This is a genomic window from Spirosoma agri, assembly GCF_010747415.1.
Taxonomy (GTDB): domain Bacteria; phylum Bacteroidota; class Bacteroidia; order Cytophagales; family Spirosomataceae; genus Spirosoma; species Spirosoma agri.
Map to the genome: position 1 here is coordinate 1 of NZ_JAAGNZ010000008.1, position 57,671 is coordinate 57,671.

Annotated in this window: 40 protein-coding genes and 1 pseudogene (1 of these 41 running past the window's edge); 12 read left to right on the plus strand and 29 right to left on the minus strand. The window is 50.2% G+C overall.

What is annotated here, in order from left to right:
• From GK091_RS27875 to GK091_RS27890, 4 genes are all read right to left on the minus strand, one after another.
• A partial coding sequence (locus GK091_RS27875) for a YncE family protein (protein WP_164044031.1) occupies window positions 1-2,011 on the minus strand: 2,011 nt, incomplete at its 3' end.
• Between the two features lie 150 nt (window positions 2,012-2,161).
• Window positions 2,162-5,320 (minus strand): TonB-dependent receptor, encoded by a 3,159-nt coding sequence (locus GK091_RS27880; protein WP_164044032.1) that lies wholly within the window; start codon window positions 5,318-5,320, stop codon window positions 2,162-2,164.
• Between the two features lie 232 nt (window positions 5,321-5,552).
• On the minus strand, window positions 5,553-6,242 hold the full coding sequence (locus GK091_RS27885) for a response regulator transcription factor (protein WP_246202455.1): 690 nt from the start codon (window positions 6,240-6,242) through the stop codon (window positions 5,553-5,555).
• Entirely contained in the window at window positions 6,239-7,705 is a 1,467-nt protein-coding gene (locus tag GK091_RS27890; RefSeq protein ID WP_164044033.1) for a sensor histidine kinase, read from the minus strand. The genes GK091_RS27885 and GK091_RS27890 overlap by 4 nt, the downstream gene beginning before the upstream one ends.
• A 124-nt stretch (window positions 7,706-7,829) precedes the next feature.
• On the opposite strand from GK091_RS27890, the gene GK091_RS27895 reads away from it, so the two are divergent.
• On the plus strand, window positions 7,830-9,017 hold the full coding sequence (locus GK091_RS27895) for a redoxin family protein (RefSeq protein WP_164044034.1): 1,188 nt from the start codon (window positions 7,830-7,832) through the stop codon (window positions 9,015-9,017).
• 560 nt (window positions 9,018-9,577) lie between these two features.
• Here the strand turns inward: GK091_RS27895 and GK091_RS27900 are convergent.
• The gene (locus GK091_RS27900) at window positions 9,578-10,273 is read right to left on the minus strand and encodes a hypothetical protein (RefSeq protein WP_164044035.1); all 696 of its coding nucleotides are present in this window, start codon (window positions 10,271-10,273) and stop codon (window positions 9,578-9,580) included.
• Between the two features lie 791 nt (window positions 10,274-11,064).
• On the opposite strand from GK091_RS27900, the gene GK091_RS27905 reads away from it, so the two are divergent.
• Window positions 11,065-12,300: a replication initiation protein gene (locus GK091_RS27905; RefSeq protein WP_164044036.1), complete on the plus strand. Its 1,236-nt coding sequence runs from the start codon at window positions 11,065-11,067 to the stop codon at window positions 12,298-12,300.
• A 6-nt stretch (window positions 12,301-12,306) separates the two neighbouring features.
• Here the strand turns inward: GK091_RS27905 and GK091_RS27910 are convergent, their stop codons facing one another.
• The 7 genes from GK091_RS27910 to GK091_RS27940 form a co-directional block, all read right to left on the minus strand.
• A complete protein-coding gene (locus GK091_RS27910) occupies window positions 12,307-12,603 on the minus strand; it encodes a hypothetical protein (RefSeq protein WP_164044037.1) in 297 nt (98 codons plus the stop codon).
• Window positions 12,575-13,237 carry an AAA family ATPase gene (locus tag GK091_RS27915; protein WP_164044038.1) on the minus strand — a complete coding sequence of 221 codons (663 nt, stop codon included), beginning with the start codon at window positions 13,235-13,237 and terminating at the stop codon, window positions 12,575-12,577. The genes GK091_RS27910 and GK091_RS27915 overlap by 29 nt, the downstream gene beginning before the upstream one ends.
• Before the next feature lie 1,067 nt (window positions 13,238-14,304).
• Window positions 14,305-14,616: an AtuA-related protein gene (locus tag GK091_RS27920; RefSeq protein ID WP_164044039.1), complete on the minus strand. Its 312-nt coding sequence runs from the start codon at window positions 14,614-14,616 to the stop codon at window positions 14,305-14,307.
• Entirely contained in the window at window positions 14,613-15,935 is a 1,323-nt protein-coding gene (locus tag GK091_RS27925; RefSeq protein WP_164044040.1) for an acyclic terpene utilization AtuA family protein, read from the minus strand. Before GK091_RS27925 ends, GK091_RS27920 begins: the two co-directional genes overlap by 4 nt.
• Window positions 15,932-17,227, minus strand: coding sequence for a CitMHS family transporter (locus GK091_RS27930; protein ID WP_164044041.1), 1,296 nt, complete (start codon window positions 17,225-17,227; stop codon window positions 15,932-15,934). Before GK091_RS27930 ends, GK091_RS27925 begins: the two co-directional genes overlap by 4 nt.
• Before the next feature lie 108 nt (window positions 17,228-17,335).
• Entirely contained in the window at window positions 17,336-18,976 is a 1,641-nt protein-coding gene (locus tag GK091_RS27935) for a carboxylesterase/lipase family protein (protein ID WP_164044042.1), read from the minus strand.
• Window positions 18,977-19,047: 71 nt separating this feature from the next.
• Window positions 19,048-19,938, minus strand: a complete 891-nt coding sequence (locus GK091_RS27940; protein WP_164044043.1) for an alpha/beta hydrolase — start codon at window positions 19,936-19,938, stop codon at window positions 19,048-19,050.
• Between the two features lie 249 nt (window positions 19,939-20,187).
• Between GK091_RS27940 and GK091_RS27945 the strand changes: the two genes are divergently transcribed.
• The gene (locus GK091_RS27945; RefSeq protein ID WP_164044044.1) at window positions 20,188-21,480 is read left to right on the plus strand and encodes a hypothetical protein; all 1,293 of its coding nucleotides are present in this window, start codon (window positions 20,188-20,190) and stop codon (window positions 21,478-21,480) included.
• Here the strand turns inward: GK091_RS27945 and GK091_RS27950 are convergent.
• From GK091_RS27950 to GK091_RS27960, 3 genes are read right to left on the minus strand one after another with little or no spacing between them, the layout of a single operon-like run.
• The gene (locus GK091_RS27950) at window positions 21,460-22,164 is read right to left on the minus strand and encodes a LytR/AlgR family response regulator transcription factor (protein WP_164044045.1); all 705 of its coding nucleotides are present in this window, start codon (window positions 22,162-22,164) and stop codon (window positions 21,460-21,462) included. The two genes, GK091_RS27945 and GK091_RS27950, sit on opposite strands and share 21 nt — an antisense overlap.
• Window positions 22,133-23,197: a sensor histidine kinase gene (locus tag GK091_RS27955; protein ID WP_164044046.1), complete on the minus strand. Its 1,065-nt coding sequence runs from the start codon at window positions 23,195-23,197 to the stop codon at window positions 22,133-22,135. Before GK091_RS27955 ends, GK091_RS27950 begins: the two co-directional genes overlap by 32 nt.
• 29 nt (window positions 23,198-23,226) lie before the next feature.
• The gene (locus GK091_RS27960) at window positions 23,227-23,670 is read right to left on the minus strand and encodes a DoxX family protein (RefSeq protein WP_164044047.1); all 444 of its coding nucleotides are present in this window, start codon (window positions 23,668-23,670) and stop codon (window positions 23,227-23,229) included.
• A 301-nt stretch (window positions 23,671-23,971) separates the two neighbouring features.
• On the opposite strand from GK091_RS27960, the gene GK091_RS27965 reads away from it, so the two are divergent.
• From GK091_RS27965 to GK091_RS27980, 4 genes are all read left to right on the plus strand, one after another.
• On the plus strand, window positions 23,972-25,144 hold the full coding sequence (locus GK091_RS27965; protein WP_164044048.1) for an efflux RND transporter periplasmic adaptor subunit: 1,173 nt from the start codon (window positions 23,972-23,974) through the stop codon (window positions 25,142-25,144).
• 62 nt (window positions 25,145-25,206) lie between these two features.
• The gene (locus GK091_RS27970; protein ID WP_164044049.1) at window positions 25,207-28,404 is read left to right on the plus strand and encodes an efflux RND transporter permease subunit; all 3,198 of its coding nucleotides are present in this window, start codon (window positions 25,207-25,209) and stop codon (window positions 28,402-28,404) included.
• Between the two features lie 2 nt (window positions 28,405-28,406).
• Window positions 28,407-29,834, plus strand: a complete 1,428-nt coding sequence (locus tag GK091_RS27975; protein WP_164044050.1) for an efflux transporter outer membrane subunit — start codon at window positions 28,407-28,409, stop codon at window positions 29,832-29,834.
• A gap of 1,190 nt (window positions 29,835-31,024) precedes the next feature.
• Window positions 31,025-32,212 (plus strand): WG repeat-containing protein, encoded by a 1,188-nt coding sequence (locus GK091_RS27980; protein WP_317166372.1) that lies wholly within the window; start codon window positions 31,025-31,027, stop codon window positions 32,210-32,212.
• A gap of 98 nt (window positions 32,213-32,310) precedes the next feature.
• Here the strand turns inward: GK091_RS27980 and GK091_RS30170 are convergent, their stop codons facing one another.
• From GK091_RS30170 to GK091_RS28000, 3 genes and pseudogenes are all read right to left on the minus strand, one after another.
• A complete protein-coding gene (locus tag GK091_RS30170) occupies window positions 32,311-32,487 on the minus strand; it encodes a helix-turn-helix domain-containing protein (protein ID WP_394351905.1) in 177 nt (58 codons plus the stop codon).
• Window positions 32,451-32,757, minus strand: a pseudogene (locus GK091_RS29775) (recombinase family protein). Before GK091_RS29775 ends, GK091_RS30170 begins: the two are co-directional and overlap by 37 nt.
• Before the next feature lie 20 nt (window positions 32,758-32,777).
• Complete coding sequence (locus GK091_RS28000; RefSeq protein WP_164044054.1) at window positions 32,778-33,608, minus strand: sugar phosphate isomerase/epimerase family protein; 831 nt, start codon at window positions 33,606-33,608, stop codon at window positions 32,778-32,780.
• A gap of 154 nt (window positions 33,609-33,762) precedes the next feature.
• Here GK091_RS28000 and GK091_RS28005 point away from each other — a divergent pair, with 154 nt between their 5' ends.
• From GK091_RS28005 to GK091_RS28020, 4 genes are all read left to right on the plus strand, one after another.
• Window positions 33,763-34,161, plus strand: a complete 399-nt coding sequence (locus tag GK091_RS28005) for a hypothetical protein (RefSeq protein ID WP_164044055.1) — start codon at window positions 33,763-33,765, stop codon at window positions 34,159-34,161.
• A 95-nt stretch (window positions 34,162-34,256) separates the two neighbouring features.
• The gene (locus tag GK091_RS28010; protein WP_164044056.1) at window positions 34,257-38,618 is read left to right on the plus strand and encodes a CusA/CzcA family heavy metal efflux RND transporter; all 4,362 of its coding nucleotides are present in this window, start codon (window positions 34,257-34,259) and stop codon (window positions 38,616-38,618) included.
• A gap of 7 nt (window positions 38,619-38,625) precedes the next feature.
• Window positions 38,626-39,771, plus strand: coding sequence for an efflux RND transporter periplasmic adaptor subunit (locus tag GK091_RS28015; RefSeq protein WP_164044057.1), 1,146 nt, complete (start codon window positions 38,626-38,628; stop codon window positions 39,769-39,771).
• 85 nt (window positions 39,772-39,856) lie between these two features.
• Complete coding sequence (locus GK091_RS28020) at window positions 39,857-40,585, plus strand: ZIP family metal transporter (protein ID WP_164044058.1); 729 nt, start codon at window positions 39,857-39,859, stop codon at window positions 40,583-40,585.
• A gap of 92 nt (window positions 40,586-40,677) precedes the next feature.
• Here the strand turns inward: GK091_RS28020 and GK091_RS28025 are convergent, their stop codons facing one another.
• The 3 genes from GK091_RS28025 to GK091_RS28035 all read right to left on the minus strand — a co-directional run bounded on the left by GK091_RS28025 (window position 40,678) and on the right by GK091_RS28035 (window position 42,987).
• Window positions 40,678-41,706, minus strand: coding sequence for a sulfite exporter TauE/SafE family protein (locus tag GK091_RS28025; RefSeq protein ID WP_164044059.1), 1,029 nt, complete (start codon window positions 41,704-41,706; stop codon window positions 40,678-40,680).
• A 30-nt stretch (window positions 41,707-41,736) separates the two neighbouring features.
• The gene (locus GK091_RS28030) at window positions 41,737-42,150 is read right to left on the minus strand and encodes an EamA family transporter (protein WP_164044060.1); all 414 of its coding nucleotides are present in this window, start codon (window positions 42,148-42,150) and stop codon (window positions 41,737-41,739) included.
• 72 nt (window positions 42,151-42,222) lie between these two features.
• A complete protein-coding gene (locus GK091_RS28035) occupies window positions 42,223-42,987 on the minus strand; it encodes a phosphatase PAP2 family protein (protein ID WP_246202456.1) in 765 nt (254 codons plus the stop codon).
• A 355-nt stretch (window positions 42,988-43,342) separates the two neighbouring features.
• On the opposite strand from GK091_RS28035, the gene GK091_RS28040 reads away from it, so the two are divergent.
• Window positions 43,343-45,910: an outer membrane beta-barrel family protein gene (locus GK091_RS28040; RefSeq protein ID WP_164044061.1), complete on the plus strand. Its 2,568-nt coding sequence runs from the start codon at window positions 43,343-43,345 to the stop codon at window positions 45,908-45,910.
• Between the two features lie 289 nt (window positions 45,911-46,199).
• Here GK091_RS28040 and GK091_RS28045 read toward each other — a convergent pair whose 3' ends face one another.
• The 8 genes from GK091_RS28045 to GK091_RS28075 form a co-directional block, all read right to left on the minus strand.
• Window positions 46,200-47,381 (minus strand): sensor histidine kinase, encoded by a 1,182-nt coding sequence (locus tag GK091_RS28045; protein ID WP_164044062.1) that lies wholly within the window; start codon window positions 47,379-47,381, stop codon window positions 46,200-46,202.
• Window positions 47,382-47,384: 3 nt separating this feature from the next.
• Window positions 47,385-48,248 carry an alpha/beta fold hydrolase gene (locus GK091_RS28050; RefSeq protein WP_317166373.1) on the minus strand — a complete coding sequence of 288 codons (864 nt, stop codon included), beginning with the start codon at window positions 48,246-48,248 and terminating at the stop codon, window positions 47,385-47,387.
• 577 nt (window positions 48,249-48,825) lie between these two features.
• Window positions 48,826-49,623, minus strand: coding sequence for a Dyp-type peroxidase (locus GK091_RS28055; protein WP_164044063.1), 798 nt, complete (start codon window positions 49,621-49,623; stop codon window positions 48,826-48,828).
• Window positions 49,624-49,745: 122 nt separating this feature from the next.
• On the minus strand, window positions 49,746-50,345 hold the full coding sequence (locus tag GK091_RS28060; protein ID WP_164044064.1) for a hypothetical protein: 600 nt from the start codon (window positions 50,343-50,345) through the stop codon (window positions 49,746-49,748).
• A 28-nt stretch (window positions 50,346-50,373) separates the two neighbouring features.
• Window positions 50,374-50,610 (minus strand): helix-turn-helix domain-containing protein, encoded by a 237-nt coding sequence (locus tag GK091_RS30175; RefSeq protein ID WP_394351904.1) that lies wholly within the window; start codon window positions 50,608-50,610, stop codon window positions 50,374-50,376.
• A gap of 538 nt (window positions 50,611-51,148) precedes the next feature.
• Window positions 51,149-55,231 (minus strand): two-component regulator propeller domain-containing protein, encoded by a 4,083-nt coding sequence (locus tag GK091_RS28065; RefSeq protein ID WP_164044065.1) that lies wholly within the window; start codon window positions 55,229-55,231, stop codon window positions 51,149-51,151.
• A 520-nt stretch (window positions 55,232-55,751) separates the two neighbouring features.
• A complete protein-coding gene (locus tag GK091_RS28070) occupies window positions 55,752-56,732 on the minus strand; it encodes a ThuA domain-containing protein (protein ID WP_164044066.1) in 981 nt (326 codons plus the stop codon).
• 290 nt (window positions 56,733-57,022) lie between these two features.
• Window positions 57,023-57,671, minus strand: partial view of an efflux RND transporter periplasmic adaptor subunit gene (locus tag GK091_RS28075; RefSeq protein ID WP_164044067.1) — the 3' portion only. It continues 485 nt past the right edge of the window; 649 of the gene's 1,134 nt are visible here — the last part of the coding sequence; its start codon lies off the right edge, out of view; its stop codon occupies window positions 57,023-57,025.

A 57,671-nucleotide genomic window follows, 5' to 3' on the forward strand; every position in this document is an offset into this window, starting at 1 on the left:
TGGACAGGTGCTCTACAAACCGACCGACGGCCAGATCGTTATCGGCCAGGGCAGCGTCGGGTGTTGGCATCCCTATTCGAGCTCCCGACGTATGGTCGTTCCCAAAACGGACCGTACTAAGCTGGGGGACTTTCCCGGCGGTGATCAGTTCGTCGAAGTCTTTTTCCCAGGCTTCTTCCCGTTTACTATCCAGATAACCTAGATCATACCCTTTGAAAGCCGGACAAAATTTACCCGCCAGCGTTTTAATATTAGGCTTCTCCTCATCGGCAAACCAGCCGTAACTCCGGAAACTGACACCAGCCCGCAGGCAGTGGTCCCAGATGAAACCGTCGCGCGGGTGAGCAATTTCTTTCTGGCCTTCATAATCATAGGTGCCACCCCGACCGCCATAGCTGGTCACCCAGTTTTTTTCAACATAATCATTAGCATACGCGGCTGATGACCAGTTATGCCCATCGGCGCTGACTTCCGCATCGACGTAAAAATTGTCTAACAGGACAAATTGTTTCGCCAGTGCGTGTTGATTGGGGGTCACTTTTTGGGGAAATAAACAAAGGGCAGCATCGCCATTCCCTTCTTTCATATCACCTAAAACCTGATCGTAGGTGCGGTTTTCCTTGATGATGTAAAACACGTATTTTATCGGTGAGCGTGCCGACGGATTGGTACCGCCGACCTGCCTTGGAATGGGGTTACCCGCTTCCCCTTCCGAGCGAAGTTCCTTACTTTTGGTGTACGGTGTATTGGCATAAACCAGTCGTGAATAGGCCGCTAATACATCACTGTCTGGTGTGTCGATGATCGAAAGAGTACCTTTAAATAAGCCTGCTATGTACTGAACCGGCCCAGGATTGGCCTGCGGATTTGGCCCGACTTGTTGGGGAGTTCGCGTTCGCACGGGATTTGGCCCTCTGGGGTTCGCTTTCGAGGAAAATCCTTTCCCGTTCGTGACAAATAGTTTCGATCCGATCACTTTGACCGCTGTTGGATACCAGCCGGTGGGAATAAATCCGCTGGATTGGCTGTGGCCTTTACGGGTCACATCAAACACCGCCAGACAGTTATTATCGGCGTTGGCAATGTAGAGTGTGTTCTCATCATCACTTAGGGCCAGGCCATTGGGTGTGCTGCCTACCGGAGCATCGGGGAACAGTGACGTTGTCAGCGTTTCACTCACCTGCCGCTTGGCCACGTCAATCAGCGCAACCGTGTTATCATTGCCGTTGGCTACAAAAAGATAGCGCCCATCGCGGGTCAACAGCAAATCATTCGGGTTTTTGTTGGTCTTGATCGTAGCCACTATTTTCGGCGTGTTGACATCAACGAGCAGCACGCGGGCACCGCCCCACAAGGATACAAAAAGCTGGTTTTTATCGGGTGATAGTATGCAGGTGTAGGCGGCAGCCCCCAGGTTTAGTTTACGGAGAACTTGCCGGGTCTTCGTATCCGCGATATAGAGCGAACTGTCCTCCTTGGTGACAACGTAAAGTCGGTTTTTGCCATCATCAACGCACAGACCCGTGGGCGAAATTTTGACAGGCCAGGGTTTGCCCAGCACAATGGGTTCTTCGGGCCGTAACTGCTGGTCTTCCAGTTTATACACCAGAATCCGATTGTCATTCCCGCCCGACGCGTACACGTGCGTTTCATCGTCACTGAACGCCAGGCCCAGATACGATTTTCCAACCCGAACGGTATCGAGAATTTGTTCTGTACGGGCATCCAGTAAGGTAATGCTCTGCGTACTTTGCCCATTGTTGGTAACGGCTAAGTATTTTTTGGAAGGAGACACCACCAGGTTTAGGGGCAAGTCATCCAGATCAAGACTTCGTCCGGGTGGTGTGAGGGCCCAGCCATTGGGTAAATTGACCCGCTTAGCCGCTAGTTTTTTATACACCTCGGCTTCCTGCGTTGTCTGGGTGGTGCTATTTTTTCGGTGGCATCCCGCCAGTATCGACAGAAAAAGAAGTACACCAATGCTGTAAAGAGCAGTTGACCGGTTTATCATGTGAGGAAAGGAATAAACTTGTTTTAAGGTAATCCCGATTACGCCAAATTCTACTGAATTCGTCGTGTATACTAAACGAGGTTACCTAAGTCAGGCAACCTCGTTTAGGCAGTAACGCTTTATCGCACGAAGGAACTACGTGGGTTCCGCTTAGAACCCGTACCGCACGCCCAGCTGGAATTGGTAAGGGTTACCGCTCAGGCCTGATACGCCCGCGTTGGTATTGACGGCGTACTTGTAGTTGTTCGTAGACGAATCGAAGCCCGATCGGGTCAGCAACGAGGTAGCACCCAGCGCATGGTTGACCCCCCACGCTTTGTTGATCAGGTTAGCCGTATTGAACAGGTCGCCCGATAGTTCGAGGTACTGATTACGAAACGTTTTGACTTTGTAGGTCAGGCGCATATCCAGGGTTCCGTAGAATGGATTTACCCCGCCGTTGCGTTCGGCAATCTTCCCAAAGCTGTTCCGAATGTAATCCTTCGCGCTGTTTTCGACGTTCGGATTGTTCAGAATGGCGTTGATTCCTTCTCTCAAGTACTGGGGCGTTTCGGCGTTGTTCGGATCGTAGACATAAGCCAGGTCGTTAGACTCGACAAAATCGCCGTTGATGTTGCCATTCACCACCATCGAGTAGCGCGTGCCGCTCAGACCAGAGAAACGGAAGCCAAGGTTGAAACCGTAAAACGTAGGCGTATTACCGTACACAACGATCTTCGTCCGAAACTGGTTATCAGAATAGTTCATCTGATTCAGCACGCGCGGATCGCCCGCCGTGTACTGGACCAGCGTAGCCGTGTTCGCTACGTTTCCATTGTAGGACGTATTATCCTTTGTATCGTTCCAGGTATACGAGAACGCGATCTCGCCATCCTTGAAATACCGGTAGTTTCCGTCGACCACAACCGCCATCTGATTCACTTTTCCCAGACTGCTTAATTCCAGCACCCGGCCTACTTCGGTCGTTTTCCGACCCAATGTCCAGTTCTGGGATCCGTTAGACGTTAAGATAGACGAAGCCGGTACGTACACAGGACGATTAGCTTCCTGCGACAGCGTAAAGTACGGCTGATCGACCATGTTCTTGTCCGTATACGTGTAGTTGTTACGGGCAAACGACATGTACCCTGCAATGCTCATCCGGAAGTTGGGGCTAAAGAAGTGGCTGTACGATCCGTTGACTTTATACACGGTTGGCACTTTGGCGTCTTTACCGTTCATGTTGATCGTGTACAGCTTGGGCACATTGGGGTTGTTGATCAGATCGAGGCCCGGTGCCGAAGCCGGATTGGCGCGATAAGCCGGGAAGTTAGGCGTCGGCACCAGATTACCAGTTACGTCGATGCTGGCAATGCGGCTACCGTCGAAGACCATGTTGTTGATCATCGAGTACGGGTTGAGGGCCGAGCCCAGAATGCCGCCACCCAGGCGGATGATGTCCCGGCCATCCTGACGAACATCCCAGGTTGCCTGAATGCGTGGTTGAACTTGCAGCGTCGCCAGTTTATTGTCAGTCCGCAAACCCAGCGTGTTGAACACCGTCTGGTTAAACGTTGGCTTGGTCAGGTAATCGGTATAATCGATCCGGACACCCGCCGTAACGTTCAGGCCGGGCGCTACCGTCGTCTGCGCCTGTGCGTAGATATTCGGCACCAGTACGTTGAATTTGACATTGGGCGTGTTGGTCAGGTAAACGTCGCGCGTGAACCGGAAAGGGGCCAGGTTGTTGAAGGCGGTCAGTCCCGTATACCAGAACCGGCCGTTTGTTTCACTACCATAAATCGAATTCTGATTGCTGAACGTCAGACCACCACCAAACGTAAAGTTGAATTTGTTGGTATTCACGTACACGTTGTTGACCAGCTGAACGAGGTGGTTGTTGAAGTAGTCGCCACCATAACGCTGACCGCCCAACTGAATGTTTGTATACAGCGTTTTGGTCGAATCGGTCGGGTTGACAGACGCTACGTTCGCGACGGTAGCCCGTGGAATATTCATTTCGGGCAACTGCGGATTGGTATACATTTGGTTGTATTCCCAAAAATGCTGAAGCTTCAGCTCATTGGTCACTTTCGGGCTAATCGTGGTCCGAAGTGAAGCCAGCAAACTGTTATTGGCGCTCTTACGGGTGCTGTACACCTCGTACATATTGATCGTCGTGTTGTCACCGTCCGACTGATTATCCAGGTCGTAGATGTAGTTGTTGCGGATCGTCAGCAGATTTTTGGCGTTGATCTGCCAGTCGATCCGACCAAATAGCGCGTGCGTATTCTTAAACCGGGTAAACTGGCCAAACTGAGGTTGGTTGCCAACACCGTATTTGCTGCGGGCAATGCTCAGAAACTGGTCTTCGGTAGCTTGTGTCACGTTGTAACGCAGCGCGTCGGCGGTCGATTGAATCGGCGCGATCAGCAGCGGTTGTGTACTGGCCTGCCGGTCCCAGGCAACGAAGAAATGGAGTTTATCTTTGATGATGGGGCCACCCAGCGAGAAGCCATACTGCGCCGTGTTGAAGGGTAGATTTCTAGGCTGTTGATTAAGCCCGTACGGACTCGATAGCCCGCTTGTCCGCAGAAAGTTGAAGGCGCTCCCGCTAAGTTTGTTCGTACCCGACTTGGTAACGCTACTGATGGTACCCCCACCGGCGTTTCCGTACGTGACGTCATACTGGTTGGTTACTACCTGAAATTCCCGAACAGCCTCCATCGTAATCGAATAAGCGCCCGTAGGCTGCCCACCGGCAATCGTGCTTCGTGCGGCCATACCATCGATAGTGAAATTGGTCGCCGATCCCAACTGGCCACCCAAACTGTTACCGGTGCTCAAGGGCGACAGGTCAGACAGCGTTGAGAAGTTCCGACCGTTAACGGGTAGTCGGTTGATGTCTTTGGCGGTAACCGCCGTCGACGTACCGATGTTTTCAATCTTGTTCGCTAACGAATTAGCCGAAACGTTAACGGCTGCCAGTTCATTGGTGTTATCAACCAGCTTGAAAGCAACTCTCAGCAAATCGCCCTGGTTGAGTGCAAATCCGGTCTGGGTTTGCGTAGCCATCCCGACAAACTGGACAGTGATGGAATAGGGCGAGCCTAGCGGTAGTTCTTTCAGGCGAAATTCGCCTTTCTCGTTGGATACCGTACCGGCTTTGAAACCGGTCGATTCATTCTTAACCTGGACCGTCGCCATTTCCAACGGCTTTCCGGCCTGATCGGTCACCTTTCCATAGATGCCCGCCAGATTGGTTTGCGCTTTCGAGAGATGGACTGTAAATAGGAAAAATACAAAAACAAACTTTGAAAAGTTGACCATTAATTCGGGAATTTCGTTTCCCCAAAGGTCTCTATGCAAGATTTCCTGTACGTAATGCGTATGTTATTTTACATTGAATAAAACAGGGGTAGTATTTACAGCAAATAAACATTGATTTTCACGGACGGGTTATACGCCTTGCCCGATTACCAGCCCTCCACTCATATACGACTTTTCGTCAAGGCTTAAGCTATTAACGCAATCGAGAATAAAGCTGTCTGTGTTGGTTCAATCAGCAAATCAACTTATAGCCTACTCCTCTCAGGTTGACAATTTCAACAGAACGATCCGCCCTCAGGTGCTTACGCAATTTGGTAATAAAGACGTCCATCGTACGAGCGTTGTAAATAGTATCGTCCCCCCACAGCATTAACAGAACCTGCTTTCGAGCCAAGACCTGATTTCTGTGGCCGTACAGCAATTGCAGGAGTTGAGTTTCCCGGTGGGACAATCGAATGTTTTTCTGGTTGGGGAACAGTAGCATTTGTGTGTGAGGAACGAATTGATACTGACCAATCGGCAGGGTCGTTTCAGCCGCCGGAACGGGATTAATATTCCTGCGCAACAACTCATTGACCCGCAAAAACAGTTCGTCTAGGCTGAATGGTTTTTTCAGGTAATCATTACCCCCGCTGCTATATCCTTCAATGACATCTTTATCGGCTACGCGGGCGGTTAGAAAAAGTACAGGAACCTGACTGTTCAACGTCCGTATCTGCTTGACCAGTGTAAACCCGTCCAGTTGGGGCAACATGACATCAACAATACACAATGAAAACAGCTCTTGCCCAAACAGACGAAACGCATTTCGGCCATCACCAACCAGGCTAACCTGATAGCTGCGTTGCTCTAAACTGTCCTTGATGACCTTGGCCAGAAAGGGTTCATCTTCAACCAATAGAATGTGGGTTGACTCCATCATAGCAAAGGCAGCTTAACGGTAAACTGGCTACCTGTCGGCTCATTAGCGCCAACGGTTACTGAACCCCGGTGTTGTCGGAGCACCTTATTTACGTAACTCAGTCCCAGTCCATAGCCTTTCACATTATGCACATTCCCCTGAGGTACCCGGAAGAAAGGGTCAAATACTTTGGTTCGATATTCAGTGGGTATGCCCACCCCGTTATCAGCAAACCTAATCTCCACCCAGCGGTTTGTGGCCATCAGGCTAATGGTGAGCCGAAGATTAGGGGATGCGTACTTCAGCGCATTGTCGATTATGTTGGTGAATACGGTTAACAAACTAATGGCTTCGCCGAATACCAGTAAGGCTTCCTGGGGCGCTTCACAGGTAATGGTAGCCTGTTGATCGGCAAACCGGATGGCCATATCCCCGATCGCTTTATCGATCAACCCATGTAGCTCAACGGGTTGCCAGTTTTGGGTAGTCCCTGCCACGAACCGATTGGCGTTTAAAATCCGGGCCGTCAGGTTCGTCAATTTCTCCGTCTGATAACCGATAATATCCAGATATTCTTGCTGTCTAGCTGGCTCATAATCGAACGCTTTCAGAGCCTCAGCTGTGATCTTAATAGAAGCAATCGGGGTGTTCAGTTCATGGGTCATGTTGTTGATGAAATCATCTTTCAACCCGGCCAGTTTATGCTGCGAAAGCAATGTCTTGGCCGTATAACCGAAGCAAATCAGACAAACAGCGATCAGACTAAATGTGGACAAAATGACCCACTTCATCGTCTTTAGGAAGTAGCTGTCTGGGCTCTCAAAAGTAGCCTGTACCAGTTCCTTTCGATAAGGCCTGCGGAAATCAGCATTGACGGGCCGGGTGAGGAAAACTCGGCCGGAGGTATCCCGCGAATTGAGACTAAAGGAAGTCCTGATAGCCTTCGATAGAAGGATCTTTCGGTAAATGCTATCTAGGCTGTGCAGCCGCACACGACTTTTGTCAAAAGCTTTGGTTAAGCGGTCACCCAAACGAGGAGTATAGTAATAGACAGTCCCTTTTTTTAAATCACTTTTGACTATCCTATCACCAAAGTGGTCGATGAGTATCTGCCTGGCTTCAGGCGTTATATGCTTGAGTTTGGCGTTGAAGTCTGTTATGCCAAACGATAGCCCCTTACTCCCCGGAAATTTTGGATACCGGTCGTTGATGTGAAAGACAGTATTGCTATCGCGATTCTGGGTGTCGCAGGTAATACGAATAAACGACGTATCCGCCAGCCAGCCTTTGACCTGATCGACCAGTTGCTGGTGACGCTGGTCCATCTCCAAATCAACCGCCGTGTTCAGCGACTCGTTTATATCCCGCCCAAAGGTGTAGGCTGTGCTTCGGTAATTCTGATAATTCCAGAACAGTTGTAGTCCGATTATGCCGATGACGCACAACGACATAAGCACCAGGATCCAGTTTATGTGCTTTTTCATCGGACTAAAATTACACCACCTTTACCCTAATCAGCAGCGCATTAACACTAATTAAGGGAGTTTAACGGCGATTAACCATTGGGGGCTACTTTTCGTGGGACTTTTGTAGGCAAACAAAAAACACATGAAAAAGCTGATTGTATGCCTGTTGCTTACCGCTCACTGGGGTTTTGCTCAGCCCAAAAATGGGCAGTCAGTACCCAATATAGCGTTCAATACGGTGTTGAACGCACCCGTAAAAGCAACCACCCTGGAGCAACTAAAGGGTAAGATTGTCCTGATCGAGTTCTGGGCCACCTGGTGCGGTTCCTGCCTGGAAGCGATGCCTCATTTAAAGCAGTTGCAACAAAAATACCCCCAGACTGTACAGGTCATCGCGGTAACCAACGAAACACCTAAACGCACCAGGCAGTACTTGGCCTCCCGCCCCTCCAATCTATGGTTCGCCGTAGATTCGAGCCAATCAATTGCGGGTATTTTCCCTCACCAGCTTATCCCTCATACGGTTTTAATTGGCCCTGATGGCAAGCTGATTGCTCAAACGATGCCCCAGTCGATTACGAACGGGGTGATCGATAGTCTACTGAATCAACAGCGTACCCATCTTCCCCAAAAAATAGACAATTCCCTAACCTACGAGGAAATACTAAAAACCTACTTCAATGCAGCGGATACCGTACGGAATCGGTTTGTCATGCAGGCTGAGATTAAAGGATCACCGGGCCTTCATACAACCCATCTCAACGATTCTGTCTTCAAAAACCGTCGCCTGACGTGTCTGAACCTGCCGTTGACAACGCTTTACCGGATTGCCTACGGTAACTTTCCGTATAAACGAACCATCAACAAAACGGGCAGTACCGATGCAGCTTCGGTCTATTGTCTTGATCTGATTGTACCCAATCAGGATCAGTTACTACCTGCTTTGCGAAGAGAGCTATCCAGCCGATTTGATATGCAAATCAAAGTAGATCCTCTGTTAAAAGAGGTAAACCTCTTACGAATAACGGATCAGGCGAAATTCAACCGAATCCCTCGAAATAAATCCGGCCAGCGGACCTACTATTCACGTCATGGCGAGATTGATCAACATGCCATAACGATGGTTGATTTCGCGGACTATTTGGAGACGTACGGAGTAGGTAAATCGTTGGTCATAGATGAAACACGAAATGCAGAAAAGTTAGATATTAAGTTTTCCTTTCAACCTGAAGATCCTAAAAGCCTCCTTGCCATTCTCTCCGAGATGGGTTTGTCGCTAGTAAAGGAACAGCGAAAAGTTGACATGCTCGTCTTACATAATCCACAATGAATGGCTTAAAAAGAAGTTCATAGTTTGCTGATAGACGAATTTTCAGTCATCGACAACTACTCACAACTGCTTCGTCACTCGACCCTAAAATCGTCGCGCAATCCAGAATGATGCTGGGTAGTTGCCAGATCAAGGGCAAGACCTGTGTTTTCATTCAGGTCCTAAACAAGTCTACTTTTACGTTAATCATGCAGTAATTGGTGAGAATTATCACTAATTACTGTTTCCTACCCGAAAGTACTTAGTTAGCTTCGTCTCATATAAAGCTCTTTTCGTGCGATAGCTGTTTACACTGCTTTAAGCAAACGACGGCTACGGCCGACCGTGAACTATCCGCCCGGCGGCCCGGTCCTTTTCCGCAGAACTACCCCACGATGCCCTATCGGTTAGTTGCCTCCACGGATAGACTTGGTACCTGCGATTTCCACCGATTTTAGGTCGGCTTTTTACTAAAAAGCCGATCGTGCTGAATGACCCATTGCTTGACCGGTCTGCAATCAACCTATGTGCCGTCCAGCGCCTGGCTAGCGATACCCCGTTTAACCTAGCTTCGGGGTTTGTTACAGCGTTAATGATACAGGAGGTAACTTTACTGATTTGGTGGCCGTGGCGGCCATGTGAGTGGCCTTGTAATCAATAAATCCCTCGTAGAGATGATTCATCGTACCGACTCGATGGGGTGAGCCCCTGAATTGCCCGATCGTCCGTTTGCATGGGGGATCGTTATGGTTCCAAAGCGTGAGTAGTGAGAAAGGCCGCTCCCGAAGCTGTCGGTCCGGAAAAGTAGCAGGGAAAAAGCTAATGTCCTTAGGTCCCAGACAGGTTTTACGATACTTGCTTTTGATACGAGCCCGCAGCTCAAAGCCGCCCGACTGGTTGGGTAACCCGATGCCGTGGAGTTGCTGAGTGGACTCATTGGTGGGGCAGAAGGTGAGCTGACGCACATAAGGCGTTACTCGGCGTAGCTCAATAGCTCGACTGACTAAGTAGGTTGCCAGGGGTATGTATTGTTTGGGATTGGCATAAATCAGTAAGTCCTCATTAGCCAGCAGGGAGTAGGCGGGTAGATGGGTCTGGTTAGTAAAGCTCGTTGTGGGAGTTGAGTTATTTACGATCGGCTGCCCCAGAAGCTTATTCAGGTAAGCGAGCGCTTGGGAGACATCCGAACAAGGGACTAATCGTTTGGCCAGTTCAATGATGTTACCCCCCACCCCTTCGCCTTGATCAAACCAGGCCTTGCTATTGGCTGATAGCACAAAGCTGGGCGTGTTCTCCTGACTGAAAGGAGAACGATACCACTGACGATGCCTCTACGTTTTAGCGTGTGAAAGTTAACAAGAGCATTTTATTTGTTTCTCTTTAAAGGAAACTCATAATATACTAGAAGGTTTTTCTATATTGTTTTTTTCAATTTTGTTAAGCTAACCATTCCTATCATTTAGTTGATAACTCTAAATGCGATTGTTTCAATTCAACTTGTTTTTTTTTGCTTTGACTTGATCGCGCGCGAGACTTGCAGTTGCTTTCTAGTATTTATTATACCCTAATTGTTAGACGTTTACAGAGTTATTTAAAAGGTGAAGGCAACTGGTATACCGCTTAGGCAACTGGTATACCGAATTATAGGCAACCGTAATACTGATGTTAGGCAACCGTAATACCGATGTTAGGCAACCGTAATACCGCTTAGGCAACCGCAATACCGAATTATAGGCAACCGTAATACCGCCATAGGCAACCGTAATACTGCGGGTCAAATCTCAATGTGTGGATAACTTTAGTAAGTTTTCAACGGGGATTTTGAAGTATTGCGGGGGTTTCGTAGGGTATTTTATTTCAATTCATTTAGCTAGTGGAAAAAAGTTGACCGCAAGTTGAAGATATAACTTATAAGCCTCCTCTAGAAAAGAACTAAGGCAACTGGTATACCGCTCGCCCAATGTCCTAAGGCAACTATAATACCGCTATAGATTTGACATAGGCAACCATAATACTGAATATATATTGATACTTCTTTTCGAATAAGAGTTTGGTATTTAGCCTGTTAATGGCAACTTTCTTATTTATTTGGTTGCCATTGATAAATGAATTAATTTTAGACGAGACTCTTAAAAACATGAAACGAGAAGCATCTATTACGGATAAACCTGGGGCTCAGATCAAGATTTTTGAAATTGAGTCTACACAGATTCTAAAACTCGCTTCAGTAGTTCAAGAACCACTCGATTTGTTACTGGCGAAGAATAAACATAAACTTTCTGTCATTGATCGCCGTGTTTATTGGTATATTCTAGCAAAGATGGGTGAGTTACAAACTGCGAATCGGGACGAGCCGTTACCAATTCCAGCGGAGAATCTTATCTTCTCAATCCCTGTTCGAGATCTTTACTTAACTAAGCCTGATGCATTATTTTCAGATGAAGATTCAGCTGTTAAGCGCAAATCTAAACAGCGAGGAATTTTAACTAATAAGCTAACCTACTCAAACTTCGAAGCTATTGCTCAACAATTAATTGAAAAATCGATAATAACCGTTGATCATATGGATATTATCGATCCTACAAAACGTAAAGTTGGAGCTATAGCTATTTTCCCTCGCGTATTTTATGAAAATGGACATTTAGAGGTTCATGTCGATCGCCTAATAGTTCCTGCAATGTGTACTCTTGGTAAAGGTTATGCTAAGTTTAGACGAGAGTCTGCAATGTCGCTTGGTCGCGATTATTCACAAATTTTATATGTACGGCTTTGCCGTTTCTTAGATCTCCACCTATGGCGAGTAAAAGTTGTCGATCTTAAAGAAATCTTAGAAGCGACCAGCTATGAACGATACTCAAATTTTAAACAAAAAGTACTCACACCATGCATTGAAGAAATCAATCAACGAACAGATATACATGTTGAATGCAAGGAAGTGCGAGTGGGTAGAGCAGTTGATACATTGCATTTTTCAATCTATTTAAAGCAAGACAAAACAAATCAACAGAATCAAAAACAACTTCGCCAAGAGATAGACACTGATTTACGAGAAAGTATCCTTACATTGAATTTACCGCTACGCCAAGCAAATGTTCAGGCCATTCTCTCCAAACGTTACACCTTTTCTGTAGTGCAACAAAAGGCAATTCTAGCAGAAGAAACAAAGCTTGATAAATTTATTGAGCTTGACTACAAAATCGTTAATGGTCTGCTGAAAATAAAGACAACCCCCACCCGCTATATTGCATCAATTCTCTTCCCGATCAAAACAGGAGATTCTCCGCTTAAATTAACTTTCGAATAGAGGAGATTAAACAGAATATTTCTTGGCTTCACGCTGCATCTTTTCCTCGATGGCTTCGAGCATCCAATCATGTGTTGAAATTCCTAACTTTGGGCTTGCCAGCTTTCGTGGGCGTTTTGCCCTTAATTCTTCAATCTTTTTTAAAACGCCAGAAGTCAGACGTAAGTTGAAAAACTTAACGGTATTCTCGTCATCAGGCGATTTTTCTACCTTCTTGGTGGTTGATCCCCCTTTATTTATAACAGCCTCTATTTCAGCCTCAGTAGCGGCTTTCTTACGCGGTGGTGGAAGTGTTGTGGCCATATAGTACATGGTTAAAGAGTTCATTTATTTCAGCGACAGCTTTTAAATCAGGCATTTCTGTTTCGAAGACAGCAAGCCCTACCCCTGCTGCATTACTAAATGCTTTACGATTACAAATGAGGTAAGGCAAAAAAATCAATTGCTCGAAACCAGCCAGCGCCTGAGAAACCTCCCGATTGTCTGCACTTTTGATATCAGCTCGGCTTAAGAATGCATAAGGAATTAGCGGTTCAGTGCGAATAGCTTGAATTTCATCGATTATCTCAAGGACCTTACTTATCGTCCATAAATCAAAGCTACGGGGTACAAAAGGGATCATAGCAACATCGGCCACTGAAAGCGCTGCGCGCTGACTGGTGGTGTCCCTACCCCCGGTGTCGATCACGATATGATCGTACTTTGAACGCATGCTCTCGACCTGCTTCCTCAAGTTTGCCCCTGTCATATTTACGAGCGTAAATCCAGTGTTACCTAGGGTTTGCTCCCGCCATGCTGTAAAGTCGGAAGCTGTCTCTTGTTCATCACCATCAACAAGTAGCACATCGTGTCCTTCCTTGGCTAGCCATGCGGCAAAATTGACGGCCAAAGTGCTTTTACCAACTCCACCCTTAATCGAATTAAAAGAGATCACCACTTAGATCGGGATTTAGATTGCTATTCGATTCAATAAAGGTATAAAAGTAGATTCAATATCCTACTTATTCCAGTTAAATTTTACATTGAATATCAATCTGGTTTCGCACCTAAAAATAGATCTATTTTTAGGTGCGAAACCAGATTGATATTCAATGTATTATAAATCTATTAATAGGTTTATAATACGATGTAGATTTAGATCTAAAACTCTATTAAAAATGCTTGTGCAGACGACTGATATTAAATAATTTAAAGAATAAGTGATGTGATTTATCCATACACTTGTAACCTCAGCTAAATCACTTCAGCCAATTCATGTAAGCAAACGTTCGCTCGAACGGCTACTACATAAAATCTCAACAGCTCACTCTTCCAAAAGAAAACTAAACAACTTTTTAAGCCAACAAGTATAGGTATGGCTAACTAAAATTTTGGCTATTTGCCCATATAACCAGCCAAACGAGCTAACACGGCACAAGTTACTATGTTGTCATGCTGATTGGAGATATGGACGTTTAACTGAACGGTTTGGGTAGCTGATCATGACCTATTCAGTCAATGAACAAAAGTGGCCTTTTTGTGAACGATCACGAAGGAACTAATCTATATAAATAAATCAACTATTGTAAGTTACAATTCGAAAGTCGATTCGTTGCCTGGCTATTGACCCAACAAATTGAAGAGGTCAATATCGACAAAAAGATCTCTTTTCACTTCTTTCCGGCTCTATGCATACCTGTCTGCTCCAAGCTATGCACGCGACTAGTTGGACGCTGTATAGTGGGTAAATCTATAGGCATTTACCTGTTGTACTCGATCTTGCTATAGGGGGGGTATTCGTATACTACATCGACTAACACGTTGATAAATGCATTATGCTCACTGGCTGGTCAGAAAGTATTATGTACGGGTAATCTGGTCTATCGTCTGCCGAGCGGATACCTCAACGGCCGTTAGTAAACCCCATTCCGTTAGAGCGGTTCTGCTTTGTTCGTACGACCCTCTTTTCACTAACGATCAACCACAAACTGTAAGCATACGAATGACCTCTCCATGGCTATCTGTCTAGCATTCTATCAACATTTCCAGTAGGGCAAAACTTAGACTTTTACCGTGTGTATCCATGGTGAGCGATGTTGTCACCCCACCCGTCAGCGCCTGCTGGCAAACGAACTGAAGCGCGGGCAGGTTGGGCAATTCGTACCGGGTGATCTCGCCCGCTACAATATCGGCCAGATGCCGTTTGACGGCCTCCGCCGTAACCTGAGTGCAGAGTAGGGGATAGTCGTCGGCGTTATAGGGAATGAGCGAGAGCGTCAGCGTATTGCCTTTGTCACCCGCCCGGCTGTGGGCAATGTCGTAGAGCTTGGTAATCATGCATGAAATAGCGTTACCTGTGGCACTAATTGGTTGCGGTCGATGAACGTCGAGATAATGCCCACCAATTCATGAATGTATTTGCGGGCGCCCCCCCCACCAGCGGGTCCGTTCGTGTAGAGGGCTTCGACTTCTTCGCCAACCAAAGCCGCCTGTTGCGCGGTGGTTGCTTTTCCGGCTATGCGGAGCCGAATTTCGTAAGGGTCGGAGTCTTGACCAAAACTGGTTCGGTGCACCGACGTGCTACCAATGTAGTCGATTCGTAGATCGGTAAACCGGTCCTGTAGCCGCTCCCGGATAATGGATCCGGCCAGTTTTGCGCGGCCGAGGGCGTTTGAACCGGCGTACGAAATTTCGCCTTCGCCGATAAAGCCAGCTTCGTAACCCACGCTCACTTTGAGGGTATCGGGTCGGGGACGTCCCCGACCACCCGAAGCCTGGACTTGGTTTGGTCCAATTTCTGATAACTGCACCTGCGTAAAGTCAGCCACTACATCGGGCGTGATATAGCGGCTGGGGTCCATCACTTCATAGAGCAGTTGCTCTTTGGCGGTTGCCAGATTCAGTATACCCCCTGTACCGGTTACTTTACCGAAAATAGCCGTACCATCCGGCGACACATCGGCGAAAGGGTGGCCCAGATGCGCCATATCGGGTACGTCTTTGCGGCCCGGATCGGCGAAGTACCCACCCGTGAGTTGCCCCGCGCATTCCAGCAAATGACCAATAACGGTACCTTGTCCCAACTGGTTGCAATCGTCCGTCGACCAGCCGAATTCGTGAACTAGCGGAGCCAGAAAGAGGGATGGGTCGGCCACGCGGCCCGTAATAATAATATCGGCAGAAGTCGCCAGCGCCGGTAAAATGGCATCGACGCCCATGTAGGCATTGGCCGAAAGAAGCGGCCCCGAATCGGATAACGGCTTTCCCGTTTCCAGGGCTGTTTCGCTACCCGAAAGTAGGCCGAACACATCGTCGCCGGTGACAGCCACTACCGTTACCGGGAGCGATAACCGTTGCGCAATTTCAATAATTTTTTGGGCAGCCGCCAGCGGATTAGCCGCACCCATGTTGGTGATCAGGCGGACCTTCTTTTCTGAAAGGTGCGGCAACAGGCTTTCAATTCGTCGTTCCAGCAGGGGATCGTAGCCCAACGTAGCATCCTGTCGTTTTCGTTTCTGCGCCAGCGCAATGGTGCGTTCAGCCAGGCATTCCAGCACCAGATAATCTAACCCACCTTGCTGAACCAGCACGAGAGCTGGTTCGAGCCGGTCGCCGGAAAAGCCAGCCCCGCACCCAATGCGAATAGACGTTTTCATAAATGAATGGAGCCGGTTAAGAGGGCCGCCAGTGTCATCACTACCGTCGTGCCGAAGGCCCATTTAAGAATAAACTTTTGATGATCCCCCAAATCGACTTCAGCCAGACCCACCAGCAGGAACGTCGAAGCCGTCAACGGACTTACCGGAAAACCGACTGTCATTTGGCCTAATAAAGCCGCTCGCCCGATTTCCAGCGGGTCGATGCCAAATTGCATGGCGGTCTGGCTCAGGATCGGTACAACCCCGAAATAATAAGCGTCTGGTGTAAAAAGCAGACTCGCAGGCATGCTCGTGAGGGCTGTCAGGGTAGGTAGCCAGGCCGCGTGTTGCTGGGGAATCAGCGAAATAAGGGAGGTTGCCATGGCGTCGATCATTTTGGAACCGGTTAGAATTCCTGAGAAGACACCGGCTGCAAAGATCATACTCGACACCATGAAAATATTGTTGCCGTGGCTTCGGAGCACTTTCTGCTGATCGGGTAAGCGGGGATAATTGATCAACAGCGCGACAACCGCGGCTGAAATGAACAACGCCGGTGCGGGTACCCAGCCTTTCATGAGTATTGTGATGAGACCAATAGTCAGCACAGCATTGACCCAGAAAAGATTCGGGCGACGGAACTGTCGTTGCTCATCGGTTAGATTTTCGTGATGAATATAACGCAGTTCACTAATGCCCAGCCGTTTTCGCTCGTTCAATCCAAACCAGTAAGCCACAAAAAGTACCCAGAAAATGCCCGCTATAATCGCCGGAATATTCGGGTTGAACAATTGAGGAGCATCGGTTTTTAGCGTCGAGATAGCCCTTGCCGAGGTGCCGGACCAGGGCACAAGGTGCATCGGGCCTACGCTCAGCGCGACGATCCCCGGCAGGATCAATCGATTAATCTTCAGTTGTTTGTAGATAGGTAAAAAAGCGGACATGACGATCATGAACGTGGCTGTTCCATCACCGTCGAGGTGGACGATCATGGTCAATACCGCCGTTCCTAGAATGACTTTCAGCGGATCGCCTTTCACAAAACGGATGATGGCCGCAATGATGGGGTCGAACAGCCCGACATCGAGCATCATCCCGAAATACAGCACGGCAAACATGAGCAGAATACCCGTTGGTGCTACCTGTTTGATCCCGGCCAGAATCATCTCGCCTAATTCGTTTGGACCAAATCCGGCCAAAAAGCCCATGAAGACCGGTACCAGCACCAGCGCCGTTATAACGGACAGACGCTTGGTGATGATCAGCACCAAAAAAATGGTAATGGTGGCAAAGCCAACTAGGGAAAGCATAGGGCAGGGCGTTTTTTCTGGCAGGATTAACCGTTGGACCGACGCGTCGGATAAGACAAGCTTTTTTTAGGCGGCAGATATCGGGCTGTTGATCTGGTCCTTACTTTTCTACAGCGACTTGCCCGTAGCGATCTGCAACAGCTCTTTATCGGGATGATTTTTCACCTGATTCGTGTTGTCGAGCATCATGGTTGCTCCATTTTCGGGTGTGTAGGCAGGCCATGTGGGTAGGCCCTTGTGATTTGGGTTACCCGTTCTGGCGAAGGATATCCAAGCCTGGCTCATTTTACCAGCCAGCGTATGTGCCGCTTTGCCACCGCCCGTCATTTCTTCGCAGAGGGCAATGTTGTCGAACACGAAAGGCAGCTCCATACAGTGCATGGCTTTGTAAATACCATCCATCACCGGCGACTGCCAGGTGAACAGATACATGTACACCGGAGCCGCCCCCGTAATGGCTTTGGCATTGGCCTGCTGAACCGTGAGTGGACGGAAATTAACGTCGATGTCAGTGTAATCAGACGGCTTGACCGTTTCGGGATACGCCTTCTTCACGGCTGCCATGTACGTTTCTGCCTTATCGCCGTATTTTTTTTGCAGGTTGGCCCGGGCACCTTCCATCGTCAGATCACGGGTGCCCGGATTGAAGGGGGTAAACTCATTTTTGGTCGATCCGACAAGCAGTGGAATCGTTTTCGACAGGGCTATCGCGGCCGGCTCATTGGGTTGATACGGCAGAAAGTGGCCATCATGAACCGGTCCCCAGCCCAGCCCGGCGGCTGATTTTCCATCGGCTTTCAACTTGTCTGCTACCGTACGCAGGGCTTTTTTGCTGGCTGCATTCAGCCGTTCGTACGGCACTTTTTGCAGAGAGTCGATCTGATTAGGCTGTAAATTTAATTCCGTAAGCAGGGCGGCACTTACCTGCCGGGCCAGATCGGGTTCGGTAAAGCTGGTGATGTAGCTACCACTCTGCACAATGGCTTTGTGAAACAGGCCCTTTGCGGAAGGAGCATTCATGAGACTGGTTACCTTGCCGCCCCCGCCCGACTGGCCGAAGATGGTTACGTTATTGGGATCGCCCCCAAACTGGGCAATGTTCTGCTGCACCCACTGCAAGGCCGATACCAGGTCCATCAGACCCGCATTGGCCGCGTTTTTGTACTTCTCCCCGTAAGCTGACAGATCCAGATAACCCAGCACATTTAAGCGGTGATTGACTGTAACAACGACCACGTCCCCTTTTTTGGTCAGGTTTTCGCCATCATACGACGGTAGCTCAACTGACGAACCGGCCGTGAAGCCCCCCCCGTGTAGCCAGACCATGACGGGGCGGCCATCCGTGGGGCGTTTTTTTGCGTTATTGATTTCGGGCGTCCAGACGTTCAGGCTCAGACAGTTTTCGTTGGTGTAGCCCCAGTTGTGATGAAACGGAAATTCAATCTCATCGTAGGTGCTTGTGGTTACGTCCATCGGGCAAACGGGCCCGTAGGTCATCGACGAGCGAACGCCCGTCCACGAATCGGGTTTCGTCGGGGCCATAAAGCGTTCGGCCTTGGCGTAAGGAATGCCTTTGAACGTAAAGGTGCCGTTGTGGCTATAACCCCGAACCGGACCGGATTCGGTGGGTACGGTAGCGATACCTTTGCCAGCCACGATGGGGTCGGCCGATCCGGTTTTAGCCTGTCCAACAGCCAGCAGGGGCAAGGCGATTACCAACAGGGACGAAAGGATTGTTCTGCTATTCATGAGTGTTAAGGATTGATCGTTAATAAGGGGAAATAAATATAGCTAATGCTGTCGTGGCAAAGGATTTACGACTAGTTGCCGTTCAGCACTTTACTGAAAAATAGCACCTGATAGGGCAGGGCGTTCTGCCAGAACTCCCAACTGTGACCGCCGGGTCGTTCGCTGTAATCGTGGGGTGTCTGGTTAAAAACCAGCCGACGGTGTAACTCCCGGTTCGGTTCGATCAGAAAATCATCCACGCCACAGTCGATGACCAGTTTCAAGCCGTTCGTTTTCATTTTATCGGCCATGTTCACCACTGAGTAAGCGGCCCATCCATCGGGCGACTGGCTGAAGGAGCCCAGAATCTTTTCGAATTCGGCCCGGATATTTTTGAACGCATCGGGGGGCAGTTTCCAGGTGTTCATGTCCAGATTCAGAGCACCACTCATGCTGCCAGCCGCACAGTAAAGGTCAGGGTGACGCGTAGCTAAATACAACGCACCATAGCCACCCATCGACAGTCCCGTAATGGCCCGGCCTTTCGGCGTGCGTATGGTGCGGTATGAATTATCGATTTTGTCGATGACCTCTTTGGTCAGGTAGGTTTCAAACTGGCTATCTTTGACGACGGGACTGTCCAGATAATAGCTGAACACGTCCCCTTCGGGCATGACAATGATGAGATTATATTGGTCAGTGAGTCGGTGAATCAGGGTCTTGTCCGGCGTTTTGGTGATCCAGTCGTTGAAGTGTCCATAGCCGCCGTGGAGTAGATAGAGCACCGGGTAGGTCGTTTTGTTTCTGGCCGACGATGCGTAGGCATCGGGTAAAACGACCACCGCCCGCAGGTTCTTTTTCATGATCGCACTGGGCACATCCAGCGAATCGACTTTGGCCGCAAAGAGTGGAAGAGTCAATAGAAAACTAAACAGAATGAGTAACTGTCCGAAGAGGGTTCTAGGCCGTTTCAGTAAATACATGCTGACTGGTGAGTTTTGACATTGATACCCATCCCATGCTACTGCCGGACGAGGTATCCTGATTAAGTTTTATCCGTTATTCGTTTGTACAAAAAGAAGAGTTAGTCAAATATAGGTGCTCGTTTAGTCCAATCGCCCGATTTCGAGTATGAATGTGCAGGTATCAGGTTTATTAAATGAAGCCTTATCTTCAGAAAAATTTAGTAGCGTTAATAAAATTTCCTAAACACCTAAAAACGAGCACCGTACATGAAAATAAAGACGGGTAAGGAGGAAGTCGGTTACCTGCTCGAAAAAGTTATCGAGACGTATGAGCGGGCGACTGGTCAGCGCATTATCCGGAATACCAACCCAAAAAACTACGAGGACATCGCCCGGTTGCTGAGCACGATCAGCAACAAATTACCGACCACCGCCCAGCCGCTCAATCATGACGCCTATCCGCCCGACCCCAATCCAAAACAGGTAGAGTATCCCCACCGGAAATACGACATAACGGGCGTTCAGGTGAAAGACGCCTACCACCGACTCGTGGCGAATCCTCGCCCCTTTCTGGTTGATGCCTGCTACCTGTATCTGTACGGGGTAGGCCGCAAAGGGTTCGAACAAAATCCGCTGGATACCAACCTCATCGAAGGAGTAGATGCCGCCGTCGCGTTACGGCTAGATGAGCAGGAGGCACTCCGGCAGCGGTTGGCTACCAGTCAGCAAGAGCAGGAAGCCGCCATGCATCAACTAAAAGCGGCTTTTGGGAAACAGAAAAGACGATGGATGGCCAGTTTGCTCGCTTGCCTGGCCCTGCTCGGCCTTGTTGGTGCCTGCTGGATAGTTGACCGGAATGAGTGGGCTACCATACGTAAAGACCTGACTATTATGCCTTACCAACCCACGCAAGCTGAAATCGACAGTTTGTCGGGTATCTGGCTTTACTATACGGGGGCACCCCAGGCACGTGTTAACGACCCCCGCCGGTTTCACCAGGTGGCCAACAACCTGGTAGAAATTACCTACAAGGATGGTTATTTTATCTTTAACCGACACGGGGCCAACATTGATCACATTGGCTACATGCAGTTTGAAGCCCCGGCGCTGGTGTCCATTTATTCACGGGTGAAGAACAAGAGCGGCACCGTAGAGTCGCCCATTCATGCGCTTTTACGGCTGGACAAGGAGAAACGCTACCTCACCAGCATTGCCACGACCTGGAGCTTTGATATGGGTAGTGGCAACGATATGATCGGTATCCGAAATGTGTTTATCAAACAGGGCAGAGGGGGTTCACTGGAAGAAATCACCAATACACCCGAAAACGCGAACTGCCACTGCAAGATTATGAAGTGGGTACAGTTGAACAAACAAACCAAAACGTTTCAGTTGAAGTATCGCCTGTTAGATACCTTAGCCAGTGAACCCTTGAAAACGCTGATCGACGAAAAAAGTATCCTGCTGCGTGAGCCCCGCGACGGTGTTCTGCTCTCGCCCTCTTCGAGCAAACCGCCGTTTCGATCTGGCGATTCACCCTCACTGGAGCCGGTCCACTAATTCACGGCGGTAAGTAAGCCCAACGGGTAGGGCTGCTTGGCCCACAAAAACCTCATTGCCGCTTAGGCGCTTAATTTTGTGCAGAGAAACTAGGTATGATTTATGAATGCGAATAAATTGACTAGCAGGTAATCGCTGCTCGAGCTCGGTCATGGTCAAGGCCGTTACGTAAACCTGCTGCGTGGTGAACAGCTTAACGTAATTGCCCCAGCTCTGGCCATACAGCAGATCGTCGTAGGCCAGTCGTACCCAGTCGCCGTCTACTTTAATCACGAACGAGGCTGGACTGGGTACAGGTAAACTCCCCTGTTGCGTTTCCTCGGGTTGCGCGATCACAACTTTATCAATGGCCTTCAGGAACCGGGCGAACTCGATGGGCTTTAGCAGGTAATCCACTACGTTGTAATTGTAGCTTTCCAGCGCAAACTCTGAATGAGCGGTTGTGAGAATGACTTTGGGCGGATGGGTCAGCGTTTCCAGCATCTGGAGACCGTTCATCTGGGGCATATTAATATCCAGAAATAACAGATCGACGGGTTGACGATGCAGAAAGTTGATGGCTTCGAGAGCATGATAGCAACTGCCGACCAGCACCAGCCGGTCTACCTGCTCAACGTAGTGCTGCAATACGTAATGAGCCGCCACTTCATCGTCAATGAGCAGGCAACGTAATGGATTGGGCATGAGACAGAGGAATTAGCTGAACGATCAGTTCGGTTTTGTACCGACCCGGTGGCTGTTCGATCCGTAACTGATGTTTACCGGCATATAGAATTTCGAGCCGTTGCCGCGTATTTTGCAAGCCCAGCCCCGTCGATGTAACGGTCGCCTTACGACGCGCCGGCACCGAGTTTTCGACATTGAGGGTCAGCGTATCGCCGGTCAGCGTCAGCGAAATAAGCACGAAACACCCCTGGATATCACCCGTTCCGTGTTTGAACGCATTCTCGACCAGCGGGATCAGGAGCAAAGGTGCCAGCTGGTAGCCTTGCAGCATACACGGATCAGTTGGGTAGCTATAATCGATCTGGCAGCGATTTCCTACCCGTTCCCGCTCCAGGCTTATGTAGCTGGTAATGAATTCGACCTCCTGCAAAAGCGATACCCACGACCGCCGACTGCTGTCGACCTGATACCGCATCAGCTTCGAGAGCTGCATGAGCAAATCAGGCATCCGGTTGGGCTGGTGTAAACTGATGCCGTATAGGTTGTTGAGCGTATTGAAAAAGAAATGCGGGTTCAGCTGAGCGTGCAGAAATTTCATTTGTACTTCCTGAAGCAACAACTGATCCGCATGGCGCTCCTGCTGCTGCTGGTAAAATCGTTGGATCAGGAAAAGAGCCATAATCGCAATCAGACTAACGGTACAGGTAGCCAGGTGAAAAAGACCTATTTCGCGCCAGTCCTGCCTGTTATAAAATTCGGGATAAAGCCAGTAATTGGCCGTGTAGACCACCAAACTGCCTGCCAGCAAACAAAGAGTCGTCAGGACGATATAGCGCCTGACCTGCTGATTGAACAGAAACGGAAACAGCACAAACCGGTGAAACTGCGCCTGACCATAGAGCAGCAGAAAGTAGATGAGGGCTCGGCCAAAATCATTGACGGTGGTCAGTCGATTCCAGGAGTTGAGGGACATCAGCACGAAGAGGACTACGAAGAAGAGTCCTTCCCATACCCATCGTTTTCGGTTATCGAACCAGGTAGGTAGTCGCATTGATCAATATACCGTTTGACGAAGTGGCACTACACGACTCGGTTTAGCTCACCCCTGTTCTTCAACCGCTTACCAAGCAGCCAGTCCAGACTATAACGGCCCGGTCCGGCCGCTAAAATGGCCAGATAGCCAATCAGAAAGCTCGTTGCCAGTTCACCCTCGCCCAGAAAATCCCAGTTGTGTGACTGAAAAATAACGACCATCGCGATCAGCAGGGGAACCAGCGCCAGCCGGGTAAACAAGCCCAGGACCAGCATAATCGAACAGACCAGTTCCGCGAAGATAGCCAGTGTCAACGAAAGCGAGCCATCCAAACCCATAAAGCGGGTAAAGTCCGTTTTCCACTCGTGGAAATGCACGAATTTGACGTACCCATGATTGACGCTCATCATAACACCAAAACCCAAGCGTAACACCAGGGCAGCTAGATCGGGATAAGCAACTAAAAGCTTCTGGAAAAATTGGCGGACCATACTGGTTGACAAAAATCGTTTAGTACCCGTTAATTACCGGCAAAAGAATCCTGAACACACGAGATCGACAAACGTAAATGACTAACTCAGTTGGTCACCAAAAAGACCTCGTTCGTCATTCTTTTGCCAAACAGACGATCGACCTGGTCGTACTTTGTACCGTTCCACCAGCTTTTGAAAGACGCATAGACCTGTGCTCGCCCAATTGGAGTCTGCTCGATCCATTTTAATTATTTTTTAATGAAGCCGGAATAGTTCAGCCAAAAATGCTGTTTCCGTTTAAGCCACTCGTTACAACCTGATGTTCCCAATCAATACCGTATCTAAGTTAGGTTCACTCTTCTTAGCCTTATTTCTCACGCTGAGCCAGTTTGGTTGCGGCTCATCAACCAGCGAAACCACAACGACTGCCGACGTGCCTACGCTGCCTGTCGTACTGGTCAAAACGGCATCCGTGAATACGTATCAGGAGTTTTCGGCGACGCTGGAAGGTCGGGTGAACGTCGATATCCGGCCGCAGGTAGAAGGTTACCTGGAAAAAATTTATGTTGATGAAGGCGCGGCTGTTCGCAAAGGTCAGCCCCTGTTTCGTATCGATACGCGCACCTACCAGCAGCAGGTCGGCAATGCCAGCGCCAGCCTATTGGCGTCGAAAGCTAATTTAGATAAAGCCGCCCTGGAAGTGGCCCGATTGACGCCGTTGGTTGAGAATAACGTCGTGTCGGATGTGCAGCTCAAAGCCGCTCAGTCGGCTTACGCGGCTGCTAAAGCCAATGTTGAACAGGCACGTTCGGTGGTCGGCAACGCCACTGTTAACCTGAACCGGACCTTGATCACGGCTCCGGCGAGTGGCTTCATTGGTCGATTGCCCTACAAAACCGGAAGCCTGGTGGGACGTGCCGAGTTACAACCCCTAACCACACTCTCGGACGTGCATGAGGTGTTTGCTTATTTCTCGATGAGCGAGGTCGATTTCCTGCATTTCACCGAACGATCATCGGGTACGAGTCTGGCAGATAAAATCAAAAAACTGCCGCCCGTCGATCTGATTCTGGCCGATGGTAAAGCGTATGCGCAGAAAGGCCGGATCGAGCTGGTGACGGGACAATTTGACAAAACGATGGGTTCCATCAGTTTCCGGGCCGTTTTCCCAAATGCGCAGGGGTTGCTCCGCTCCGGCATTACTGGGCGCGTGCGTATTCCGCAAGCCCATCCATCAGCGGTGGTTGTACCGCAGGAAGCTACGTTCGAGCGGCAGGACCGTGTGTTCGTCTACGCGCTGGCCGACAGCAATAAAGTGGTAAGTAAACCGCTCGAAATTGCGGGCAAAAGTGGCAATTTTTACCTGGTCACGAAGGGTATTCAGCCCGGCGAACGGATCGTTCGGGAAGGGCTGGACCGGCTTCGTGATGGCGACATGATCACCCCGCGACTCATAGCAACCGACAGCCTGACAGCCGCCCGCGTCCAGTAATATTGAGTCTCTATTCACCGTTCCGGCCCAGCGTATTGGGTTGAAACGCTTCTGATTCATCTATGTTTAAGCTATTCATCGAACGCCCGGTACTGGCTACGGTTATTTCTATCCTGCTGGTTATCCTGGGTGTCATCTCCCTGGTTTCGCTGCCCGTTACGCAGTTTCCTGAAATTGCTCCGCCCAGCGTGCAGGTAGCGGCCTCCTACCCCGGTGCCAACGCCGAAGTGGTGGCCCGCTCCGTCGCGACTCCACTCGAAGAAGCCATCAACGGGGTCGAGAACATGACCTATATGACCTCGTCATCAGGCAACGACGGGTCGGTGGCGGTCAACATTTATTTCAAGCTGGGCACGAATCCCGATCTGGCAGCGGTGAACGTACAGAACCGGGTGGCCAAAGCAACGAGTCTGCTACCTGCCGAAGTGATTCAGGCGGGCATTTCGACGCAGAAACAGCAGAACAGCATGATCATGATCCTCAACCTGAACAGCAATGAGGCCGTTTATGACGAAACGTTCTTGCAGAACTACGCTAAAATAAACCTGATTCCGGAGTTGCAGCGGGTGAGTGGGGTAGGGCAGGTAATGGTCTTTGGTGTGAAGGATTATTCCATGCGGGTCTGGCTCAAGCCGGACCGGCTGGTGGCGCTTGGCCTGTCGCCCCAGGAGGTGATCGGGGCCATTCGGGAGCAGAATCTGGAAGCGGCACCGGGTAAAATTGGGGAGAACAGCCGCGAAGCGTTCGAGTATGTAATCAAATATAAGGGCAAACTCAACCAGCCGGAGCAGTACGAAAACATCATTCTGAAAGCCAATGCCGATGGCTCAACCATTCAGCTCAAGGACGTAGCGCGCATTGAATTTGGCTCGTTCACCTACAGTGGTGATACGCGCGTCAACGGGAAACCCAGCGTCGGCATTGCTATCAACCAGATGGCGGGTTCGAACGCCAATGATATCCAGGTGGCCATTCTGTCGATCATGGATAAAGCCGCCGGTGCGTTTCCCAAAGGCATAAATTACACCATCGGTTACAGCACAAAAACGTTCCTTGACGAATCCATCGATCAGGTGACACACACGCTGATTGAGGCCTTTATTCTGGTGTTTATCGTGGTGTTCCTTTTCCTGCAGGACTTCCGGTCGACGCTTATTCCGGCCATTGCGGTGCCGGTTGCCATCATTGGTACGTTCTTTTTCATGCAGTTGTTCGGCTTCACGATCAACCTACTAACGCTCTTTGCGCTGGTACTAGCCATCGGGATTGTGGTCGACGATGCCATTGTGGTGGTCGAAGCGGTTCACGCCAAGATGGAGAAAAGTAGGCAGTCGGCGCGGTCGGCAACGATCCAGTCTATGCAGGAAATTTCAGGGGCTATCATTTCCATTACGCTGGTGATGGCGGCTGTGTTCGTGCCGGTCGGGTTTATGAACGGCCCGGCGGGCGTTTTTTACCAGCAATTCGCGTTTACGCTAGCCATCGCCATCCTGATCTCAGCGGTCAACGCACTCACGCTGAGTCCGGCGCTGTGCGCGCTGCTGCTGAAAAATCCGCACGGTGAGGATGAATCGGATAACGATGGTCATTCGAAGAAAGGGTTTCTGAATCGGTTCTTCGACGCGTTCAATGCGGGCTTTACCTCGCTCACGAATAAGTACGTCGGTAGTCTTCGGTTTTTGATTCGTAACAAATGGGTTGGTTTGAGCGGGCTGGCGTTAGTGACTGCTGTCACGGTCTTTCTGATGCGAACCACACCAACGGGCTTCATTCCGTCGGAGGATCAGGGTTTCATTGCCTATTCGTTGAAACTCCCGGCGGGGGCATCCCTGCAACGCACGCAGAAAGTGGCCGATAAAATTGAAGGCATTTTGCACAAAACACAGGCCGTCGAGCAGCATATCGAAATCAGTGGGTTCAACATGATTGCCAACTCAGCCAGCCCATCGTATGCCGCCGGGTTCGTCAAAATGAAACCTTACGCTGACAGGGGCGCCGTTAAGGATCTTCAGCAGGTAGTCGATTCGGTCAGCAAACAGGTAGCGGGTGTAGAAGAAGGTCGGGTCGATGTATTTACCATGCCCACCGTTCCGGGCTTTAGCAACGTCGATGGCTTCGAACTGCTGTTGCAGGATCGAACCGGCGGTAAAATTGATAAGCTCAGCGCTACGGCCAATGCTTTTATTGAGGAACTACAGAAGCGCCCTGAAATCGCGGCCGCCTTCACGACCTTCGATACGGGTACGCCCCAGTTTGAACTGGAGTTGGATGTCAAAAAAGCCAAACAACTCGGCGTTTCGACCAGCGATATTCTACAAACGATGCAGGTGTATTACGGCAGCACATTTGCGTCGGACTTTAATCGGTTCGGTAAATTCTACCGCGTCATTGCCCAGGCCGACGCACCGTATCGGGCTGATCCGTCGTCGCTGACCAGCATTTACGTGAAGAAGGCTTCGGGGCTGATGGTTCCGATGACGACGTTCGTTACGTTGAAACGCGTGTATGGACCGGAAGCCATCACCCGAAATAACCTCTTTACCTCGGTCGCCATTAATGGACAGGCTAAGCCGGGGTATAGTACGGGCGATGCCATCCGGGCGGTGGAGGAAGTAGCGAAGAAAAAACTCCCGGTTGGGTACACCTACGAGTGGACCGGCATGACGCGTGAAGAAATTGCGGCTGGTAGTCAGTCGAGTTTGATTTTTGGGCTTAGCCTGGTGTTCGTTTATTTCCTGCTGGCGGCTCAGTATGAGAGCTATGTACTACCGTGGGCGGTATTACTTTCCATTCCGACGGGGATTCTGGGCGTATTCGCGTTCATCAATCTGGCCGGAATCGACAACAACATTTACGTACAGGTGGGCTTGATCATGCTGATCGGCTTGCTGGCCAAGAATGCTATTCTGATCGTCGAATTCGCCATCCAGCGACGGCAGGCGGGTATGGGCTTACTGGCCTCGGCACTGGATGCGGCCAAACTGCGGCTACGCCCCATTCTGATGACGTCGTTTGCGTTCATTGTCGGGCTGGTGCCGTTGATGAGCGCCACGGGGGCATCAGCCAAAGGCAATCACTCGATCAGTATCGGTACGGCGGGCGGTATGCTGACGGGCGTGCTGCTGGGGCTGTTTATCATCCCCGTCCTGTTCGTCATTTTTCAGGGAATTCAGGAGAAAATCAAGCGGCCCAGAACGGCCGAAGAACGGAAGGCATTGGCCGAAGAAGCGTTTGCCAACCACCCGATAACTCGTAATTAATCATGTCACGACCCTTCTTTTCGTCGTCTCGCTTGTCAGCCGTCCTGGTTGCGCTCACCTTGTTTGTCTCAGGGTGTAAAGTGGGCCAGAACTACCAGCGCCCGACGGTGCAACTGCCTGAGCAGTTCGGGCAACGTAGCAAATTCGATACCACCAGCGTCGCGCTGATTCCCTGGCGGCAGTTCTTTCGGGATACCGAATTACAGAACCTGATTGGAACGGCATTGGCCAACAATTTTGATTTGCAGATCGCCATCAAACGGATCGAGGAAAACCAGGCCTATGTGCGCCAGACGCGTTACGCCTTGTTGCCCGCCGTCAACGCGCAAATTGCGGCTTCGACGGTGACGCCATCCCGCAACAGTCTGAATGGGCTGAGCCTGGAGAATTTTATTGGCACCCGGCACCTGGAAGATTACTCCGCTAACCTGTCTCTAGCCTGGGAGGTAGACATCTGGGGGCGAATCCGTCGGCAGAACGAAGCCACCCTGGCTCAATTCCTGCAAACCGAAGAAGCGGCCAAAGCGGTACGTACCAATCTGGTGGCGAGTGTAGCAACGGGCTATTTTAACGTCTTACTGCTCGATGCCCAACTGGATGTGGCGAAGCGGAACGTAGCCTTGGGCGATTCCATCGTTCGATTGGTTCGGTTCCAGAAAAAGTCAGGCGATGTGACGGAACTGGCGGTTCAACAGGCCGAAGTCCAACGCCAAACCGCCGATCTGTTACGCTCGCAGTTGGAGCAGGCATTGGTCATCGAGCAGAATGGCATTCGACAGTTGCTGGGCGATTGGCCGGGTGCCATTGCCCGAAGCAGCCAACTCACGACGTATCCTCTTGCCGACACCTTGCTGGTGGGTGTACCGGCGCAACTGCTGGCTAACCGGCCCGATGTCCGGACGAGCGAACTTGGCCTGGTAGCAGCCAATGCCCGCGCTGGCGTTGCCGAAGCCAGTTTGTACCCGGCCCTGACCATTACAGGAAGTGGCGGTTTGAATTCGTTTCAGGCCGGAAACTGGTTTGCTCTGCCTAACTCCCTGTTTTATAACCTGGCAGCTGGTTTGGTACAACCCGTTTTTGGCCGTCGCCAACTAAAAACGCAGCTTGACGTGAGTCGGATTCAGCGGGAAGCCGCCCTTATTCAGTTTCGGCAAAGTCTGAATACGGCCGTTACCGACGTGTCGAACGCGCTGGTTCGGAATGAGAAATTGCAGGAGCAGGAACGAATTGCCACAACGCGCGCCCAAACGGTACAGGGCGCGATCAACAATGCCAAACTGCTGTTTAAGAGCGGGATGGCTACCTATCTGGAGGTGATTACGGCGCAAAGCAACGCCCTTCAGGCAGAGTTAACCTTAGCCGACATCAAGCGGCAGCGGCTGGGGGCTATGGTTGACGTTTATCGGTCGCTGGGGGGCGGCTGGCGATGACTAGCAAGTAGTGACTATAAATGTTGTAACAATAGGAATAGGCTTACTTATGAAAGCAATCTGAAGCTACTGGTATGCAGCTTCAGATTGGTGCCGATACACCAAGTAGAGACTATCAAATAAAAATGAATTTAGCTTTGTGGGAGACCTGTGAGGTAATAAGTAAAACATTCATTCCTCCCTCAGGTGCTGAGGAACCTGACTTATACCGAGAAAGGGACAAGCTAGTCTTTGCCAGTATGGGTTCAACAAGTACTGCTGGACCATACTGATTAAGTGTTCTGGTCAACTTGAGGCTTGGGTTTAATCAACTCAATTTGGTGGTTATGCAATTAGGACAAAATGGCCAAAATTTTAAGCCGCATTTTCAATCAGAATCGGACGTTTAAGTGAAGATGCTCCGCCCGTTATCAAAACATCTTTAAAGTTCTGGCAAGCTCACTTAAGAAGAAAAGTTGTTGAGCGTCATGGTGTTCAAATCCCCCTTATAGGTCTTGAGGACCTAATTGACGAAAAACAAGCGTTTGGTAGATATAAGGATATAGCAGACCTTGAAAATCTAAGAAGAAGTAATCCTGCTCCTAGCACTTAAGGAAACAAATACGTTCTTAAACCTGCACTTTCATTGCTTTTGTAATTCAATATTGATCTACCAGTACTGTATTGGCAGGAGCACTACAGGCATCTACGCGGAGAAGGCCGTTTATTCTTCGACATAATTTTTTGCCCTGTCCCTCACTCTGAACTATACCGCAACGGCGGACCGTGCCGTCTTAGGCCGGGCGGATACAGGGAGTACATCCGTTGCTAACTCCGGTCCGTTATTTTAGACCAAAAGGGACGACAGGTAAGTTCAACCCCTTTTGAGCGAACTTATACATTGTAACTGCCAAGTCCGTTGATCGACAAACTAACCTTAGATTACAGTTTCTGATGTAGCTTTATGGAATCCATATAAATCGTACATCCATCAAGAATAGTCCGTCTTTAGCTGATTAAGGTGTATGCTCCAACAATACTACAGAAGTGCGTGGCGTAATCGAAGCAGACTGCCACTTCTGATATTTCTAGCCACCCTTCGGAATCTTACGCTTCTTTTCCTATTCTGGCCGTCGGCGGGGCTATTCGCCCAGTCAAGCCAGGCTTGGTTAACTGAATACGATGAATGCCAAGACTATGGGGAGGTTTACGTGGTCAAAAAGATTACTAAGGCGTGCCGTTCCTACCAAACCTTCCTGACCGATAAGAACGGCCGCAAACTAACGCCTGCTTACCGCGATATTGGAGACTTCGAAGAAGGGCTAGCCGAGTTTGTCCCGATGCAACGTAGCGGGCAAGGGTATGGTCTGCACGGATTTATCGATAAACAGGGAAAGGTCATTATTGAGCCAAAATACATCTCCACTGACCGATTCCGCCAAGGCAAAACCTGGGTCATTTATCCGGCCGGTTCCCACTATGGGCTTTCATATATTGATCGGAGGGGAAAAGAGCTGTACAAAATCCCCATTCAGCACTATTCAATCGATTACCTGATCAAAAACGCGACAATCGATCATACCTGTAACCACGACACCAAGGAAGATGTGCTTTGGTGGCGAAAGGGCGAATTCTTTATTCTCAACTTCAACTTTACTCCCTTTGTCACGGAGCAGATCCAGCGATCCAAACACGTTACGGCCTTTAAATACCAGGGAAAATTTGGCATCATCGACCCTGACTTGGTGCTGAAAGTTCCGGTGGCGCTCGATGCCGTTGATGTCGATTACACCTACTCAGGCCAAGGTATGCAACGCGTGCAATATGGGGCCAAGTATGGGTACGTGAGTCCGGTAACGGGCGAACTGATCGTTCCCTTCAATTATACCGATACCCGCAAGCCAACCAACGGCCTGTTTTGGGTCAAGAAGAATGGCAAATGGGGCTGTATTGACAAAACCGGCCAGTTGCGCATTCCTCATTTGTACGATGAAGCAACTGGCTTTACCGCCGAAGATCGGTCAGCGGTGGCCATAAAGGGCAAGTTCGGCCATATCGACAAGTCGGGCAACGTACGTACGCCGTTGACCTATGATTTTGCCTCGTATTATCAGCATGGCCTCTCGATGGTTCGTATGAAGGATAAATACGGCTTTATCGATACGACCAATCGGTTGATTATCCCACTCATCTACGACGAAGCGTTCCCCTTTGACCGTGTAACGACGATCGTTGAGCGCTACTGGCTTCGGTATGAACTCTCCCTGAATGGTAGGGAGAAATTCCTGGGCTTCTCCTACAAGCTGGATGCCGTATTAATTATCATTGGCCTACTGCTCTTTATCTGGTTCAACAGTTTGATTATAAGAGTAATCAGCAAGTTTAGGCCCGTGCGGTAGAAGTGCCAGTACGGGTTTCGAAATAGTTTAGGCTACTACCTGGCTTTATCTATTGAACCACGTTCATTAAAGAAAGTATCGACTACATCGACAATTTTCTACATTGTGGCAATTGGCTTTTCACCTGCAACGCCAATTTCGACTCCTCGTTGACGGAGGTGTTTGTAAAGGGTGGTTTTAGCGATGTGTAACTCACGAGCGATTTGTTCCACTGAGTATTTGGCTTCTTTGTAAAGGGCTATCCAAAGCGGCTGAGCAGAAAGCCCGCTTTGGATAGCCCTTTACGACGACCTAAGAGTTGACCCCGGCGACGGGCAAAGGCTAAACCGGCTAGTGTCCTTTTCCGAATCACCTCCCTCTCAAATTCGGATAAGCTAGCGAAAATGCGAACAACGAGCCGACTCTGAGCCGTAGTAGTGTAAGGAACGGCCTAGTCGACCCAGCTTCCAAATGACGAGGGTGTCACCTTGCCGGATGATTTCTAATAGTCTGTCTGGTTCTGGTCGTTCAATTTTATCACCACTAGCTTTCTCCGAAGGCCACATTCAGAATGGGGTGTTTTGGGCTACCGCCCTAGTATTTTTGTAGCCTTAAAACTAGTCGTTAGACTGGACCAAACGGAAGGGTGGAAATGACCGTCCTGCTCCACGATCGAATACTGTAAACCCGCTTGCTTGGCGTGGTCAAAAAGCCGGTTGTAATCAATATTGCCTCTGCCTACCTCCGTATTGGCCGTGCGATCCTGCTTATCCATATCCTTGACATGCCAGATGGGAAAGCGGCCCGGATATTTCTGGATGTAGCTTAATGGATCCACCTCCATGCGGGCAAACCAATACAACTCCATCTCCATGATCATCAGCTTAGGATCAATCTGTTTCAGAAACAAGTCATAAGGCACCACACCTTCGAAGGTCTCAAAATCATACCCATGGTTATGATAGCCAAATTGAATGCCATGTTTCTGGCATAACTCGCCTAACCGGGTATACTCGTCCACCGCCCGCTTGGTTGTCTCCAGACTAGTGAGCTCATTATACGGGACAATCATGTAGTTGAGCCCTACGGCAGCGGCCTCGGTGATGGAGTTCTCTGCTGTTTTGCCCAGATTGAAATGAGAGGCAAACAGCGTCATGCCCAGGTCATGGGCTATTTTAGTAAACTCCGCCGGTTTCAACCCAAAATAAATGCCCTTGTCACCCTGATAGGATTCCAGCAGCGTATAGCCAATAGCCGCCAGTTGCTTGAGCGTGCCCACGGGGTCCTGATTCATCCATTCCCGAACGGTATACAACTGAATACCAATGGGATACTTATCTTTGGCCTGAGAAGTCGCAGCAGGAAGACCGGTAGCCAGCGCCCCGGTGGCCAGGAGAAATTGTCGGCGTGAAAACATGCGGTAACGCACCGGAGTAGGGTGCTGATGGGATAAAGCCCGTCAGTACCCTACTCCTACCCGAAAACAAACGCAAATACACGTATGGATAGGCAATCATTCTGAATTAGCCTTTAATCTCGGAACTTACCAAAATGCGCTTTACCTTTGCGCCATGAAATCCACGTTGGCACTTTTCCTGGGCATCATCATGCTACTGGGTAGTCTGTTCCCGCAGACCGACGTGGAAGAAGTCTATAAAATCCCCGGCCTGATTGTCCATTATCAGCTTCACAAGAAATCAGCGGGGAGCGATTTCGATTTCTGGCAGTTTCTCGACATGCATTACGATGCGTCCTCGAAACACGCCAAACTACCTCATAAAGGCGTAAAGATTCCGCTCTACAATCACCTCTCGGCCGGTTTCGTCTTTACTTTGTCTCCCTTCCAGCCCCAGGCAGTACCCACCGAATTGGTGACGCTGATTCCCTGGCCGCAGGTTCATTTTTCCTATGAGAACCTGTACGCGTACCAGAATCCTTCGTTCTTCTTTCAACCTCCGCAGGTAGCATAGCTCCGTTTTTGTGGTCTTGGCCCGTTGGCTGAGCATGTGCGTTTGCCCATGTCTTCGGCTCACTGGCTCTTGTTTCTCAACGAGTCTATACTATCATGCTGCATAAAATCATTCAGTTCTCTGTCCAGAACAAACTGGCCATTGGTTTATTCATGCTCGGTTGGGTCGTGTACGGCACCTATCAGGTTAGCCAGTTGCCCATCGACGCCGTACCCGATATTACCAACAATCAGGTTCAGGTGATCACTACGGCCCCTTCGCTGGGGGCTGAAGATGTAGAACGACTGATCACCTTTCCCATTGAGCAGGCCATCAGCAACATACCGGGCCTGAAAGAAAGCCGGAGCCTGTCGCGCTTTGGCTTATCGCTGATCACGATCGTCTTTGAGGATGGCTCGGATGTGTATTGGGCCCGCCAGCAGGTTACCGAGCGGCTGGGCCAGGTCGACATTGCTGGCAATGCCAGCAAGCCCGAACTAGCGCCCGTCACCACGGGCCTGGGAGAAATCTACCAGTACGTCGTCAAGCCCAAAAAAGGGTTTGAACATACCTATTCATTAGCCGATTTACGCACTACCCAGGACTGGCTGGTGCGTCGTCAATTACTGGGCACACCGGGTGTGGCCGATGTCGCCACCTTTGGCGGTTCACTAAAGCAGTACGAAGTGGCGGTTAATCCGGCCCGGTTAAAATCACTCGGATTAACCATCAGTGATGTCTTTACGGCCTTGAGCCGTAACAATCAAAATACGGGTGGGGCATACATTGAAAAAGGGCCGTCGGTGTTATATATCCGTAGTGTCGGACTGGCCAAAACGGGCGTTGATATTGGCCAGATCGTTGTCAAAAACACGACGGACGGAACCCCCGTCCTGATTTCGCAGGTGGCCGACGTCCGGCTGGGGTCTGCCATTCGGTACGGAGCGCTGACCATGGCGGGGCAGGGCGAACTGACGGGCGGTATCGTGATGATGCTCAAGGGGGGTAATTCCTCGGAAGTCATTAAGCGGGTAAAAGATCGTATCCAGGCCATTCAAAAAACCCTGCCCCTTGGCCTGGAAATCGAGCCGTTTTTAGATCGGACCAAAATGGTCAATAATGCCATTGGGACCGTCGAGCATAACTTACTGGAAGGCGCCCTGATTGTGGTGCTCGTTCTGGTTCTGTTTCTGGGCAACTGGCGGGCGGGGTTATTGGTCGCTTCGGTCATCCCCTTGTCCATGCTGTTTGCCATTACCCTGATGAACTGGTTTGGTGTTTCCGGCAACCTGATGAGTCTGGGTGCGCTGGACTTCGGTTTGATTGTCGATGGGGCCGTCATCATCGTAGAGGCCATTCTGCACCACCTGCATTCGTCTAAAAAGTATGCCGTTATCAACCAGCTCTCGCAGGCCGACATGGATGAGGAGGTTACCGATTCGGCTTCCCGAATGATGAATGCGGCTGTGTTTGGTCAAATTATCATCCTGATCGTTTACCTGCCAATTTTATCGCTGTCCGGCATCGAAGGGAAGATGTTCAAGCCCATGGCCCAAACCGTCGCCTTTGCCATTCTGGGGGCGTTTATTCTGTCGATCACGTATGTGCCTATGATCAGTGCCCTCCTGATCAGCAAACAGATCAATCACGCACCCACGTTGTCGGATCGGGTGATGGGCCGGATCGAGCATGGATACCAGACGCTGTTGATCAAGGCCTTGCGCATTCGGGTGATCATCGTAGGGTCGGCGTTTGCGCTGCTGGCCGTGGCGGTGCTGTTGTTTACCCGGATGGGCGGGGAGTTTATTCCGCAATTGGAAGAAGGTGATTTTGCGGTCGAAACCCGTCTGCTGGTTGGCACCAACCTCAGCACGACCATCGATGCGATCAGCCGGATCTCCGAGCGCCTGAAAGCGACGTATCCGGAAGTCGAAAAAATTGTGGCCCGGATCGGGAGTGCCGAAATTCCCACCGATCCTATGCCTATTGAAGGGGGCGATATGATCGTCGTGCTAAAAGATAAATCCCAATGGACCAGCGCCCATTCGTTTCCTGAACTGGCCAGTAAAATGGCCGCCACCACCCAGGAGATTATGCCGGGGGTAACGACGGGTTTCCAATTTCCCGTTCAGATGCGGTTCAATGAACTGATGACGGGGGCTAAACAGGATGTGGTCTGCAAAATTTACGGCGAAGATCTGACCAAACTGGCTGCTTATGCGGAAAAACTGGGTGCCCTGAGCAAAACCGTTTCCGGTACGGCCGACTGGTACATTGAGAAAGTAACGGGTATGCCCCAGATCGTTATTGACTTCAACCGGCGCGAGATCGCCCGGTACGGTCTTTCCATCGAAGACATCAACCGAACCATCAACGCTGCCTTCGCGGGGGCCTCGGCGGGTCAAATCTACGAAGGGGAGAAACGGTTCGATCTGGTGGTGCGGGTCGGTACAGAAGGTCGCAAAAACATGACGGATGTGCAGAATCTACCCATCTCCACGGCTACCGGTGTGCAGATACCCCTTTATCAGGTAGCATCAATCCGGGAAATCGAAGGGCCTAACCAGATTCAACGGGAAAATACCCGCCGACGAATTATTGTGGGGTTCAACGTTCGGGGGCGGGATGTGCAGTCCATCGTAGACGAGTTACAACGTAAAGTGTCAGTTGGCATGACATTTGAGCCCGGTTACACCCTGACCTATGGCGGGACCTTTGAGAATTTACAGCAAGCGAAAGCCCGATTGAGCATCGCCGTTCCGGTAGCTCTGCTGCTCATCTTTGGGTTACTCTATTTTACTTTTTCCTCGTTTAAAAAAGGCGCACTGATCTTCACGGCCATCCCTTTGTCAGCCATCGGGGGCATATTCGCGCTGGCCCTGCGGGATATGCCTTTTAGTATTTCGGCTGGCGTGGGTTTTATCGCGCTCTTCGGCGTAGCCGTACTGAATGGAATTGTGCTGATTTCTGAATTTAATCGACTCAGAGGGGAAGGTCTGATCAGCAATCCGGTTCAACTGGTGCTGATCGGCACGCACAATCGGTTGCGGCCGGTTCTGATGACCGCAGCAGTAGCTTCCCTGGGCTTTCTGCCAATGGCCCTCAGCGACGGCGCTGGTGCGGAAGTACAACGCCCGCTGGCCACCGTCGTCATTGGCGGTCTGCTGACGGCCACATTACTTACTTTATTTGTCTTACCCGCTTTGTATTTGCTGGTAGAGGGCAAGCCCAAACGAGTGGTTAGGTCTTCGGTGATGGCAGGGCTTCTGGTCGCATTATTCATCAACGGGGGCCAGGTACGGGCGCAGACTAACCCGATTACCCTGACCAGCGCGCTGGATTTGGCGCTGGCGAAGAACGGACAGGTACAGAGTGCCCGCCTGAGCGAACAGATCGGCCAGCGACTACAGGGCAGCGCGGTAGATATCGCCAAAACGATATTTAGTGCGGATGTGGGCAAGTTCAACAGCGTGAGTAATGACACCCGCCTGGGGGTAAGTCAGACCCTTAGTTTTCCATCGGTCTACACCAACCAGCGTAAACAGTTGGAAGCCAATTATCGGGCCACGCAGGCACAACGCCAGCTGACCGAAGCCGACACGCGGGCGCTGGTGCGGCAAGCCTATTTTGAGTATGCCGTGCTCATTGAGCGCAACCAGTTGCTGATCTACGCCGATAGTTTATTTCGGCTGTTCGAAGCCAAGTCACGGGCCCGGTTTGCTAAAGGAGCCGCCAACGTACTGGAAAAAACGGCCGCCGAATCACAACGGCAGCAGATCGCCAATCAGTTGACCATGCTGACGGTTGATATCCGTATCGTGCTCAACGAGTTCAACCGACTCCTTCAGGACGACCGGTCCTATGTCCCCGTGGTGGGTAAGTCCCAAATCGATGCCCCCCTGATCCGGCCCGACTCCTTGCCAACGGAGCTACCGATTCTGGAGTTAGCCAGACAACAGCAGCGATCCGCCCAGTTCCGGTATCAGACTGAGAAAGCCCGGTTACTGCCCGATTTTATCGTGGGCTATAACAATCAGAGCTTTGTGGGCACCCAACTGGTTGATGGCGCCGAGCAAACCTATACCAGCCGTAGCCGATTTAGCTACCTCAGCGCGGGCGTGGCCGTTCCCCTGTTTTTCAAAGCGCAATCGGCCCGTATTTCGGCGGCCAGACTGGACTGGGAGCGTAGCGGGCGACAGTCAGCGTACGTTCAGCGCCAGCTCGGAACCGAGCAGTTAAATGCGGTTCAACAGGTTCAGAAATTTGGCCAGAGCCTGGCCTATTACCAGACGCAGGGCCTGACCAATGCCAATGTTATTATTGCCACGGCTGATCAGCAATTTCAGGGTGGTGAGATCGACTACCTGCAATGGGTCATCCTGGTGAATCAGGCCATCAGCATCCGAAACGAATACGTCAACACATTGAGCAATTACAATCAGGCGGTTATCTACTACCTGAAGTTGAATAACCTATAAAGCATCCATGAAGCAACTCATCATCAGCAGTCTATGCCTATTCATACTAGCATCCTGCGGAAAAAATAGCCCAACCGAAACCACCCAAACCCCACCTAAAGCGGACTCATCATCCCGGCAAGGGGTTTCCTTTACGAGCCAACAACGGCAGAACGTCGGTATCGAAGTGGGCCATCCCGAACGGCAGACGGTCAGCGGGGTGTTAACGCTCCAGGGAACTGTCTCCATTCCCCCTCAGGGCATGGTCAGTGTCAGCTTTCCCCTGGGGGGCTACCTCAAATCAACGGATATGCTGGCGGGCATGGTCGTGCGAAAAGGACAGGTGCTGGCCCAGTTAGAAGACATGCAGTACATCCAGCTGCAGCAGGATTATCTGACGGCTAAAGAACGCTTTTTGTTGGCCGTCAGCGAAAACAATCGCCAGCGCGACCTCAATGCCACGAAAGCGAGTAGTGATAAGGTGTACCAGCAGGCCAAAGCGGAGATGGAAAGCCAGCGCATATTGATGAATGCGCTGGGGCAGAAGCTGGACCTGATTGGTATCAGCCCAACCAAACTACAAGCCGATAATATCTCCCGAAGCATCGTGATTCGCTCCCCCATTAACGGCGTGGTCGCCAAAGTCAACACGAATGTGGGCAAATACACCGCCCCGACGGACATCCTGTTTGAACTGGTCGATCTGCGGGATATTCATCTGGTGCTGAATGTTTTTGAGAAAGATCTGGCGAAACTTTCGGTGGGGCAGCACCTGGTGGCGTACACCAACGGAGAGCCTACCCGTCGATTCAGCGGTGAAATCATCCTGATCAACAAGAACCTGAACCAGGATCGTATGGCCGAAGTGCAGTGTCATTTTAAGGACTACAGCGTCTCGCTGGTGCCGGGAACCTTTATGAATGCAGACATCTCGGTGTCCGCTAAACAGGCATTGACCGTACCGGAAGGGGCCATTGTCCGGTGGGAAAACAAATCATACGTGTTTGCCGATCAGGGAAACGGTCGCTTTGCTATGGTTGAAGTAGTAACCGGTTTACTTAATCAGGGTAAACAGCAAATAGAGGGGCATGGCATTACCGACCAGACCAAACTGGTCTTGAAAAATGCCTATGCCTTGTTGATGAAAATCAAAAATGCAGAAACGGAAGGGTAAGCCGAATTGGCCAGTCACCTACGCGTCTTTCATGGTACACCGATTTTAGGCTTCAATACCGTTTACTTTTTTCTCCTTTTCCATAATGACTCCCTTTTTATCCATTGCCGCTTACGCCCTTCTGCCCGCCCTTGCCCTCACGGTAAGTGGCGTATGGGCCTCTTTTTACCCACTGGGCCGGAAGGCTAAAAGTGCTATTCTACACTTTGCCGCCGGGGTTATCTTTTCGGTCGTCGCCGTAGAGATTCTACCACAAGTCGTTGAGTACCATGATTGGTTGTTAACCACGCTGGGGTTTGGGGGGGCAATTGGGATGATGCTGCTGATCCGTCAGGTAACGGAAGGTGCCCACCAACCTGTCCAAAGCCCATCGACCAATGCAATCCCGATCACGTTTTTAGTATTACTCGGTATTGATGTCATCGTAGACGGATTGCTCCTGGGGGTAGGCTTTGCTGCCGGGGCCAAAGAAGGGAAACTGCTGGCTTACGCGCTGGGTATCGAAAGCATTTCGCTGGGTCTGGCAACGGCTGCTACATTGCGAAGTGCCGGTTCAACGCGGGGCCGTAGCATTGGCCTGCTCGTTGGCATCGCGCTGGTTTTTCTGATTAGTGCCATCGGTGGAGCCACGTTGCTACATAACCTGTCTCCAACGGGCCTGGACCTGGTACTCTCCTTCGGACTGGCCGCCCTATTATTTCTGGTAACTGAAGAACTCTTACAGGAAGCCCACCTGACGAATGAACCCGCCTGGCTAACGGCTACCTTTTACGTAGGATTTCTACTTTTCCTGTTATTAGGTATGCTCGTTTGATAAAACACCGTTCCGCTGCTTCACAGCAAACAGTGAGGAAATCAACTGCAAAATAGTGATGTGTTTCCACATCACTATTTTGCAGTTGATCGTTAGATGTCAAACTTCTCCAGTTTGCCTTTTCGATAGCTATAAACTTCGTACGAATGTTTATTAATACCAAACACTTCTTCCAGGACTATGTGATCGGCTCCCCGACGAAGCGCGTTTACTCTGGCTTGCTTCTCGACTGGCAGTTCATGGAAAGAAATACGGTGCTCAAAATCGAAGCCTTCGTCATATTCAAACTCCAGCGAAAATAATTTATTCCGCCATTGAAGCTGCGTCGTCATGCCATTGGCCAGTGGCGAGTAGTCGATGGCAATGGGTGTTTTCGATACGACCTGACCAGCCGCTTCGGTAAATAAACTCAGGCCAGAAACGACCATAGCGGCATAACCAACCCGACGAGAGACCCCTTCACTCAGTCGGGGTAACAGCCATTTCATACTATACGACGAGATCATCGCGGCTACAGCGATCACAGCTCCCAATAGGATTGCCTTTCTTATCAGCAACCCAAACGACGCGTACAACGCTAATTTGACCAGGTGAAGCAAAACCTCGTTGGCTGCTCGTGTGGCCACAATTTCTTCTTTTGCCATCCCGTAACGCAGATAGAATCGGTTAAATAGCAGTCCTACGGCTCCCGTCAGTCCTGAAACAAAACCGGCTGCCAGACCAATTAAAGCTAAATAGCCTTTGGGTAATGGATATACTTCCTCTATTTCTTCGTTGGAACGAAAAATCAACGGAAGGTTGGCCATCAGAAATAACCCCATCAACAGTTCCAGGTACAGCGGATTGATGTAGCTCAGCAGCCGAGCCCCTAAATAAACGGCTGGTAAAGCCGGGGGAACGAACCAGACGACTACATCCCAGCGAATACGGGACCAGAAGGCGATGATGCGGGAACTGGAACTGGCGACCGTACCGATGGACAGTGCCGCTGGAACCTGGGCTCCGGGTAGGAGTGAGCCTAAAACAGGCAAGAGAAGAAGACCGGCTCCGCCCCCACAAACCGCGCTAAGGGAAAAGGCCAGTAGGGCGCAGCCGAACAAAAGCAGACCGGATAAAAACATAGCGGATCGGGTTAATACAATCAATACATCTTATAGAATGAGCACCAGCGTACCACTGATAATCAGCATTGCTCCGATCGCGGCTTTCCAGGTCAAGACTTCTCCCAGAAACAAAACTGATAGCACAATGGCGATGGCTACGCTGAGTTTGTCGACGGGTGTTACCTGCGACACCTTACCGAGTTGTAGAGCTTTAAAATAGAAAATCCACGAGAGTCCGGTCGCTACACCCGATAATACCAAGAACAGCCAGTTCTGGCGGCTGAGCGTGGGTAATGCCTCGAGGCCACCCCGCCAGAATACAAGACCCCAGGCTACAAACAGAATAACGACGGTTCGTATAGCCGTTGCCAGATCCGTATTGACTCCTTTGATACCTACTTTGGCCAGGATGGCGGTCAGGGCGGCAAACAAGGCTGATAATAATGCATAAGTCCACCACATGAGGATAGTCGTGTTTAAGGCAAGTCAATCAGAAAGTGCCCTTAATCAGGCAGAAAATTCAATGCGTTTAAATCAGTCTTCTTTCAAGAGCCAAAATGACGAGTTATGGGTGCTTTCCCGGCGGGTAAGTGCCTTCTTTAGCCACGGATAGACCCGATACGCGACTTCGGTCGAGAGTAGGCCAATCCCTGCCCCAACCAATACGTCCGATACCCAATGTTTATCATTGGTCACTCGAAAGATGCCGGTCGAAGTGGCCATGGCGTAGCCACCAATGGGAATCCAGGGGCTGACTCCGCCAAATTCCCGATCCAATAAACGCGCTCCGGTAAAGGCATTAGCCGTATGTCCGGATGGAAAAGAAAGATAATTAGACCCATCGGGCCGAAGCTCATGGGTCGTATGTTTCAGTCCCAGCACGACGCCCGTACTGATCCCGTAGGCGAGCAGACCAAGTAATGCCCGGTCGAGGGGTTTCGACCGACCTTTCACGCCCGCCAGACTCAATCCCGCCCAAGCGATTACTGGTCCGTATTGCAAGTAATCGTCAGCCTGAGTGCGAAAATGAATGTTATCCTGTACCTCTCTCCGAATGTAAAAACGGTCGAAGTGACTGTTTGGATAGTCTGGCGACAAAGCTAATCCAACGGAAATCAGCGCAGCGGGCGCAACCCATCGGAAGGTAGCAGGACGGGTAGGTATGTCGTCCCTCGATACCCGCTGGGCAACTGTATTCAACGGTTGCCCAAGGGCTGTGAGTAGTGGAAAAAGAAAAAGCCAGCTGCCCAGCAGCCAAGAACCGAATTGCCCGTTTTGTTTCATCAGTTGACTATTCATAGTCTCTTGTGTAGACCCGGTACGTATGCAGATTCCTCAGGGTAAGTTGGATACGGTGACTTTTTGCAAGCGGTCGGGTAGTGTAAAGGAATGAAGTAAACCTAAAGAGAATCTGTAGTTAGTCAAGGGAATTGGCAAGGCTAACACAATCGCTACCAACTTCAAAAAGTATTCAGTATTGGGTTCGTACTTTGGCGAACTAAGCTAATGGCATGAACATGATTTTTCATTTAACCAGCCAGTAGAGCTGTTCATGATCTTACAAAAGGCATTCGCCACATTTCTTTTCTATTTATCAATCAATACAGGCAATCTTGCCCCTATCAGGCAGCAGTCCAATTTTTCAGATTCGGTTATGTGGCTAAGAACTACCGTTTATTTATTTTTCCTAACGACAATCGTCACGTACGCTCAAACGCCGGGTGGTACAATCAATCCGACAGTCCCGGTTCAATCGGGCCAACCGGTTTCCCCTTCTGGAGGGGAAAATCCAGTTAAAGGCAATGCAAAAATTTCGGGTTGTGCTATTGATTCGACCATGACCAAAGCGGTCGAATTTGCCAATGTAGCTTTATATGAAACCACAAGTGGGAAATTAGTGAATGGAGCGGTGGCTGATGAAAAGGGGAGATTCTTGCTCACTCGTATTGCGCCGGGCTCTTATCGGCTACTCATTTCGTTTCTGGGTTATAACGCCAAGAGCGTTGACAATATCGTTTTGACAAAGGGGCAGGCTAAAGACATTGGGGTCGTTCGACTAACGGCCAGTACCCGCACCTTGAATGAAGTAACCGTCGCTGGTAAGAAAGCCCTGGTGGAAGACAAAGTCGATCGGCTGGTCTATAATGCCGATAGCGATCTGGCCGCGAAAGGGGGAGACGCCACTGATATTCTTAAAAAAGTACCCATGCTCTCCGTTGACCTGCTGGGGAACGTAACGCTACAGGGCAGTTCCAGTGTCCGGGTCTTGATTAATAACAAGCCGTCGTCTATCCTGGCCGGTAATCTGGCCGATGCCTTACGGCAAATACCCGCCGATCTCATCAAAACGGTCGAAGTTATTACCTCGCCCTCGGCTAAATACGATTCGGAAGGAAGTGGTGGTATTATCAACATTATTACCAAGAAGAATACGCTCCAGGGCCTGCATCTCGACGTTGATAGCGGCCTGGGCAATCGGAATGCAACTCTGGGGTTAAATGGTAGTTTCCGAAAAGGTAAATTAGGACTTAACCTCAATGGGAATGGCCGTCTAGTTTATAATCCATCGGCATCGGATTTAAATCAAACAACCTACTTGGCATCAGGAGCCACGCCGGTTCGTACAAATCAGCACATTGATGCCTTTGACAAAGGAGTATTTGCCCAATATGCGCTGGGGCTGGATTATGATCTGGCGAAAAACCAATCGCTAACGGCTGGCGTACGGCTGGGTATTCGGAACTTAAACCAGGATCAACACCAGTCGACAACGATCCTATCTAATGAACCCATGGCTCTTCCCTCAAAACGGGATGTGTATAGCCAAAACTTATCCAATTCAATTGATGTCAACGTCGACTACTTGCATACGTACGCAGGTACCGGTGATGGATCTAAGAAGGAGTTTAGCCTGTCAACTCAATATAGCCAGAATAAGCTGACCAACAATTTCGACGCTAACCAACTGGATACCCTTGGTTTGATCAAAACCCGGCAGCGAAACCTGAATGATGCGACGAACAAGGAGTTCATTCTCCAGGCAGATTATCAGGTACTTGTCAGTGAGCGCTTTCAACTGGAGTTCGGTGGAAAAAATACCCTTCGTCAGGTAACCAGTCTCTACCAATATCTGCTGGCCAGTCCTACTTCTACCTTCGCCACCGATGACAGCCGTCCGTCTGGCTCGCTTACGTATGATCAGAACATTGCGGCTGCTTATGTATCAACCACGTTTACGACACGCAGTAAACTAGCCATTATGACGGGCTTACGGTATGAGTATACCAGCATTCAGGCCCGGACCGGAGGGTCCCAGACTGGAGGGTCCCGGACTGGTGGGTCGTCTACTGGTGGGCAGGGTTCAATCTCAATTCCCGATTACGGACGATTATTACCCAGCATCAATCTGTCCAAGAAAATCGGGGAAGGCACTACCGTAAAACTGGCTTATACCCGACGCATTCGACGGCCGTTTATCGACGACTTGAATCCCAACTTCAATACGGTCAATCCCCTCAATATTCGGATCGGTAATCCGTATTTGAAACCCGAAACCGTTGATCGAATTGAAGCAGGCTATAGTACGCAGGTGAAGAAAACGTATTTGAATTTTACGCTCTACACCCGACTCAATACAGACGATATTCAATCGATCAGTCAACGCTCGGATACGTTGGTGGGGGCTGTCGTGACGCGGGTTACCAACCTGGGTAAAGAATATAACTACGGATCTAATTTATTTGCTACGGTCAATATTACACCCCGGTGGAGTGTAAATGGCAACATAGATGTGATGTACCGCTTTATTCAGGGCTTAACGCTGGACATCAATGGTCTGTCGACTCTGATCAGCAATCAGGGTTTCCGGTGGGGAGGTCGCATGGATACGCAATTGCAACTCGATAAAGGCTGGGCTGTTCAGGCCAATATCGGGTATCGGGGCAAAGACATTAATTTGCAAGGCTACCGAATTGGTTTTGCTCAATATTCGCTGGGTGCGCGAAAAGATTTTAGCAATAAGCGAGGCAGTCTAGGGATTGCGGCTGAAAATTTTCTAACCCGAGGCATGGGCTTTACATCGGTACTGAATTCGGCTCAGTTTGATCAGGATTTCCGGCAGTACATCTATAACGCCAGTGTTCGGGCAACGTTCAGTTACAAGCTTGGTAGTCTGAATGGGGCAAAGGTGAAGAAAAATAAGTCTCTGGGTGACGAAAATTGATTGCATACTTTGAAAGAGCATAAGTTAACCGCTAGGCAACGGGCAACTTATTTCCGGATAAGATAGTTTATCAACCCTCTTTTAAAAGGTACTATACTGGTAAAATACTATTTTAACGTGTATTCAATCGACTGTGGCCACTAAGTTAGTCCAGCTGTTTTCGGGTAGAAGGGTCTACAGGAATACACTAAGGCTATTGTCGAATTTGGTGATTGATAAGGCAGGAGGAATAGATGCAGCGAAGAGATGCCCAAGCCATCCTGTAATTAGCCAGATAAAGGGCAAACCATCAGGTCGTCAGTGGTAATAACAACGTAATGGTCGTGCCCTGGCCCGGTTTGGATTCTGCCCGAATGACGCCCTGGTGGCGTTCGACAATCTTTTTGGCTAACGATAAGCCTAACCCAATTCCTGGCGAGTGCGGGTCTAGTTTCTTCAAGATGCCGAAAATCTCTTCCCGATACTGGTTATTAAAGCCAATCCCATTGTCGCTCACCACAATCCGCGCGTAGTTGATGTATTGATACTTGTCAGGGGTCGTTTGATACCGGTTCTGACTCACCACACTACCGCTGATGGCCACCACGGAGGACACGTTCAACCGTCGAAACTTCACCGCGTTATTCAGTAAATGGCCAAATAAATTCAGTAACTCCCCTCGATTCCCGACGATGGTCGGTAAACTGCTCACGTCGAATCGAATGCCCGGTGAGCTGTAGTTCGCTATCGTTTGGGCAATCAGGTCCGTTAAATCGACCGATTCATCGGCTGATCGGATTGAGTCAAACGTGAAATATAGCTGCAAATCGTGGATGAGCTGGCGCAAGCGGGTACTAGCCCTGACAATGCCTTTCAGTCCCCGCTGACCCAGCTTCGTCCACTGATTCATCGGTTCCTGTTCTAGCACACTGGCCAACAGATTAATCTTACGCAGGGGCTCCTGTAAGTCATGGGCGATAATCCGTCCAAATTGCTTTAACTCATCATTGCGTTGTTTGAGATTGGTTACCTGGCGGTCCAACTCGGCCTGATGCAGTTCCAGTTGCTGCTGGAGCACCATTAACTCATCGTTGCGCAGTAAAGCCTGCTCGGCCGCCTGCTTACTGGCCAACAGTTCCTGCTCGTATTGTCGGCGCTGATAAACCGGTATCAGACACAGGTAAAGGAAGCCTTCCCCCGAAGCATCTTCCTGACGAACGGCATTGAGCAAGACCGGAATGCGTACTCCGGACTGAGATTGTAGGGTCAGGTAGAGTTCATTGGCCAGTTTGCCTAGGGCGATAATGGGATACAGGTTCGTCTGAAAGTAGATCCGACTCGCCCGGGTTAACATCACCTCCACCCGCTGACCGATCAGGACGCCTGGGGCATAACCCAACAATTGTTCGGCAAAGGGATTCAGATACACGATCTCATTCTCCCCATTCAATCGCACCAGGCCTCCCGGCATTAACATCGCAATATCCTGCATAGACTACGAGTTGGTCGCTTGCAGATAGTGCTGGATAGCCGCAATGGTTTCAGCAGGGGCACTGACGTGAGGGGAGTGTCCCTGGGCCTGAATTACCCGCAAGGTGTTATGGGGTATATGCTGCGCCATGTACTCGCCCACAGCAACGGGCGCAATATCATCGGCGATCGACTGAATAATTAAAACCGGTCGCCCAATCTTCGCTAAGTCCAGTCGGTTGTCGCCCAGGAAGGTTAACCGGGCAAACTGCTGCGCTATGGCCTGGTCTGTGGCGCAAAAACTGTGGATGAGTTCCTGGCCTAGCTCGGGCCGTTCCTTATTGGCCATGATGGCAGGACCCATGACGGTGGCCCAGCCAAAAAAATTACTGTCCATCGTGTCCAGTAATTCCTCAATATCGGCTCGCTCGAAGCCCCCCGTATAGCCTTCCTCATTGATATAGTGGGGCGATGGGCTCACCATAATCAGTCGTTCGAAGCGATCGGGTTCCTGGATGGAGGCTAACAAGCCAATCATACTGCTCACCGAATGACCGACAAAAATAATCTGTTCTAGGTCCAGATCCTGACAGATATCGAGCACATCCTGGGCATAGCCTTGCAAGCTGGCGTAGCGTTCGCGATTATAAGCCTCACGGGAGGCTTTGCCATGGCCGATATAGTCAAATCGGATGACTTGATAGTGGGCTTCAAAGGCGGTGGCTACATAGCGCCACATGTGCTGGTCACAGCCAAATCCATGCGCAAACAAGATTGGTTGGGTGCCTTTACCGGTAACGGTTATATTGTAACGGTTCCTAATGGTCTGGGTCATCATTCCGGTGTACCTGATGTAATCGTTACCCAACGACTCAGCATTTTTACTCAAAGATACGTAATCTGCTTCAACCAATACGGCTAAACGAGGTCTGATCGGTTAGCAACCCCTACATCCACTCGTTTTAGGAAGGATGCTGATCGTCAAGAGGACAGGGTGATGGGCGGACTAGAATTGCATCAGAATATTGAAGCGAATAAAGTGCAGCGGCAAAAAGCAATTCCGTTTATCTCCGATTAAAGGCAGGATAAGACAGTTTTGTGTCGTCCGGGATAAAGTTGTCTGTTGTCTTCTGCGCATATAGACCAGACTACCGGTTACTCCAATAGGATTGGGTGTACCTATGGGAAAATTCTACCTTTGGAGTTCGAACTGACCGACCAGCAGGGCAGTTAAAATATGCGGGTCGGAAATGTATTGCATATCGCCTATATCGGCCTTCACGTGCGGCAAGCAAGATATAGTAATGATGTAGGGACGTCCGCCAATCCAGTCGCTGTACTTAAACAAACTGAATTGGGCACCAGTAAACCCCGGAAACACCTCTGCCAACAATGGTAGTGCCGAATTTCATATATTTATCGATTGAGGTTGAGTGGAGTGGTAGCTTACGCCGACATACCCGCCATCAGGCGGATTGTGGTGAGACTGGGCAGAAGACAGTAGGCGGTGCCCGTGTCTGAATCATCAATGGCAACTGATTGATTATAATCGGTTCTTCATTTTCGACCGGAATAGTAAAGCTGGTGGTTTGGTTGCTCAGCTTATTCGGATTACGGTTCCCAAGCACCGCATCCTGCGGGAACAGTTTAAGTCCGGCCAGGTCTGAAGCAAAGTTATTGGTATTCATCCAGCCATAAATCTTTTCAAACTGCCGGGAAAAACTGCCGCATAAGAATAAACCAATCAATCCCCGGTCAATGCCGTCATCCGCTGTTCCGGTCACCGTTGGGCCATACGGCATCCCCCGCCGAACAATGCGCGGGGGAGTCGCTCCCTCAATGGGCGTCAGGTGCTCATCGCGTGGGTTGGCCACGCGGGTGTGAGCCGAATAAGGGCATTTGTTCGTACTCAATACGTCCTTATATCTGCTCGTATCGGCAGACTCGGTGTAGCTGAACAGTTCCCCCTTCTCAGTAGCCGGATCGGGGGTATTGGGACTTAATATAAGGGGTGACCCGTTTCGCCAGCGCCCCATCAATTTAGCCGCCAGCCATTCCTGGGCATCGTCGGGTGTGCCGCCGATGATGGGTGTTATAACAGATGTCTGATCCTGAAGCAGTTTGTTGAAAGTGGCTACATCTTGATATAGAATTCGGAAGGCGTTATAGCAGCCATTAAAGGCGAAACTTCCCGCTGATCCGGTCGTTGGTCCGGGTTGTATCAGCGAGGTACCCGGGCTGTAGCCAATCAGGAAATTAGCCAAGTCCCCTTGGTCTTGGTCAGCCGGAGTCTAGGAAATCTTGCCCCCCGCAACCGTGCTGCCTGACGAAAAACTGTCCAGTTACACGGTCTACCAAAAGGTGTGAAAAGAGGGAGAAAGCGGTGTTATTTCAGGCCATAGTACGCCTTGACAGCTTCGAAGTCGCTGTAATTAACAGCCGCTTGTCGCCCGTTGACAGTAATCGTATTGGCTGCCGGGATAATTAATACCTTTGCCAGAGTGACACTTGTAAGACTTGTCCCCGAAGTACGAGAAATATAAATTCCAACTAATTGATCGGAAGATTCTGAATAAACAGAATAGGTAAAAACATCCTCAATGCCAAAACCTATCGTTGCTGGTATTTGCCATACTATAGGTCCTGTAAACGAAAATTGCAGATACACAATAATAACACTTTTATCTACAACTGCTTTTGTAATGCTTCTGGGTAACAATAGGGTATAAAAGGTACTGTTATTCTTGCTGAGTGTAAAAGAGGTAGGATATGTAACCATTGTCACGCTAGAGGTGCCACTCACGCCAGCGACACCGCTGGCACCCGTTGGCCCCGTTGCACCGGTGGCTCCAGTCGTGCCAACACCTGTGGCACCGGTGTCACCTTTGGGCCCTACATCACCTTTACAGGCAGCTAAGAATATAGTAATAGTTAATACCAGGCATAACGGCCCGAAAAATTTGGTAAGTGTGGTGTTAAACAGCATAACGTAAACCGTTTTAGAATGGTAAAAGCTACCCGTTTGGGTGCATCAAAGGTGATAGGTTACTGGGCAATAGACTTAGTGATTTGGGGCATGACGTCTTAAAGGCGATTAAACCGGCGGTTTGCGTCACGCTCTGACCTATACGTAACAAGTCAATGGCTCTGTCCAGCCTGTATTGTTGCATCAAATTAATTGGGGCCAGCCCAGTGAGACTCTGCACCTTTCGGTAAAGCATTTTGTAATTTATAGCCAATTCACTGGCCATCCAGTTGACATTAATCGAAGGGTCATCTAGTTAATGGGTTTAATTTGCCAATACCCTGAGCTGGCACCCATTTTAGCGCCCTCTTTGAGCACGAAAAGCCATGGGTAACCTAAAGTTGGGAGAGGCAAACCATAGATTGATTCCGTATTCATTCGCCGGGCATCGTTGGTAACGAACACCTTTTCATGAACCGATTCGGAGTCTACACCCGTACCAGTCTCGGCTGGGGCCAAAGGACCTAGCTTACTGATACGGGTGGCCTGTAAAACCGATGAGCAGGCTCCTAAACAACTCAATGAAATCAGCCCTAAAAATCGAACCAGTAAACCTGTAACGAAGGGTATCTTCATGGATGATAAAGCGACAACGGAGCGCTCGATGACTATTAGTACTCCGGAATAAGTTAAAATAGTGTGGATAGACGGTCTGTTCGAGTAGGCCAAAGGTGATGAGGGTTTCATCGATATCCTGTCAGATTGGGGGCCAATGTCGTCGGATTGGGGGCATTCTGCCCGTGGAACTAGAAAAAGGGGACAAATCAGGCGTTTTTCACCCGGCTGGTCACAAATTCGGTCGGCGTTTGCTGGTAGAATTCCTTGAACACCATGGTGAAATGAGAGGGTGAATTGAACCCAACCAAATCGGCGGTTTCAGACACGTTATTCCCAGATTCCAGCAATTCGGCTGCTTTTCGGAGTCGATGCTGGCGGATCAGATCGGCGGGCGAGAGTTGAATGAGATGCTGCACTTTGCGATACAGTGTCTTCCGGTTCATCGCCAGTTGATCGGCTAACCAATCAACACCAATCGAGGGATCATCCAGATGCTGTTCCAGCAGGGCATAAATCCGCAACAGAAACGGATCGGGCAACACTGAAGCCGAATCGACAGCAGGCGTAAGGGTACTACCCGGTAAGGCAAATTGCTGCCGATAATGCTCACCCAGTTTCTGCTGGCGTGACATCAGGTTACGCAGCCGCAAATGCAGTTCGTCCAGACTAAAGGGCTTGGCTAAATAGTCGTCGGCTCCCTGCTCTAGCCCGTCGATCCGACTCTGGGGAGCCGCTTTGGCCGTTAGCATCACCACCGCAATGTGGTTGGTATCGGTATGGCTTTTGAGTAAACGGGTGAGTTCGATGCCATCCAGGCGGGGCATCATCACATCGGTCAGCACAATATCGGGAAGCTCCGTTTGAACGAGTGCCCAGCCTGCCTCGCCATCGACTGCCTGAAGAACCTGATACGACGACGTCAACTCGCCCATCAAGAACTCCCGCAACTCCTCATTATCTTCAACGATAAGAATGCATGGAAGCGACGTATTCTCAACCAGATGCGGAAGGCGAAGCGGGGGAGTAAACGGCATCCGTTGATTGATGGCCTCAGGCGTAGGAGTCTGCCTGCTGATCTTAGGAATGTTGACCGCTGCTGATACTGGGCCGACGGGCAGAATCAGCTGGAACGTAGTGCCTACTGTTAACTGACTTTCTACCTTGATGGTCCCTCCCAGTAAGCTGATCAGTTCGTGAACCAATGCCAGCCCAATACCCGTACCCTCATAAGCGCGGGTGCTGGAGGTGTCGGCCTGATAAAATCGGTCGAAAATATGGGGTAACGCTTCGGGAGAGATCCCAATGCCCGAATCGACCAGGTGAATCTCCACCGCAGTCATTGCACTACCAACCCAAACGGGCATACCCGAAAGCGTTACCTGGTCACCCGAACCGCTAAATTTCAAAGCATTGGCTAATAGATTCGTGAGAATTTTTTCCCACTTGTCGGCATCGAACACGTACGCCTGAGCGGGTAAACTATCCATTTCACACGTGAGGGTTATCCCTTTCTGTTCCGCCATCCGCTGGAACACGCCTGCAATCGTGTGAATATACTCGGGTACGTTTCCCTGCATAAGCGAAACAGTCATGTAGTTACCCTCCAGTTTAGACAGATCCAGCAATTGATTGATCAGCCGCAGGAGCTGCTCAGCGTTGCGGTGAACCAGCGTCAGCATCGGTCGGTCGAAGCGGTTTTCCTGAAGCAATTTCTCTACCGGCGATAAAATCAGAGATAAGGGCGTGCGAAACTCGTGGGTGATGTTGGAAAAGAAGCGGGTTTTCAACTCATCAACGGCTTTACGTTGTTCAGCTTCCCGGCGATTAAGCACCAACTCCTGCCGTTGCCGGAGTCGATTGGTATAAAACCGGATATACCCCCAGATGGCTCCTCCGGCCAGCAGTGCATACAAACCATACGCCCACCAGGTGGCCCACCAGGGTGGCGTAACAATCACCTGAACCGACGCTATATTTTTAGTCCAGAACCCGCTGCTATTGGCGGCTTTTACCCGGAACGTATAGGTACCTGGAGCCAGACTGGTAAAGGTGGCAACGCGACGGTTTCCATTCTGCACCCAGGTTGGATTGACCCCAACCAGTTGATAGGCATACTGGTTTTGCCCCGGCTGCTCGTAGGCCAGAGCCGCGAAGCTAATCGACAGCATCGTCTCGTCGTGTTCCAAGCGAATCACGTTGTCGGTGATTGACCGGGGTTTATCCATAACGGTTAGGTCGTTGATATAAACCGGAAACGGACGGGTGTCATCCAGTATCTGGTTCGGGTTGAACTGAACGATACCGTTCTCGGTCCCAAAAATCAATTGGTTGGGCAGTTGAAAGACCGCATTATGTTTGAAGTCATTACTGGGCAAGCCATCCGAGACATCATAACTATGGATAGACCGGGTTATAGGGTCGACCCGGCAAAGACCCTCATTGGTGCTCAGCCAGAGCTTCCCAGTCCCGTCGCTGGTAATCCCGACGATACTCGTACCCGGTATGCCCTCCTCCCGGGTAATTACCGTAAACAGACCCGTTCGCCAGTCAAATCGGTTTAAACCGCCCAGATGCGTGCCAATCCAGATGATGCCGGCCTTGTCTTCGTGAATGGATAGCACCTCGTTGGTGGTCAGCTTTCCCTTACCTCCCGCCCTATAGCGGGTAATCTGACCCGTTTTCGGATTCAGCCGACAGATGCCCAGCTGGTTGACCAAGATCCATACCTCCCCGAACTGGCTCACCATCAGCCCATAAATGGCTTTATCGGGAATGCCGCCCGTATCACCGGGTTTGTATTTATAGTAGGTGTATTGATGCGTGTGCGTGTTGAACGAGGCCACGCCACCCTCCCCCCCGATCCAGAGATTATTAGTTGGTTTACCTTCCAGGTATTGAAGGCTCATAAATTGGGCTGGAATGTCGGCTGGATACCAGATATATTGACCGGATGCCTGATCCAGGTGATAAAGCCCATCATTGGTACCAAACCAGAGCCCGTCCGCCCCGTCGGATAAGAAACTATTTACCTGATTCGTATGGGTTCCAATCCAGCCCAGCTTGTCCAGCAGTATACGATCCAGCTGTTGATTGGGGGCTAGTCGATACACCGTGGCTAAATTGCTAAACCAAAGCTGCCCCCGCTTATCCTTGAATACGGCATTGGCCCGGTTCTCGGGCATAGTGGCCATGCGCTCATTGGGCTTTACCCGGTACACAGCAAATGGTTTGGTGTTGACCGCTTGGCGATCGATGCCATTATCCGTTCCTACCCAGAGCATACCCGCCCGGTCATGGTAAACCGCCTGTGCATTGCTGCTGGCCAGACCCTTCGACAGGTTTGGATCGGTCTGGTAGGTAACAATTTTGTCCGTTATGGGATCAATGCCCTGTAGGCCGTTGGTTGTACCCACCCACACGATTCCCGACGAATCCCGATGGATTGTATTGCGCCAGATATAGGGATTCAGCTGCCCCCCCGGATTATACGGTTGGGGATTCCAGGGCTGGTGGCGCAGATCCAGTTTAAAAAGACTATAGCCCGCTGTGGCCGCGCCAATCCAGAGCACGTCTTCCTGGTCGAGATAAAAGGATAGAAAAGAGGGTTGAGGGCCGCTCAAGCCCGGAATAGGCACCAATGTAAAGCGCCCGGTCGTTCGGTCAAGCAGGTATAGACCTTGATGGGAGGCTACCCAAAATCGATGCTGATTGTCTTCGAATACTGTTTTGATCGGCATTTCAGCTTTAGGCGAGGGATACAGCCTGAAGTGATGTCGGGTCGGGTCGTAGCTGGCCAGGCCCGCAAAGGTCCCGATCCAGAGCAGGTTTTGGCGGTCTTTATAAATGGTAATCTGGTTGTTCCATTGATTGGCCCTTGCCGCCTGGATAGGATGTGGGGTAACCAGCCCGGTTTTCGTATTGATTTCGTGTAAACCGCCCCCTTCGGTAACCGCCCATAATTGGTCCGTATCACCCTCACATACACTCGTAATGATACTGTTTCGAAAACTGTGTTCTGGCTGCCGGGGATTAGGCTGAAAGACAGTAAACGTAGCGCCGTCATACTTTGCCAAGCCCTCCTGGGTACCAAACCACATGTAGCCCTGCCGATCCTGAAGAATACAATTGATCGAATTGCTGGGAAGCCCGTCTTTGATGGATAGATGCTCAAATTGATTGGCGATGGGGTACTGCCGGAGCGTTGAATGGGCCCTACCCGGAGCAGGGTATGATTGGGCCAATGCCTGCACAAGTGGCATGAGCAGGAAGGCAAGAAAGTAGGGGCGCATTCAAGAAGGAGGTTAAGCTTCCTTAAAAGTAAGTATATTTACTTGCAATCCACCCAAGAAGAAACTTGCTTAGTAAAAACTTCAAAAGCTATTTGACAGGTGGTTCTGCCAACCATTTTCTGAGCATAAAGTAACATCGAGTAAGTAAATTTCGCTAATCCAGTCCTCTATCTACTTGTTGGGGTATTCGACCCTGACTCCCTCACGTTCAGACAAAGCATTAGATACCTGGCGTTTCAATTTCGATCAGAAAATGGCCCATCGCTGCTATTTAATGAACGCACAATTACCTTGAGACCAATCAATTATTCGTATTTGCTGACTTGCTAAAATCGTCCACGAAAACGTCCCAATAAATGATTTTAGTACAAGACAAAACGTAGAGTTTTTCCATTAAGGGCGATTGACCAATGGTGTCTTTGCATCCGTTCTAACTTGTAAAAACGGTTGTCAATAACTGCTCGTAACTTAAGCCCCGATACCGCGAGTTCAGTTACCAGCGACCTCCTATCAGTATCTATTACTTGACAAAGCGCCGTTTACTCGTGGCAGTGGGGGTAGGAAAATCCGGGGGAATGGGAATGTCGACTTTGCCGGTGGCAGCCCACTGAGCCCCCCGCAGCAGGCAAGTGATGAACCCAACGCACTCAACCGAATAATCCATATGACCCAGAGGGGTATGAAAAATTCGCCCTTTCCCATAGTTGATCGTCATCAACATAGGTTCATGGCGATCGGTGCCTTTATTGTCTTTCGATGAGTACGCCGTGGCCAGCACACGCATGTGCTCGGCAGGCCCGCGCAGGCGGTCGTACAGTTCGTCTTTGGTGTGCATCCAGGTGAGCGGCATGCCTTTGGTAATGGGGTGGTTTGTCTGCCGAACCGTCAAGAGAATCTCCTGCTGCGCCCCGTGCGATCCGGCCAGCCCGGCCTGGGCGTCTCTAACTAGTTTTCCTTCATGGTTATAATATACATAGGGGCCGTCTTTTTCGGTACGATCGCCCCAGCCACCTAGGCCGATCATTTTGTTGTAGGCGGGCCAATGTGGAAACGAGTTGTCGGCCGCATGGATGACGACAAGACCACCCCCCTTTTTGATAAAGTGGTCAAAATCACGTTGCGTCTGATCGGACCAGGGGGCGGCATGCCAGCCAAAATTGCAGACGACCAAGTCGTAACTGGAGAAGTCGGGATGGAAGCTCGAGTCAGCTCGAGCGATGGGTAAGGCTTTGGTTGCCCGGACACTCGGAATTTTATAGTCGTCCATCAACTCCTGGCCATTCCAGGTATAATACGAGCGCTGTACATCGACCGAAAACTTACCTGTTTCTTCCAGGTAACGCTTCATCATAAAGGTGATTTTGGGCCATTGTTCGTGGGTATTCTGTCCATCGACGATGAGTGTGCGAATGATTGAATGCTTTCCTTTTTGGGGTGACTGAGCCAGAAGAGCATAGGCACTAAGGAGCATCAGCAGTAGACTAGCGACTAGCGGTTTCATGAACGTTTCGTGGTTAAGGGAGTGGGGCATAACAGCGCCGGGACAGCCCCACGTTATACGCCCATTCAGGCGATAGTCTTAAAAACAAGTACGGGCTTGAATATACTTTAGTTTGGTGCTGGCTCTCCCTATCCTACGGCAGCAAATGACTTCATTCTCTCAACTCAGGTGGATGCCATCAGCGTTTATCTTCCAGATTCTATTTGATACCGCTTAAACCAGAAATTGCCTTGAAGAAGTGAGGAAAATAATTGGTCAAACAAAAGCTTCGATGAATACTGGATAAGACATTACCGACTGACAAGCTGTGTTTTAACGGGTGCCCGGTCGGCGAGGTCTTCGCTGGCCGTTTTCAGGATAACGTCACCCGCCTTTAGATCACCAAATATTTGCATTTGACCCGCCGAATCGTCGCCTTTCTGGACACTCACCCGAACGGCTTTACCAGCCACCACTTTCTGAACAAATGTCTGATCCAGCGTACTGATGACAGCGGATTTGGGTACGTACAAGCTCCCCTCACGGGAGGAGCTTACGGGCAAACGAACCGAAGCAAACATACCGGGTTTTAACTTACCGCCTTTATTCTGAAAATCGATTTCGACCAGTTCCGAACGGGTTTCGGGCCGCACGCTGTTGGCGATGCGATTGATCCGTCCCGTAAAGGTTTGATTCGGAAAGCTACGAACCGAAAATTGAACCGGATTGCCCCGGCGAATATCACCCAGGTACGCTTCTGGAACCGCGATGCGCAGGCGTAGCCGGTCGAGTTGTTTGATTTTCAGCATGGGGACGCCGTTCTGCCCGCCCGGCCCGACAAAAGCACCCGGCGACAGGCGACGGTCGGTAATAACACCCGTGAAGGGAGCCGTAATTTTGAGATAACTCACCAGTTGCTGCACCGAACTATAATGGGCATTAGCCGCCACGACGCCCAGA

Bases quoted from the DNA above. Each gene is read 5' to 3' on its own strand.
- GK091_RS27880 (WP_164044032.1), bottom strand. From the start codon at position 5,320: ATGGTCAACTTTTCAAAGTTTGTTTTTGTATTTTTCCTATTTACAGTC.
- GK091_RS27885 (WP_246202455.1), bottom strand. From the start codon at position 6,242: ATGATGGAGTCAACCCACATTCTATTGGTTGAAGATGAACCCTTTCTG.
- GK091_RS27890 (WP_164044033.1), bottom strand. From the start codon at position 7,705: ATGAAAAAGCACATAAACTGGATCCTGGTGCTTATGTCGTTGTGCGTC.
- GK091_RS27895 (WP_164044034.1), top strand. From the start codon at position 7,830: ATGAAAAAGCTGATTGTATGCCTGTTGCTTACCGCTCACTGGGGTTTT.
- GK091_RS27905 (WP_164044036.1), top strand. From the start codon at position 11,065: ATGGCAACTTTCTTATTTATTTGGTTGCCATTGATAAATGAATTAATT.
- GK091_RS27910 (WP_164044037.1), bottom strand. From the start codon at position 12,603: ATGGCCACAACACTTCCACCACCGCGTAAGAAAGCCGCTACTGAGGCT.
- GK091_RS27920 (WP_164044039.1), bottom strand. From the start codon at position 14,616: ATGATTACCAAGCTCTACGACATTGCCCACAGCCGGGCGGGTGACAAA.
- GK091_RS27925 (WP_164044040.1), bottom strand. From the start codon at position 15,935: ATGAAAACGTCTATTCGCATTGGGTGCGGGGCTGGCTTTTCCGGCGAC.
- GK091_RS27930 (WP_164044041.1), bottom strand. From the start codon at position 17,227: ATGCTTTCCCTAGTTGGCTTTGCCACCATTACCATTTTTTTGGTGCTG.
- GK091_RS27935 (WP_164044042.1), bottom strand. From the start codon at position 18,976: ATGAATAGCAGAACAATCCTTTCGTCCCTGTTGGTAATCGCCTTGCCC.
- GK091_RS27940 (WP_164044043.1), bottom strand. From the start codon at position 19,938: ATGTATTTACTGAAACGGCCTAGAACCCTCTTCGGACAGTTACTCATT.
- GK091_RS27945 (WP_164044044.1), top strand. From the start codon at position 20,188: ATGAAAATAAAGACGGGTAAGGAGGAAGTCGGTTACCTGCTCGAAAAA.
- GK091_RS27950 (WP_164044045.1), bottom strand. From the start codon at position 22,164: ATGCCCAATCCATTACGTTGCCTGCTCATTGACGATGAAGTGGCGGCT.
- GK091_RS27955 (WP_164044046.1), bottom strand. From the start codon at position 23,197: ATGCGACTACCTACCTGGTTCGATAACCGAAAACGATGGGTATGGGAA.
- GK091_RS27960 (WP_164044047.1), bottom strand. From the start codon at position 23,670: ATGGTCCGCCAATTTTTCCAGAAGCTTTTAGTTGCTTATCCCGATCTA.
- GK091_RS27965 (WP_164044048.1), top strand. From the start codon at position 23,972: ATGTTCCCAATCAATACCGTATCTAAGTTAGGTTCACTCTTCTTAGCC.
- GK091_RS27970 (WP_164044049.1), top strand. From the start codon at position 25,207: ATGTTTAAGCTATTCATCGAACGCCCGGTACTGGCTACGGTTATTTCT.
- GK091_RS27975 (WP_164044050.1), top strand. From the start codon at position 28,407: ATGTCACGACCCTTCTTTTCGTCGTCTCGCTTGTCAGCCGTCCTGGTT.
- GK091_RS28000 (WP_164044054.1), bottom strand. From the start codon at position 33,608: ATGTTTTCACGCCGACAATTTCTCCTGGCCACCGGGGCGCTGGCTACC.
- GK091_RS28005 (WP_164044055.1), top strand. From the start codon at position 33,763: ATGAAATCCACGTTGGCACTTTTCCTGGGCATCATCATGCTACTGGGT.
- GK091_RS28010 (WP_164044056.1), top strand. From the start codon at position 34,257: ATGCTGCATAAAATCATTCAGTTCTCTGTCCAGAACAAACTGGCCATT.
- GK091_RS28015 (WP_164044057.1), top strand. From the start codon at position 38,626: ATGAAGCAACTCATCATCAGCAGTCTATGCCTATTCATACTAGCATCC.
- GK091_RS28020 (WP_164044058.1), top strand. From the start codon at position 39,857: ATGACTCCCTTTTTATCCATTGCCGCTTACGCCCTTCTGCCCGCCCTT.
- GK091_RS28025 (WP_164044059.1), bottom strand. From the start codon at position 41,706: ATGTTTTTATCCGGTCTGCTTTTGTTCGGCTGCGCCCTACTGGCCTTT.
- GK091_RS28030 (WP_164044060.1), bottom strand. From the start codon at position 42,150: ATGTGGTGGACTTATGCATTATTATCAGCCTTGTTTGCCGCCCTGACC.
- GK091_RS28035 (WP_246202456.1), bottom strand. From the start codon at position 42,987: ATGAATAGTCAACTGATGAAACAAAACGGGCAATTCGGTTCTTGGCTG.
- GK091_RS28040 (WP_164044061.1), top strand. From the start codon at position 43,343: ATGTGGCTAAGAACTACCGTTTATTTATTTTTCCTAACGACAATCGTC.
- GK091_RS28045 (WP_164044062.1), bottom strand. From the start codon at position 47,381: ATGCAGGATATTGCGATGTTAATGCCGGGAGGCCTGGTGCGATTGAAT.
- GK091_RS28060 (WP_164044064.1), bottom strand. From the start codon at position 50,345: ATGCTGTTTAACACCACACTTACCAAATTTTTCGGGCCGTTATGCCTG.
- GK091_RS30175 (WP_394351904.1), bottom strand. From the start codon at position 50,610: ATGGCCAGTGAATTGGCTATAAATTACAAAATGCTTTACCGAAAGGTG.
- GK091_RS28065 (WP_164044065.1), bottom strand. From the start codon at position 55,231: ATGCGCCCCTACTTTCTTGCCTTCCTGCTCATGCCACTTGTGCAGGCA.
- GK091_RS28070 (WP_164044066.1), bottom strand. From the start codon at position 56,732: ATGAAACCGCTAGTCGCTAGTCTACTGCTGATGCTCCTTAGTGCCTAT.